General features: G+C 70.9%; 55 protein-coding genes and 1 pseudogene (1 of these 56 only partly in view). 40 read left to right on the forward strand and 16 right to left on the reverse strand.

The window, feature by feature from the left end; all coding sequences use genetic code 11:
• Positions 1-952, reverse strand: a 952-nt coding sequence (locus ABZT49_RS23015) for an IS4 family transposase (RefSeq protein ID WP_355289304.1), incomplete at its 3' end; no start/stop codon positions are given.
• A 446-nt stretch (positions 953-1,398) separates the two neighbouring features.
• On the opposite strand from ABZT49_RS23015, the gene ABZT49_RS23020 reads away from it, so the two are divergent.
• The 12 genes from ABZT49_RS23020 (at position 1,399) to xylB (ending at position 14,430) form a co-directional block, all read left to right on the forward strand.
• A complete protein-coding gene (locus ABZT49_RS23020) occupies positions 1,399-2,364 on the forward strand; it encodes a hypothetical protein (protein WP_355289306.1) in 966 nt (321 codons plus the stop codon).
• 487 nt (positions 2,365-2,851) lie between these two features.
• Entirely contained in the window at positions 2,852-2,986 is a 135-nt protein-coding gene (locus ABZT49_RS23025) for a hypothetical protein (RefSeq protein WP_355289308.1), read from the forward strand.
• Positions 2,987-3,161: 175 nt separating this feature from the next.
• On the forward strand, positions 3,162-4,199 hold the full coding sequence (locus ABZT49_RS23030) for an alcohol dehydrogenase catalytic domain-containing protein (RefSeq protein WP_355289310.1): 1,038 nt from the start codon (positions 3,162-3,164) through the stop codon (positions 4,197-4,199).
• Between the two features lie 44 nt (positions 4,200-4,243).
• Entirely contained in the window at positions 4,244-5,599 is a 1,356-nt protein-coding gene (locus ABZT49_RS23035; protein ID WP_355289312.1) for a sugar ABC transporter substrate-binding protein, read from the forward strand.
• A gap of 303 nt (positions 5,600-5,902) precedes the next feature.
• Entirely contained in the window at positions 5,903-6,463 is a 561-nt protein-coding gene (locus ABZT49_RS23040; RefSeq protein ID WP_355289314.1) for an SIS domain-containing protein, read from the forward strand.
• Between the two features lie 10 nt (positions 6,464-6,473).
• Complete coding sequence (locus tag ABZT49_RS23045) at positions 6,474-7,436, forward strand: sugar ABC transporter permease (RefSeq protein ID WP_355289316.1); 963 nt, start codon at positions 6,474-6,476, stop codon at positions 7,434-7,436.
• Positions 7,433-8,251, forward strand: a complete 819-nt coding sequence (locus ABZT49_RS23050; RefSeq protein WP_355289318.1) for a carbohydrate ABC transporter permease — start codon at positions 7,433-7,435, stop codon at positions 8,249-8,251. Before ABZT49_RS23045 ends, ABZT49_RS23050 begins: the two co-directional genes overlap by 4 nt.
• Before the next feature lie 32 nt (positions 8,252-8,283).
• A complete protein-coding gene (locus tag ABZT49_RS23055) occupies positions 8,284-9,186 on the forward strand; it encodes a TIM barrel protein (protein ID WP_355289319.1) in 903 nt (300 codons plus the stop codon).
• A complete protein-coding gene (locus ABZT49_RS23060; protein ID WP_355289321.1) occupies positions 9,183-10,154 on the forward strand; it encodes a sugar-binding transcriptional regulator in 972 nt (323 codons plus the stop codon). The genes ABZT49_RS23055 and ABZT49_RS23060 overlap by 4 nt, the downstream gene beginning before the upstream one ends.
• Positions 10,155-10,201: 47 nt before the next feature.
• Positions 10,202-11,803 (forward strand): FGGY-family carbohydrate kinase, encoded by a 1,602-nt coding sequence (locus ABZT49_RS23065; protein ID WP_355289322.1) that lies wholly within the window; start codon positions 10,202-10,204, stop codon positions 11,801-11,803.
• A gap of 7 nt (positions 11,804-11,810) precedes the next feature.
• A complete protein-coding gene (locus tag ABZT49_RS23070; protein WP_355289323.1) occupies positions 11,811-12,902 on the forward strand; it encodes a sn-glycerol-3-phosphate ABC transporter ATP-binding protein UgpC in 1,092 nt (363 codons plus the stop codon).
• Positions 12,903-12,954: 52 nt separating this feature from the next.
• Positions 12,955-14,430 carry a xylulokinase gene (xylB, locus tag ABZT49_RS23075; RefSeq protein WP_355289325.1) on the forward strand — a complete coding sequence of 492 codons (1,476 nt, stop codon included), beginning with the start codon at positions 12,955-12,957 and terminating at the stop codon, positions 14,428-14,430.
• 18 nt (positions 14,431-14,448) lie between these two features.
• On the opposite strand, the pseudogene ABZT49_RS34315 reads toward xylB, so the two are convergent.
• The 6 genes and pseudogenes from ABZT49_RS34315 to ABZT49_RS23105 all read right to left on the reverse strand — a co-directional run bounded on the left by ABZT49_RS34315 (position 14,449) and on the right by ABZT49_RS23105 (position 20,548).
• Positions 14,449-15,174: pseudogene (locus ABZT49_RS34315) on the reverse strand (IS5 family transposase).
• A 346-nt stretch (positions 15,175-15,520) separates the two neighbouring features.
• Entirely contained in the window at positions 15,521-16,306 is a 786-nt protein-coding gene (locus ABZT49_RS23085; protein ID WP_355289328.1) for a glucose 1-dehydrogenase, read from the reverse strand.
• The gene (locus tag ABZT49_RS23090) at positions 16,303-17,148 is read right to left on the reverse strand and encodes an SDR family oxidoreductase (RefSeq protein ID WP_355289330.1); all 846 of its coding nucleotides are present in this window, start codon (positions 17,146-17,148) and stop codon (positions 16,303-16,305) included. The genes ABZT49_RS23085 and ABZT49_RS23090 overlap by 4 nt, the downstream gene beginning before the upstream one ends.
• A 37-nt stretch (positions 17,149-17,185) precedes the next feature.
• On the reverse strand, positions 17,186-17,521 hold the full coding sequence (locus ABZT49_RS23095; RefSeq protein ID WP_355289332.1) for an NIPSNAP family protein: 336 nt from the start codon (positions 17,519-17,521) through the stop codon (positions 17,186-17,188).
• A 30-nt stretch (positions 17,522-17,551) separates the two neighbouring features.
• Entirely contained in the window at positions 17,552-18,790 is a 1,239-nt protein-coding gene (locus ABZT49_RS23100; RefSeq protein WP_355289334.1) for an ABC transporter substrate-binding protein, read from the reverse strand.
• A 48-nt stretch (positions 18,791-18,838) separates the two neighbouring features.
• Entirely contained in the window at positions 18,839-20,548 is a 1,710-nt protein-coding gene (locus ABZT49_RS23105) for an FAD-dependent oxidoreductase (protein WP_355289336.1), read from the reverse strand.
• A gap of 249 nt (positions 20,549-20,797) precedes the next feature.
• Between ABZT49_RS23105 and ABZT49_RS23110 the strand changes: the two genes are divergently transcribed.
• On the forward strand, positions 20,798-21,709 hold the full coding sequence (locus ABZT49_RS23110; RefSeq protein WP_355289338.1) for a helix-turn-helix domain-containing protein: 912 nt from the start codon (positions 20,798-20,800) through the stop codon (positions 21,707-21,709).
• 226 nt (positions 21,710-21,935) lie between these two features.
• Here the strand turns inward: ABZT49_RS23110 and ABZT49_RS23115 are convergent, their stop codons facing one another.
• The 6 genes from ABZT49_RS23115 to ABZT49_RS23140 all read right to left on the reverse strand — a co-directional run bounded on the left by ABZT49_RS23115 (position 21,936) and on the right by ABZT49_RS23140 (position 26,983).
• Entirely contained in the window at positions 21,936-22,580 is a 645-nt protein-coding gene (locus ABZT49_RS23115) for a polysaccharide deacetylase family protein (RefSeq protein ID WP_355289340.1), read from the reverse strand.
• A 176-nt stretch (positions 22,581-22,756) separates the two neighbouring features.
• Positions 22,757-23,557: an ABC transporter permease gene (locus ABZT49_RS23120; protein WP_355289341.1), complete on the reverse strand. Its 801-nt coding sequence runs from the start codon at positions 23,555-23,557 to the stop codon at positions 22,757-22,759.
• 1 nt (position 23,558) lies between these two features.
• The gene (locus tag ABZT49_RS23125; protein ID WP_355289342.1) at positions 23,559-24,413 is read right to left on the reverse strand and encodes an ABC transporter ATP-binding protein; all 855 of its coding nucleotides are present in this window, start codon (positions 24,411-24,413) and stop codon (positions 23,559-23,561) included.
• Entirely contained in the window at positions 24,413-25,198 is a 786-nt protein-coding gene (locus tag ABZT49_RS23130) for an ABC transporter permease subunit (protein WP_355289344.1), read from the reverse strand. The genes ABZT49_RS23125 and ABZT49_RS23130 overlap by 1 nt, the downstream gene beginning before the upstream one ends.
• Complete coding sequence (locus tag ABZT49_RS23135; protein WP_355289345.1) at positions 25,198-26,190, reverse strand: ABC transporter substrate-binding protein; 993 nt, start codon at positions 26,188-26,190, stop codon at positions 25,198-25,200. Before ABZT49_RS23135 ends, ABZT49_RS23130 begins: the two co-directional genes overlap by 1 nt.
• 133 nt (positions 26,191-26,323) lie before the next feature.
• Entirely contained in the window at positions 26,324-26,983 is a 660-nt protein-coding gene (locus tag ABZT49_RS23140) for an isochorismatase family protein (protein WP_355289347.1), read from the reverse strand.
• A 133-nt stretch (positions 26,984-27,116) separates the two neighbouring features.
• Here ABZT49_RS23140 and ABZT49_RS23145 point away from each other — a divergent pair, with 133 nt between their 5' ends.
• On the forward strand, positions 27,117-28,079 hold the full coding sequence (locus tag ABZT49_RS23145) for a LysR family transcriptional regulator (protein ID WP_355289349.1): 963 nt from the start codon (positions 27,117-27,119) through the stop codon (positions 28,077-28,079).
• Positions 28,080-28,092: 13 nt separating this feature from the next.
• On the opposite strand, the gene ABZT49_RS23150 is transcribed toward ABZT49_RS23145, so the two are convergent.
• Entirely contained in the window at positions 28,093-28,728 is a 636-nt protein-coding gene (locus ABZT49_RS23150; RefSeq protein ID WP_355289351.1) for an alpha/beta hydrolase, read from the reverse strand.
• Positions 28,715-29,269: a carboxymuconolactone decarboxylase family protein gene (locus ABZT49_RS23155; RefSeq protein ID WP_355289352.1), complete on the reverse strand. Its 555-nt coding sequence runs from the start codon at positions 29,267-29,269 to the stop codon at positions 28,715-28,717. Before ABZT49_RS23155 ends, ABZT49_RS23150 begins: the two co-directional genes overlap by 14 nt.
• A 110-nt stretch (positions 29,270-29,379) precedes the next feature.
• Between ABZT49_RS23155 and ABZT49_RS23160 the strand changes: the two genes are divergently transcribed.
• The 19 genes from ABZT49_RS23160 (at position 29,380) to ABZT49_RS23250 (ending at position 48,441) form a co-directional block, all read left to right on the forward strand.
• Entirely contained in the window at positions 29,380-30,288 is a 909-nt protein-coding gene (locus tag ABZT49_RS23160; RefSeq protein WP_355289354.1) for a LysR substrate-binding domain-containing protein, read from the forward strand.
• Between the two features lie 184 nt (positions 30,289-30,472).
• On the forward strand, positions 30,473-31,663 hold the full coding sequence (locus ABZT49_RS23165; protein ID WP_355289356.1) for an acyl-CoA dehydrogenase family protein: 1,191 nt from the start codon (positions 30,473-30,475) through the stop codon (positions 31,661-31,663).
• Complete coding sequence (locus ABZT49_RS23170) at positions 31,660-32,787, forward strand: acyl-CoA dehydrogenase family protein (RefSeq protein ID WP_355289358.1); 1,128 nt, start codon at positions 31,660-31,662, stop codon at positions 32,785-32,787. The genes ABZT49_RS23165 and ABZT49_RS23170 overlap by 4 nt, the downstream gene beginning before the upstream one ends.
• A gap of 42 nt (positions 32,788-32,829) precedes the next feature.
• A complete protein-coding gene (locus ABZT49_RS23175) occupies positions 32,830-33,627 on the forward strand; it encodes an enoyl-CoA hydratase-related protein (protein ID WP_355289360.1) in 798 nt (265 codons plus the stop codon).
• Between the two features lie 68 nt (positions 33,628-33,695).
• Positions 33,696-34,946, forward strand: a complete 1,251-nt coding sequence (locus tag ABZT49_RS23180; protein ID WP_355289362.1) for an ABC transporter substrate-binding protein — start codon at positions 33,696-33,698, stop codon at positions 34,944-34,946.
• A gap of 62 nt (positions 34,947-35,008) precedes the next feature.
• On the forward strand, positions 35,009-35,893 hold the full coding sequence (locus ABZT49_RS23185) for a branched-chain amino acid ABC transporter permease (protein ID WP_355289364.1): 885 nt from the start codon (positions 35,009-35,011) through the stop codon (positions 35,891-35,893).
• Positions 35,890-36,915 (forward strand): branched-chain amino acid ABC transporter permease, encoded by a 1,026-nt coding sequence (locus tag ABZT49_RS23190; RefSeq protein ID WP_355289366.1) that lies wholly within the window; start codon positions 35,890-35,892, stop codon positions 36,913-36,915. The genes ABZT49_RS23185 and ABZT49_RS23190 overlap by 4 nt, the downstream gene beginning before the upstream one ends.
• A complete protein-coding gene (locus ABZT49_RS23195; protein WP_355289368.1) occupies positions 36,912-37,673 on the forward strand; it encodes an ATP-binding cassette domain-containing protein in 762 nt (253 codons plus the stop codon). The genes ABZT49_RS23190 and ABZT49_RS23195 overlap by 4 nt, the downstream gene beginning before the upstream one ends.
• Before the next feature lie 13 nt (positions 37,674-37,686).
• Positions 37,687-38,391, forward strand: a complete 705-nt coding sequence (locus ABZT49_RS23200; protein ID WP_355289370.1) for an ABC transporter ATP-binding protein — start codon at positions 37,687-37,689, stop codon at positions 38,389-38,391.
• A gap of 10 nt (positions 38,392-38,401) precedes the next feature.
• Positions 38,402-40,045, forward strand: coding sequence for an AMP-binding protein (locus ABZT49_RS23205; RefSeq protein ID WP_355289372.1), 1,644 nt, complete (start codon positions 38,402-38,404; stop codon positions 40,043-40,045).
• Positions 40,042-40,770, forward strand: coding sequence for a TetR/AcrR family transcriptional regulator (locus ABZT49_RS23210; protein WP_355289374.1), 729 nt, complete (start codon positions 40,042-40,044; stop codon positions 40,768-40,770). Before ABZT49_RS23205 ends, ABZT49_RS23210 begins: the two co-directional genes overlap by 4 nt.
• 24 nt (positions 40,771-40,794) lie before the next feature.
• Entirely contained in the window at positions 40,795-41,304 is a 510-nt protein-coding gene (locus ABZT49_RS23215; RefSeq protein ID WP_355289376.1) for a lipocalin-like domain-containing protein, read from the forward strand.
• Positions 41,305-41,455: 151 nt separating this feature from the next.
• Positions 41,456-42,430 carry a LysR substrate-binding domain-containing protein gene (locus ABZT49_RS23220; protein ID WP_355289378.1) on the forward strand — a complete coding sequence of 325 codons (975 nt, stop codon included), beginning with the start codon at positions 41,456-41,458 and terminating at the stop codon, positions 42,428-42,430.
• 52 nt (positions 42,431-42,482) lie between these two features.
• A complete protein-coding gene (leuC, locus tag ABZT49_RS23225; RefSeq protein WP_355289380.1) occupies positions 42,483-43,883 on the forward strand; it encodes a 3-isopropylmalate dehydratase large subunit in 1,401 nt (466 codons plus the stop codon).
• Positions 43,880-44,524, forward strand: coding sequence for a 3-isopropylmalate dehydratase small subunit (leuD, locus tag ABZT49_RS23230; protein WP_355289382.1), 645 nt, complete (start codon positions 43,880-43,882; stop codon positions 44,522-44,524). The genes leuC and leuD overlap by 4 nt, the downstream gene beginning before the upstream one ends.
• Positions 44,521-45,639: a 3-isopropylmalate dehydrogenase gene (gene leuB, locus ABZT49_RS23235; RefSeq protein WP_355289384.1), complete on the forward strand. Its 1,119-nt coding sequence runs from the start codon at positions 44,521-44,523 to the stop codon at positions 45,637-45,639. The genes leuD and leuB overlap by 4 nt, the downstream gene beginning before the upstream one ends.
• 44 nt (positions 45,640-45,683) lie before the next feature.
• Positions 45,684-46,745: an ABC transporter substrate-binding protein gene (locus ABZT49_RS23240; RefSeq protein ID WP_355289386.1), complete on the forward strand. Its 1,062-nt coding sequence runs from the start codon at positions 45,684-45,686 to the stop codon at positions 46,743-46,745.
• Positions 46,742-47,578 (forward strand): ABC transporter ATP-binding protein, encoded by an 837-nt coding sequence (locus tag ABZT49_RS23245; protein WP_355289388.1) that lies wholly within the window; start codon positions 46,742-46,744, stop codon positions 47,576-47,578. The genes ABZT49_RS23240 and ABZT49_RS23245 overlap by 4 nt, the downstream gene beginning before the upstream one ends.
• On the forward strand, positions 47,575-48,441 hold the full coding sequence (locus ABZT49_RS23250) for an ABC transporter permease (RefSeq protein WP_355289390.1): 867 nt from the start codon (positions 47,575-47,577) through the stop codon (positions 48,439-48,441). The genes ABZT49_RS23245 and ABZT49_RS23250 overlap by 4 nt, the downstream gene beginning before the upstream one ends.
• 161 nt (positions 48,442-48,602) lie before the next feature.
• Here the strand turns inward: ABZT49_RS23250 and ABZT49_RS23255 are convergent, their stop codons facing one another.
• Positions 48,603-49,436: an IclR family transcriptional regulator C-terminal domain-containing protein gene (locus ABZT49_RS23255; RefSeq protein WP_355289392.1), complete on the reverse strand. Its 834-nt coding sequence runs from the start codon at positions 49,434-49,436 to the stop codon at positions 48,603-48,605.
• 152 nt (positions 49,437-49,588) lie between these two features.
• Here ABZT49_RS23255 and ABZT49_RS23260 point away from each other — a divergent pair, with 152 nt between their 5' ends.
• From ABZT49_RS23260 to ABZT49_RS23290, 7 genes are all read left to right on the forward strand, one after another.
• Complete coding sequence (locus tag ABZT49_RS23260) at positions 49,589-50,731, forward strand: ABC transporter substrate-binding protein (protein ID WP_355289394.1); 1,143 nt, start codon at positions 49,589-49,591, stop codon at positions 50,729-50,731.
• 35 nt (positions 50,732-50,766) lie between these two features.
• Positions 50,767-51,642, forward strand: coding sequence for a branched-chain amino acid ABC transporter permease (locus ABZT49_RS23265; protein WP_355289396.1), 876 nt, complete (start codon positions 50,767-50,769; stop codon positions 51,640-51,642).
• 5 nt (positions 51,643-51,647) lie between these two features.
• Positions 51,648-52,634, forward strand: a complete 987-nt coding sequence (locus ABZT49_RS23270; protein ID WP_355289398.1) for a branched-chain amino acid ABC transporter permease — start codon at positions 51,648-51,650, stop codon at positions 52,632-52,634.
• Entirely contained in the window at positions 52,631-53,386 is a 756-nt protein-coding gene (locus ABZT49_RS23275) for an ABC transporter ATP-binding protein (protein ID WP_355289400.1), read from the forward strand. Before ABZT49_RS23270 ends, ABZT49_RS23275 begins: the two co-directional genes overlap by 4 nt.
• Complete coding sequence (locus ABZT49_RS23280) at positions 53,373-54,080, forward strand: ABC transporter ATP-binding protein (RefSeq protein WP_355289402.1); 708 nt, start codon at positions 53,373-53,375, stop codon at positions 54,078-54,080. The genes ABZT49_RS23275 and ABZT49_RS23280 overlap by 14 nt, the downstream gene beginning before the upstream one ends.
• A gap of 87 nt (positions 54,081-54,167) precedes the next feature.
• Complete coding sequence (locus ABZT49_RS23285) at positions 54,168-55,484, forward strand: aspartate aminotransferase family protein (protein WP_355289404.1); 1,317 nt, start codon at positions 54,168-54,170, stop codon at positions 55,482-55,484.
• Between the two features lie 123 nt (positions 55,485-55,607).
• A protein-coding gene (locus ABZT49_RS23290) for a hydantoinase B/oxoprolinase family protein (RefSeq protein WP_355289406.1) crosses the window boundary here: on the forward strand, positions 55,608-55,797 show its 5' end (the start). It continues 1,472 nt past the right edge of the window; only the first 190 of its 1,662 coding nucleotides appear in the window; its start codon is at positions 55,608-55,610; the stop codon falls past the right edge of the window.

Consider the following 55,797-nt stretch of genomic DNA (forward strand, 5'->3'; position numbering starts at 1 on the left):
CGAGGCCGAGGTCGAGATCCGCTACGTGGTTCCCGTCGGCCCGGATGGCGAGCGCGGACGCTTTTGTCAGTTGCGGAAGGACTATTTCGACCCGCCAACGCCGCCGGTACACCTGCGCGATCTGCGCCGCGCCGACGCTCGCAGGCAGGTTGCTCCACAGCCAGAGCGTCCGGTCGCCCTCCGTCGTCAGGGTCGTCAAGCTGAGCGCGATGCGCCGCCAGGAGACCTCGCTCCCCTCCAGGGTGATGCTCTGCTCGCGCAGCGTGCCGGTCTCGCAGGCCCCGCACTCCTGCCACTCCCCCTGCGCGCCCAGGCGGGGATGGTTGCCGTGCTGGCGCACCACGAAGTGGCTGCCCGCCGCGACCAGCCCCTCCAGCCAGGGCCGGACGCAGAAGTGCCGATCGGCGACCCAGACCTGACCGGGCGCAGCGCCATCCAAGAGGGCCCGGGCCAGCGTCCGCTCGTCGGCATAGGCATCTTCGGCCGCCACCAGGTCGACGGCCAGGCCGGTGTCGGGATCGTAGACCACCAGGGTTAGCCCCGGCAGGGCGGCGCCGCGAAGCGCACGCAGGGGCTTCAGACGCTTGTCGCTGCCGGGCAGATGGTTGCCGTCCAGCGCGCGCAGCGCGTAGCCCGGCAGGCTCGGATGACCGGTGCCCGCGGCCGTCATCACCGGGGCCAGCCGGGCCGCGCTGCCGCGCACGAGGGCGCGCAGCAGCGCGGGTTCGGTGCGGTTGACCTTGTCGTAGAGGGCGGGAAGCGAGACGGTTAGGTCTTCGGCTTCACGGGCGGCCGCGTGCAGGGAGGAGCGCAGGCCGAGCGCCACGAGCATCATCAGCCGGACGACGGTGGAGAACAGCAACTCGCGCGTGTACTGCCACTGTCGATGCTGGTCGAACACCTCGTCGACCCAGCCGGCCGGCAGTGCGTGTTCCAGGGCCGTGCGCGCCATCAGGCTCGTCGGTGCATACTTCTCGAACCGCTCGATGACCGCAGACCAGAGCGGATCGGATCCTTGCGATGCTTCACACATTGCAAGGATATAGTTACGGTAATCGTACCTTAAAAGGCATGGCTCTCAGATGCCGACGCGGCAATGGCGATCCATCTTGAATTCTTCATGCTGAGCGCAGTCGTCCCGGACCTCGGGCATGGCGGAAATTCAAGAACGAAACCAAGGGTTGGAGGACGCGCAGGCGGGCTCTCCCGCTTTCGCTCAGCGACACCACGCGAAGGGACACGACCGGCCGAGCCGAGTGCAATCAATCCGAGCGAGGTGGTCAATGGGAGGTAAGGCATGGCGGCCGAAGTGCCGCTGCAACAGCCCGATCGGTAAGAGTCCGTTCACCCCGACCCTCTCGCATAGGCGACATGACCTAGCTCCAGGCATCCGCCCTCATGCGCCTCCTTCTCGCAACGGCCCTCCTCGCTGCCGCGTGCTGCTCCTCCCTTGCCGCCGCACCCTCGCCGTTCCGCGCGGCCCTGGCGGCAGCCGGCGGCTGCGGCGCGCACCGCACCCTCGTGGAGCAGAGGCTCGGCCGGCTCAGCGCCGCCACGGCGGATGCCGTGCCGCAGGGCGAGGCCGACTTGTTCGGCAAGCCGGCCGGGCAGTGGACCGAGGATGAGATCCGCGACGCCCTGTCCGCTTTCGCAGCCTGCGAGACCCGCTCCGGGCCGGCCGGCACCGGATGGAGCGGACGCCTCGACCGCGACCTGCGCGGCCTCGACACGGCCCTGCGCCGGGCCATCGTGGTCGGGCATGCCCGCCCCGCCATCGAGGCGGGTGAGGAGCGGGCGCCGCACGGATCCAACCGCGGTGGCGCGCCGACCGGCCCCACCCGGCTGCGGCAAGGCCCGGCCTTCACCCCAGCCCTGCGGAGCGGCGGCAGCGCACCGCAGGGCCCGCGACCCGGCGCGACACCCGGCGACACCCCGCCCACGGAAGAGCCACACACCGTCGCCGTGCCGGCCGCCTCCCCCGACGCGTCGGATGATACGCCGCCCGTCCGGACATGGCGCACGCAGCCGCCGACTGCCGACGCCGCGCTAGATGCGCCGTCCCGCTCCAGGCCGGTGCCGGTCGCCGCGCACCGGCCACCGACTGAGCGGACGCAGTGCCCGCTCAGTTCCCTCGCCTTCGAGCTGCTCCAGGCCGAGATGCGTCTCTCCGAGGTCGAGGGCCTGCTCGGCTGCCGCGGCACCATCGATGCCACCGCGACAATCCCCGGGCTCGGCACCTTCGAGACGTATCTCTGGTCGGACCGCGGCAACGGTAGCGCCACCATCACGCTGGTCTTCCAGAACAAGCGCCTGCGCTCGAAGGCGCAGCGCGGCCTCGGCCTCGAAGCCGGACGGGGCGGCTGAGCGATAAGTCGGGAGGCCGCGGCCCTGCGCCTGTGGCGCCACGAGCTCGCGGTCTTCGCCAGCAACACCGCATGCGCCCGTCCCTCGCCCAGATCCTGAGCTTCGTCGGCGGCGACGTCGACACGCTCGGCTTTCTCGCCCTGCAGGACCTGTTCACCGCTCATGTCATAAGACTTCCGATTGATCGCTCGGCGATTGCTGCGCAATCGCTTTCGCGACGCGGAAGTCGGCTTCGCTCAGGTGTGTGGGGCCGTAGGCTGCACCGCGCAGGCTGATGATACGATGTCCGGAAGGAATCTTCCGGACATCGTATCACCCGCAACTTCGTGACCTTCGGCGCCACAATGGTGCAGGGCGCCACCGGTGCCTGGGCAAAGCTCCTGGTGCTCCCGATCTTCTGCATCGCGGTTCCTCTGACCCGCCTGGCGAGCCGCCGGCTGGACGAGGCGGGCCGGCCGAGCAGGCAGGCCGACGCAGGATCGTCCGCATGAGCGCCGCCGTCGCGGCCTTTGCGCTCGGCTGCGGGCTCGCGGCTCTGCTCTACTCCCTCGTGGCGCTCGCCCTCGCCCCGGCACCGATCCTCATCACCGACACGGATCCCGCCTCGGCGAAGGCCGCGTGACCAGGTTCTGCAGACGTCGCGCGCCGAGTTTCAGGGCCCCGGGAGGCGGTGAGCGCCTCCTCTCCCACGATGCGCACCGCCGCGCGCAAACCTGAGCCGAACCCGAGCTTCATACACTTGCATTTCGGAAATTACATCTGTTAGAACGGCTGTGGAAACGCATGCCGGAGTGCCGATGAACGGCCCCACCCATCACGCCCTCTTCCTCCACGGTCCCTACGACGCGCGCCTCGCGCCCTATGCGCTGCGCGACGGCCGGCCCGGCGAGACCCTGCTCAACGTCGCGGCGGTCGGGCTCTGCGGCTCCGACCTGCACTACTTCAAGGATGGCGGCATCGGCGCGGCGACCATCGCGCAGCCCTTCGTGCCCGGGCACGAATTCTGCGGCCGGTTGACCTGCGACGATCCGGAGCTCGGCCTAGCCCGCGGCACCCTGGTGGCGGTCGATCCCAACAAGGCCTGCGGCCATTGCGAGTTCTGCGAGCGCGGCCACCCGAATCTCTGCCCGAACGTCGAGTTCATCGGCGCACCGCCCTTCGACGGCGCCATGACCGAGCAAATCTGGGTGCCGAAGAGCCAGGTCGTGCCGCTGCCGCCGCATTTCACGCCCCTCGACGGGGTGATGCTCGAGCCCCTCGGGGTCGCGATCCACGCGGTCGACCTCGCCAAGCCGCGCCTGCTCGAGCGGGTCGCGCTGATCGGGCTCGGGCCGATCGGCCTTCTGATCCTGCAGGTTCTCAAGGTGGCCGGGGCCGGCGAGATCCTGGCGGTCGACCCCCAGGAGCACCGGCGCGACCTGGCCCTCCGCCTCGGCGCGACCTCCGTCGGCGCCTCGGTCGAGGAGATCCGCGGCTGGACGCGGCACGAGGGCTGCCCGCTGGTGGTCGAGGCGACCAACGCCCCCGAGGGGTTTCGCGACGCGGTGCGGGCAGCCAAGATCGGCGGCCGGGCCGTGCTCGTCGGCATCCCGGACGGCGACGTCTACACGATGCCCGCCGCCGAGGCCCGGCGCCGCGGCCTCAAGATCAAGTTCGCCCGCCGGATGGGCGAGGTCTATCCTCGCGCGATCGCCCTCGTCGAGAACCGGCAGGTCGACGTCGCCAGCCTGGTCAGCCACCAGGTCGGCCTCGACGGGGCGGCCGCCGCCTTTGGACGCCACGCCCAGAACACCCCCGGCGTGGTCAAGACCCTGATCTACCCCAACGGACAATGACGCCATAACAACAACGCCATAACGAGGGATCGATGAGGAAGCGCATGAGAGGCACCGCCGCGGCCCTGGCCGTCCTGGCGGGCGGGACCGTCGCGGGAGCGACCCTGTGGCAGGTCCCGGCCCGGGCCGCCGACTGGCTGGAGAGCGCCGCCGCCCCCCTCAAGGGCACCGCCGTCACCACCACCTTCCTCGACCGGCCGGGCTACCGCGCCATCATCAAGCTCTTGCCGGAATTCGAGAAGAAGACCGGCATCAAGGTCAACTACGAGATCGTCCCCTACGAGAACGCCCGCGAAAAGCAGGTCCTGAACTACACCTCGCGCGGCGACCTCACGGTGGCGCTGGTCGACCTCGTCTGGATCGGCGAGTTCGCCGAGAACGGCTGGATCGAGCCGATCGACGGCCTCAAGGGCGACGCCAAAATCACCGACCCGAACCTGAACTTGCAGGGCTTCTTCCCGCTCCTGCTCGACGCCTTCGGGTCCTGGGGCGGCAAGGTCTACGGCCTGCCCTTCGACAATTACTCGGGCCTCCTGTTCTACAATGCCTGCATGCTGAAGGAGGCCGGCTTCGACAAGCCGCCGGCCACTTGGCAGGCACTGCTCAAGGACTACGCGCCGAAGCTGACCAAGGCCGACAAAAACCAGTACGCCTTCGCGCTGCAATCGCGCCGCGGCGAGACCCAGTCGGCCGACAGCTTCATGCGGGTGCTGTGGCCGTTCGGCGGCTCGCTGCTCGACAAGAATTTCAAGTCCAACCTCAACAGCCCCGAGAGCCAGGCCGGCCTGCAGTTCCGCCAGGACCTGATGAAGTTCATGCCGCCGGGCGTCGTCAGCTTCGACCACAACGAGGCGGTGAATGCGCTGGCGCAGGGCCAGGTCGCGATGATCACCGAATGGTCGGCCTTCTACGGCACGCTCGCCGATCCGAAGACCTCGAAGCTCGGCGACTGCCTGGCGGTGGCGCCGGAGCCGGAAGGCCCGGCCGGGCGCCTGCCGGCGCTCGGCGGCTTCTCCCTCGCGGTCGCCTCGCAGGCCTCCGACGCGGAGAAGAAAGCGGCCTGGCTGTTCATCCAGTGGGCCACCTCGGAGGCGATCGCCCGCCCCTATGTCGAGGCCGGCGGCATCTCGGGCCGCTCGGCGATCTACCAGCAGCCCGACATCAAGGCCTCCTACAAGTTCGTCGAGCCGATGGTCGCCTCCTGGCAGAAGGGCGTGCCGCAATACCGGCCGCGCTTCCCGGCCTGGCCGGCGATCTCCGAGGTCGTGGCCGAATGGGGCTCAAAGATGATGCTGGGCGAGACCACCCCGGCGGCGGGCGCCAAGGAGATCGGCACCCGCATGGAGGGGATCCTGGCCAAGGAAGGCTATTACTCGGGCAAGAAGGCGCTGCTGCAGTAGGGCGGCGGACGCGGCGGGGGCCCCGCGCCTTCATTCTGCGCCTTCACATGAGGAGCGCGGGGTTCCCCTCTCCCCGCGGGCGGGGAGAGGGCCGCTGACCCCTTGGCGGGTCAGCGGCAAGCCCGAAGGGCGAGGGTGAGGGGGTGTCTCCGGAAGTGACTCCTCCGGCACCTCCCCCTGCACCTCCCCCTCACCCTCGCTCCGGCTTTCGCCTCCGCTTGCCGTGCCGCCTGAACGGCGACACGGCCCTCTCCCTGCCCGCGGGGAGAGGAGACATACCGGCCCGCTTCAGGAGAAACGCCCGTGTCCACCCCCTATCGCCAGGCCCTCGCTGAGCTGGAACACGTCTTCGACCGCCTCGACGACGCGGCCGTGGACGACGCCGTCGCGGCGATCACCGGGGCGGGGCGGATCGCGCTCCACGGCGTCGGGCGCGAGGGGCTGCAGGTGCGCGGCCTCGCCATGCGGCTGTTCCATCTCGGGCTGAAGGCGAGCGTCGTCGGCGACATGACGACCCCGCCGATCGGGGCCGGTGACCTTCTCGTGGTCTCGGCCGGGCCCGGCGGCTTCGCGACCATCCAGGCGCTGATCGGCATCGCCCACGCCGCCGGAGCAGCCGTACTGGTGGTGACGGCGCAAGCCGGCGGCGAGGCGGCGCGGCAGGCCGACCACGTTCTCGTCGTCCCGGCACAGACCATGGCGGATGACCGGGCGGACGATGGCGGCGGCGCCTCGATGCTGCCGATGGGATCGCTCTACGAGGGCGCCCTGTTCGTGCTGTTCGAGATCATGATCGTGAAGCTCCGCGCGCGGATCGGCGTCAGCTCCGAGGCGATGCGCGCCAACCACACCAATCTCGAATAACCCGCCTCGAATGACCGCACCTCTCGCAGAGACCCAGGCGACGCCCCCCGCCGACCCGGCCGCGCAGCGCCAAGCCGGCTCCGACCGGCTCAATCCCGGCTACGGCCGGCTGACGCCTGTGTGGTTCCTGCTGCCGGCGGTCGGGACGCTCCTGGTGATCGGGATCTACCCGACGCTGTTCGCGCTCGTGACCTCGTTCCGGCGCTACAACCTCGCCCGCCCGCGGGACGGCTTCCCGTTCGTCGGATTCGAGAACTACCTAGGCGTCCTCGGCGACCGGTCCTACTGGGACTCGCTCCTCCTCACCGCCAAGTTCTTCCTCACAGTGATGCCGGTCGAGCTCGTGCTGGGCATCGCCATCGCGTTGATGCTGCACCAGCCGGGCCTCCCCTTCCTGCGGGCGCTCGCCCGGGTCTCCCTGGTGGTGCCGCTTGCCACCACCTTCGCGGTGGTCGGGCTGATCGGGCGACTGATCTTCAACCGCGACTTCGGGGTCGCCAACCAGCTCCTCGGCCTCGTCGGGCTCGGCGGCGTCGACTGGCTCGGCTCCTCGGCCGGCGCCTTCGCGGCGATCGCCGTCATGGACATCTGGCAGTGGACGCCGTTCTGCGCCCTGATCTTTCTCGCCGGCCTGTCGATGGTGCCGGTGGAGATCGAGGAGGCAGCGCGCCTCGAGACGCCCTCGCGGCTCGCGCTCCTGCGCCACGTCCAGCTGCCCTACCTGCTGCCCGGGCTCACCTCGGTGCTGATCCTGCGCTCGGCCGACATCCTGAAGCTGTTCGACATGGTGTTCGTGATGACCCGGGGGGGGCCGGGCTCAGCCACCGACCTGATCTCGATCTACATCCAGCGGATCGGCTTCCGGGTCTTCGACATGGGCACCGCCTCGGCCCAGGCGATCCTGCTCCTCGTCGTCACGATCACCCTCAGCCGGCTCTACATCCGCCTCCTCTACAAGGAGATCGACCCGTGACCGGCCGCTCCGCCCGCCTGCTGCACGCCCTCGGGCTCCTCGTCACCCTGGGCTTCACCCTGTTCCCGTTCTACTGGATGGTGTCGTCGAGCCTGAAGGAACAGGCCGCACTGCTCGCCTCGCCGCCAGTCTGGCTGTTCCGCCCGACGCTCGCGAACTACGCCGAGATCTTCGCCGACCAGAAGGTCTCGGGCGCGATCCTCAACTCGCTGATCGTCGTCTGCACCACGACATTCCTGGCGGTCTGTCTCGGCACGCCGGCAGCGTACGCGCTCGCCCGGTTCGAGTTCCGCGGCAAGCGCGACCTGTGGTTCTGGTTCATCTCGAACCGGATGATCAGTCCGATCGTGCTAGCGCTGCCTGTCTACCTGCTGGCGCTCCAGGTCAACCTGCTCGACACCCACCTCGTCCTGATCCTGATCTATCTCACCTTCAACCTGCCGATCGTGATCTGGATCTGCACCGACCAGTTCCGGTCGATCCCGCGCGACCTCGAACAGGCGGCGCGCCTGGAGGGGGCCGACCAGCTCACGATCTTCCGCCGGATCTACCTGCCGCTCGGCGTGCCCGGTATCGCGGTCTCGGCGATCTTCAGCTTCATCTTCTCGTGGAACGAACTGCTCTACGCCCTGGTGCTCACCCGCCGCCAGGTCCAGACCGCGCCCGTCGTCGCGACGAGCTTCATGTCCGGCTACGAGCTGCCCTGGGGCAAGATCATGGCGACCGGCACCGTCATCGTGCTGCCGGTGACTTTGTTCGCGCTCGCGGTCTCGCGCCACATGGTCCGCGGCCTCACCATGGGGGCGACGAAGTGACGAATCCGGGCGAAGCGACGACCCCAGGCGAAGTGACGGGCCCTGCCGTCGGCATCAACCTGTCGTTCTGCGTCAAGCGCTGGGTCACGCCGGCGCTCTGGGCGCCGCTGGTGCGGGACGCACTCGGCCTCGACCTCGTCCAGCTCACCTTCGACCTCGTCGATCCGCTCTGGCCCGACGCGGTGCTCGACGCCGCGGCGGACGACATCCGCGACACGGCGGCCCGCCACGGGATCGCGGTCCACAGCGCCTTCGTGGGGCTCGCCCATTACAGCTTCAACCAGCTGCTCCACCCCGACCCGCGCCTGCGCGACGTCGCCGAACACTGGCTCACGCGCGCCTACCGCTTCGCCGCCCGGGCCAGCATCCCCCGCGTCGGCGGTCCCCTCGGGGCGGTGGCGGCGCGGCCCGACGGGCACGAGCCGGACGCGATTCCCGAGGCCGATTACCGCGACCTGATCGCCCGCATGCACCGCCTCGCCGAGGCCGCGGCGGGCGAAGGCCTCACCGAACTCCTGGTCGAGCCGACGCCGCTGCGCCGGGAATGGCCCTGGACCGTCGACCAGGCCGTCCGGATGGCCGACGACCTCGCCGGCACCGCCCTGCCCTGGCGCTACTGCGTCGACTGGGGCCACGGCACCTACGAGCCGCTCTACGGGCGGGACCGGGCCGCGATGGAGCCGTGGTTCGAGGGGCTGGGGCCGCGGATCGGCGCGGTCCACCTGCAGCAGACGGACTACCAGCTCGACCGCCACTGGGACCTGACCCGGCCAGGCCGGGTCGACCCGCGCGCGGCCCTCGCCCTCCAGCGCCGCGCGGGACTCGGCGACGCACCGGTCTTCCTCGAGGTGTTCTATCCCTTCGAGCAGGACGACGCCTTGGTGCTCGATGCGGTGCGCCGCTCGGCGCTTCTGCTGCGCCAGGCGGCCGCGTGAGGACGGCGCCCGAGGCCGAGGCCGACCACGAGGGCGAGCATGTCCGCGCCCGGGTGGCCTGGTACTACTTCATCGCCGGCCTCAAGCAGCAGGAGATCGCCGACCGGCTCGGCATCACGCGCCTGAAGGTGAACCGGATCGTCGGCCAGGCCCGGACCGACGGCTCGGTGCGGATCGAGCTGCGGATGCCGCTCGCCCATTGCGTCGCCCTCGAGGCGCGGCTGCGGGACCGCTTCGGCCTCGCCGAGGCCGTCGTGGTGCCGGCGGTCGACGACCCTGCCGCCCAGCAGCGCGTCATCGGCGAGGCGGCGGGCACCCTGCTCGACCCCCTGCTGACCGAGGGGCGCGGCCTCGGCGTCGGCTGGGGCAGCACGCTCTCGGCGGCGGCCCGGCGGATCAGCCCGCGTCGGCTCTCCGGCGCCTGGGTGGCGGCCCTGATGGGCGGCCTCACCCGCGGCTCGGGCACCAACACCTTCGAGGTCGCGACGGAATTCGCCCGGGCGCTCGGGGCCGAATGCTACTACCTGCCGGCCCCAATCTACTGCCCGTCGAGCGAGAACCGGCTCGCGCTGCTGACCCATTACGGCCTCGCCGAGGCGATGCGGCGGGCCCGGCAAGCCGACGTCGCCCTGGTGGCGGCCGGCGACCTGTCCGACCTGTCGCTGCTGGCCCGCACCCAGACCGTGTCGGAGAACCGCGCGGCGCTGGCGGCGGCCGGCGCGGTCGGCGACCTGCTCGGCGTCTATCTCGACCGCGACGGCCAGCCCGTCGACCATCCGCTCAACGCCCGAGCGGTGGCCCTGCCGCCCGACGACCTGCGCGAGGTGCCGTGCTCGATCCTCGCCGCCGGGGGCCTGCACAAGGCGGGAATCGTGGCGGCGGTGCTGCGGGCGGGCTACGTCAACCGTCTGGTCACCGACGAGGTGGTGGCGGAGGCGATCCTGGACGAGGGGGAAGCGCGCGCGTGAGTGGAATCCCGACGAGCCGAGACCCGGCCCCCCGCAGGGACGGCGCCATGAGCGGCCCGCTCGTCCTCGCCGTCGATGTCGGCACCCTGTCGGCCCGGGCCGGGCTGTTTGTCGCGGACGGGCGCTGCCTCGCCGCGCGCCAGGCGCCGTTCCGGCTCCTGCGCCCGGCCGAGCACCAGGCGGTCTACCGCATTGCGGAGATCTGGGCGGCGGTGGCCGCTAGCGTGCGGGACGCGCTGGCGGCGGAGCCCGGCGCGGCCGCGCGGGTCGCCGGCCTGGCCTTCGACGCCACCTCGTCCCTGGCGCTCACCGCCAAAGGCGCGCCGCCGCTCGACGGCGAGGCCGACGTCGTGTGCTGGATGGACCACCGGGGCGAGGCGGAGGCGCTGGAGATCGACCGCACCGGCCACCGCTTCCTCGACCATGTCGGCGGTGCCGTCTCGCCGGAGACGAACCTGCCGAAGCTGCTCTGGCTCAAGCGCCACCGCCCCGAGGCCTTCGCCCGGCTGACGGCCGCCCGCGACCTCTGCGACGAGCTCGCCTTCCGGGCGACGGGAATCGATCGCCACTCGGTCTGCGGGCTGGCCTGCAAGTGGCCCTACCTGCCGAACGAGGCCGAGCCCTGGTGCCGCGACCTCCTCGACGGGCTCGGCCTGTCCGACCTGACCCGCCTCGGGAGCCTCGACGCGGCTCCCGCCCATGTCGGCTCGGTGCACGGCCCGCTCGGCGCGGACGCGGCGCGGGACCTCGGCCTGCCGCTCGGCCTGCCGGTGGCGGTCGGGCTGATCGACGCCGAGGCGGGCGCCCTCGGGGTGCTCGGCCGCGACTGCCGCCAGCGCCTCAACCGGGTGCTGCCGATGATCGCCGGCACCTCGACCTCGTTCATGCCCTTCGCCCCCGACCCGCGCCACGTACCGGGCGTCTGGGGGCCGTTCAAGGACGCGGTCTTCCCCGGCCTGTGGATGCACGAGGCCGGGCAGAGCCTGTCGGGCGCCGCCCTCGACGCGGTGCTGGCCCATCACCCGGCGAGCCCCGGGCCGCCGACGCCGGAGCGCCACGCGGCGGCCGCGGCGGCGGTTTTGGCCCGCCTCGACGTCGAGGGACCGGCCTTCGCCGCCCGGCGCCACATCGTACCGGACTGGCTTGGCAACCGGGCGCCGCTCGGCGACGGGCGGGTGCGGGCGCTTCTCACCGGCATCGGCGAGGAGACGAGCGAGCGGTCGTTCCTGGAGGCCTATTACGCCACCGCCCGGGCGCTCGCGCTGCAGACCCGGCACATCCGCGAGCACCTGAACCGCCACGGCTACGCCATCGATACGGTGGCGCTCGCCGGCGGGCACCGGCACAACCCGCTCCTGATGCGCCTCTACCGCGATGCGCTGGGCTGCACGCTGGTGGTCGGCGCAGCGGCCGAGCCGGTGCTGCTCGGCACCGCCATGGTGGCGGCGACCGCCGCGGGGCTCGTCCCCGACCTGTTCGGCGCCCTCGACGCGATGGCGCCCGAGCAGGCCGCGCTCACCCCCGACCCGGCCTGGGCGCGGGCGCATGAGCGCGCCTACCGCACCTACCTGACCCTGTTCGAGGTCCGCAACGCGTTCGAGCGCGACGCGCTCTCCGCCGAAGCCCGCCTCGCCGCCGACCACGGATAGACACCAGATGGCCTTCCTGAGCCTCGACGGCATCGTCAAACGCTACGGCGACCACACAGTGGTCGAGGGCGTCGGCTTTCGCGCCGAGAAGGGCGAGTTCATCGTCTTCGTCGGCCCCTCCGGCTGCGGGAAGTCGACCCTTCTGCGGATGATCGCCGGCCTCGAGGAGATCACCGCCGGGACGCTGGCGATCGACGGGCGCGAGGTCACCCATGTCGAGCCCGCCGCCCGCCAGGTCGCGATGGTGTTCCAGTCCTACGCGCTCTATCCCCACATGAGCGTGTTCGAGAACATGGCCTTCGGCTTGCAGATGGCGAAGATGCCGGCCGACGAGATCCGCCGCCGGGTCGAGGAGGCGGCCGCCATCCTGCAGATCGGGCCGCTGCTCCAGCGCAAGCCGCGCCAGCTCTCCGGCGGCCAGCGCCAGCGGGTCGCGATCGGACGGGCGATCGTGCGCCACCCCAAGCTGTTCCTATTCGACGAGCCGCTGTCGAACCTCGACGCCGAGCTGCGCACGCAGATGCGCATCGAGATCGCCCGGCTGCATCAGAAGCTCGGCGTGACGATGGTCTACGTCACCCACGACCAGATCGAGGCGATGACGCTGGCCGACCGGATCGTGGTGCTGCGGGCCGGCCGCATCGAGCAGGTCGGCACGCCGTCCGAGCTCTACGATGCTCCGGTCAACACCTTCGTAGCCGGTTTCATCGGCTCGCCGCGGATGAACTTCCTGCCCGCCACCGTGACCGAGGCGGCGGGCGGGCGCCTGACCCTGGCGCATCCGAGCTTCGTCGGCGGCCATCTCACCGCCCCCCGCCGCGGCGGCACGGAAGCGGGGACGAAGGTCGGCGACCGCGTCACGGTCGGGCTGCGGCCCGAGCACCTCGCTCTCGACGCCGCCGCCCCCTCGCTGCGCGCGCGGGCGGAGCTAGCCGAGAATCTCGGCGGCTCGACCCAGATCTACGCCCGTCCGGCGGAGGGCGACGCCCTGTCGATCGTCGCGCCCGGCCGCCCCGCCGTCGCGGTCGGCGACGAGCTGCCGCTGCGGATCGCGCCTGAGCAGATCTACCTGTTCGACGAGGCCGGGCTCGCGCTCTGACAGCGAGGAAGAATCCCCCGGCCCCCTCCCCCGACGCCGTGACCTCGAGCCCATGACCCGACCCGCCCGCTTCCTCGGCATCGACATCGGCACTTCTTCGGTGAAGGCGGTGCTCCTCGACGAGAACCAGACCTGCCTCGCCGAGGGCGGTGCGCCAGTGGCGATCGCGCGGCCGCGCCCGCTCTGGTCGGAGCAGGACCCGGAGGCGTGGTGGCAGGCAACCCTCGCGGCGGTGGCCGAGGCACGCGCCCGGGCACCGGGGGGCGAGCTCGGCGCCGTTCGGGGCATCGGCCTGTCGGGCCAGCAGCACAGCGCCACCCTGCTCTCGGCCTCCGGGGCGGTGCTGCGCCCGGCGATCCTGTGGAACGACGGCCGCTGCGGGGCGGAATGCGCCGAGCTCCTCGCCCGGGTGCCGGACTTCACGGCGCGCTCGGCCAACGTGCCGATGCCGGGCTTCACGGCCCCGAAGCTGCTCTGGGTCGCCCGGCACGAGCCCGAGATCTTTGCCCAGGTCGCCAAGGTGCTGCTGCCGAAAGACTACGTCCGCTGGCGGCTCTCCGGGTCCTTCGTGTCGGAGATGTCGGATTCCGCCGGCACGCTCTGGCTCGACGTGGCGGCGCGGCGCTTCGACGACACGCTGCTTTCCGCCTGCGGCCTCACCCGGGCACAGATGCCCGACCTCGTCGAGGGCTCCGAGGTCTCGGCCCACCTCTCGGCCGACGTCGCGGCAGCCTGGGGCCTGGGCGCCGACCGGATCCCGATCGCCGGCGGGGGCGGCGACAATGCCTGCTCGGCGGTGGGGATCGGGGCGGTGCGGGCCAGCGACGGCTTCCTGTCGCTCGGCACCTCGGGGGTGCTGTTCGCGACCACCGACCGGATGGTCTCCCTGCCCGAGCGCACCCTGCACGCCTTCTGCCACGCCCTGCCGGGGCGCTGGCACGGCATGGCGGTGGCGCTCTCGGCCGCCGCCTCCCTGTCCTGGCTCGCCGGGATCGTCGGGGAGACCGGCCAAGTCGGCGCCCTGATCGCCCGGGCCGAGGCCTTCGCGGCCGATCCGGACCGGCGCGCCCACGCGCCGGTCTTCGTGCCCTACCTCACCGGCGAGCGCACGCCCCACAACGATCCCGGCCTCACCGCCTCGTTCACCGGCCTCAGGGCCGAGCACGGCCTCGACGCGATGGTCTACGCGGTGCTGGAGGGCGTCGCCTTCGCGATGGCGGATTGCCTCGATGTGCTGCGCGAGGCCGGGGCAGCGCCGCGCCACTGCGTCGTCGTCGGCGGCGGCTCGCGCACCCCGTTCTGGAACCAGCTCATCGCCGACACCCTCGAACTCGAGCTGGCCTGCCCGCGGGGCGGCGAGCTCGGCGCCGCCTTCGGGGCGGCCAGGCTCGGCATGCTGTGTGCCGGCGGCACCGAGGCGGAGGTCTGCACCCGCCCGCCGATCCGCGGGGTGATCGCACCGGACAGGATCTTTGCCGGGGAGAGCGCGATACGGCGGCAGCGCTACCTGGCGGCGGGGCGGCTCTAGGCCGCAGTAATGAATGAACTATCGGAGCCAGATGACGATGGCTGCGAGCTTGACGAAGCCCATGCAGTTAATAAGTAATTTGTCATAGCGCGTAGCAACCGCCGAAACTGCTTCAGCTTGTTGAAGAAGAGCTTAATTTGGTTGCGCTCCTCGTCCATATCGCGATCAATGTCGCGTGCGATTTTGCGGTTGCGACGCGCTGGGATCACCGCCGTCGCGCCGCGCGAACTCACCATCTCGACCAGGCGGTCCGCAGCAGAACCTTTGTCTGCAATCACAGATCCAGGCTCGAAGCCATCGATCAACGCACCGCCGCGTGTCACGTCGTGCTCCGGACTAGGGCCCCCGATAGCCGTATCGGCAAGCCAAAACCATCAATGGCCGCGTGGATCTTCGTCGTCAGGCCGCCGCCTGACCGGCCCAGGCCCTCGGCATTCGCCCCCCTTCGACCGTACGCGCTCCCGCAGCCTGACTGCGCGCGCGCACAATCGTCGCATCCAGCATCAGCGAGTCCAGATCGGCCTCATGGGCCAGAGCATCCAGCATCTCGTCCAGAACATTTTAAGCAATACAGTCGTAGTAGCGCCGCTTGAATGCGTCAATTTTGCTAAAGAGATCCGCAATATCATTCCAGTGGCCACCCGATCGAGCCATCAAAAGCGGCACATCAAGAAAACACCGATTGTGGAATCGGGACCAACGCGTCCCTATCAGGTTATCCGGCACTAAAGCCTCAATACTCACTCAATAATCATTCGTCACAGCGCCATGATTTTGTAGCTTGAACGACACTCAACCGACCACAATCAGCAGCAATAATCTTGTGAAAGGCTGCCAAATCATTAATTTCTCTACGGTATCGCATTACAGGTGCATGTGCCCTCGGGAATGAGTTTGGTGAGCAGCGGTTCGATGAGCGCGCCACCAGGCTGACCAAGCGATGACGAGAGCCGGTTCGACACGCCGGGCGCACCAGCCGACCACGAATGTCGGAACATCCGGGAACGCCGTGTCTGCACGGGTGTCGCCGCGGCGGCGGTCGCATGTCCGTCGCGACGTGCCTTGGGAACCTTCTCGGGTCGGGACCTCGTTAGACTTCCAGGACCGGTGAAGCATCGCCAGCATCACCGTAGGCGCTCCAGCCGCCATCGACACTCAGGACTGCGCCCGTCACGTACGACGCCGATGGAGAGCACAGGAACCATGCCGTCTCGGCGATCTCGCCCGGGTCGGCGAGGCGGCCGAGGGGGATCCGCCGTTCCAACCGCCCGCGGTCGATGCGGCCCGCCTCGACCAACTTGGCGACCAGCGCGGTGCCGACATAGCCCGGCGCGATGGCGTTGACGCGGATGCCCGCCCCAGCCCATTCGCAGGCCATGCTCTTCGTCATCGCCACGATGCCGGCCTTGGCCGCCCCGTAGGCGTTGCGCCGGGGCAGGCCGGTCAGCCCGGCGATCGAGCTCACGTTCAGGATGGCGCCGCCCTGCCCCGCCATCGCACGGGCGGCCTCCCGCGACGCCACGAACGTGCCGTCGAGATGGACGCGCAGGATCCTGTCGAAGGTCGCGAGATCCTGCTCCAGGGTCGGCTTGTGGCTATCGCCGATCCCTGCATTGTTGACCAGGATGTCGAGCCGGCCAAGCCGCGCGACGGTCTCCTCGACCATCGCGACCGCCGAGGCCTCGTCGGCGACGTCGGCCCGTACCGCCAGATGGCCGGCTCCGAGTTCCGCTGCCCGCGCGGCGGCGCGGTCGCCGTCGAGATCGGCCAGGGCGACGCGGCAGCCGGCCGCGGCGAAGCGCCGGGCCATCGCCCAGCCGATGCCGTCCGCGGCTCCCGTGATCAAGGCGATGGGTGTGCGGATGGCCTGTGTCACGGTGCGCTCCCTTGCAGGACACCGCTGGACGACGCGCCGGCCTCGAAGCCCGGGCGCGGGATCAGGTTCATCAGCACGCGGGTGAAGCCGCCATCGACCGTGATCTCGTCCCCGGTGACGTAGGCGGCCCGGTCGCTGGCGAGGAAGAGGACCGCGTCGCGGATGTCGTCCGGCGTGCCGATGCGGCCGAGGGGCACGACGGCGCTGCGGCGCTCGCGCACGCCGGGAGCGTCGTAGAAGGACCGGCTCAGCGGCGTCACCACGAGGCCGGGGCTGACCACGTTGCTGCGGATGCCGGCCGGTCCCCACTCGGTGGCGAGCTGGCGCGACAGCATCACGATGCCGGCCTTGCTGACGCTGTAGGCGCCGCTGAAGCCCTGGGGGTGACGCCCGGAGATCGATGCGACGTGGACGATCGCGCCGCCGCCCCGCTCCCGCATCTGCCGCCCGAAGACCTGCGCACACAGGAAGTAGCCGGTGAGGTTGACCGCGAGGAGCGCGTTCCACTCCGTGAGCGGCAGGGTCTCGAGGGGGCCCGGCCGCATGAGCGCGGCGTTGTTGACCAGCACCGCGCAGGGACCGAGCGCCCGCGCCTGCGCGGCGGCGGCCTCGAGGCTGCCCGGGTCGGTCACGTCGCAGGCCAGCGCCCGCACCTCGGCGCCGCATCCCTCGGCCTCGGCGGCGATCCCCGCCATCGCCTCCGCCTCGCGGTCGAGGAGGACGAGGCGGGCGCCGGCCCGGGCGAAGCCGAGCGCGACCGCCTGCCCGAGCCCGCCGCCGGCGCCGGTGACCACGCAGACCCGGCCGCGCAGGTCCAGCCAGTCGAAATCCCTATCGCTCATGGTGACAATGCTCCGCGGGAGGATGCGTGCAGGGCGATCAGCGCCCGGCGAGGGACGGCAGGACCGCCCGCCGGATCAGCCGGTTCTCCTGGGCGGTGATCAGGTGGGCGGAGGCCTGGAGATAGGCCGGCCAGTCCGGATCCCGGTCCCGGGCGGCGTGGCGCGCCTCGAACTGGCCCATGTCGTCGAACCCCCAGAGGTGGACGACCTGGTTGAGGGGGCCGACCGCGCTCGTGAACATCCCGAGCGGGGCGCCGAGATACTTCAGCTGTACCGGCATCGCGAGCCGGTCGAAGACGTCGAGGAACTCCGCCATGCCGCGCAGGCGGATGGTATAGGTGCGCAGGTCGACGATCGCCGCATCGAGAGTCATGAGGGTGTCCTCGCGGGTCTTGAGCTGAGATCAGGAGCGCACGAGCGGGCAGCCGCCATCCGCTTCGGGTCGGAAGGCGTCCTCGGCCGGCATGGTCGAGACGAGCTTGTAGACGTCGCCTGCGCCCCGGCTCTCCTCCGGCTTCTTCACCTCGAACAGGTAGGCCGGATGGATCTTGCGCCCGTCCGCCCGGATGCGGCCCGCCCCGAAGGCGTCGTCGTCGGTCGGCATCCGCTTCATCAGCTCGATCACCGCCCGCCCGTCGGCCTTGGCCTGCGCGACGCCGAGTTCCTTGACCGCCTTGAGGTAGTGGAGCACTCCCGCATAATCGCCGGCCTGGCTCATGTTGGGCAGGACGTTGGCGGCAAGCCGCGGCTTGACGCGCTTCGTGAAGCTCCGGGTGCGCTCGTTGAGGTCCCAGTAGAAGGTCTCGGTGAGCGACAGGCCCTTGGCCACCGGCAGCCCCATGCCGAGCACGTCGGTGACGTAGCCGACCATCGCGGCGAGCCGTACCCCGCTGCCCTCGATGCCGAATTCCTGCGCCTGCTTGAGGCAGGCGATCAGCTCGCTGCCGGAATTGGCGAAGGCGATGACGTTGGCGCCGCTGCTCTGGGCCTGGAGCAGGTAGGAGGAGAAGTCCGCGGTGCTGCCGAGGGGATAGCGCACCGCGCCGAGCACCGTGCCGCCGGCCGCCTTGACGAAGCGGGACGCGTCGGCCTCGGCCGCGTGGCCGAAGGCGTAATCGGCGGTGATGAAGAACCACTTGTTGCCGCCGACCCGCACCAGGGAGGTGGCGGTCGAGTGGGCGAGGCACCAGGAATCCCACGACCAGTGTACCCAGTTCGGGCTGCAGCTCTTGCCGGTGAGATCAGAGCTGCCGGCGGTGGTGATCAGCGCCGCCTTCTTCTTCTCCTCGATGATGCCGCGCGAGCCGAGCGCGATCGAGCTGTTGCCGACATTCTCGATCAGGTCGACGCCGCCGCGATCGAACCATTGCCGGATGATGGTCAGCCCGACATCCGGCTTGTTCTGGTGGTCGGCCGTCAGGATCTCGACCTTGATGTCGGGGTTCTGCGTCATGAACTCGTCGGCGGCCTGCTGGACGCAGGCAACGGTGGTCGGCCCCGAGACGTCGCGGTAGACCCCCGACATGTCGGTGATGACGCCGATGCGGATGGTGCTGGCGCTTTGCGCTCGGCTCTGGGACGCGGGCATCATGGCGAGCCCGGCGAGGCCGGTGCGCAGGAATGTGCGGCGGTCGAGGGTCATGGCGTCTCCTCCATTCTTCGTCGTCTGGTCTTGCGCGGGCGGCTTCTGTCAGGCCGCTTCGTCCGCGAGGTGCCGTCCGGTGATGAAGCCGAAGGTCATGATCGGCCCGAGGGTGATGCCCGCCCCCGGATAGGCGCCGCCCATGATGCTGGCCCGGTCGTTGCCGACCGCGTACAGGCCGGGGACCGGTCGGGCATCGGTGCGCAGCACGCGTCCGACCGTGTCGGTGCGCAGGCCGTCGAAGGTGCCGAGATCGCCCATGACCAGCTTGAGGGCGTAGAACGGCCCCTTCGCGACCGGGGCGACGTTGGGGTTGGGCCGGTGCTCGGCATCGCCGAGGAAGCGGTTGAAGGCGGTCGAGCCGCGCCCGAAGGCGGGATCCTCGCCGCGCGCGGCATCGCGGTTGTAGGCCTCCACCGTCGCGACCAGCCCGTCCGGATCGATGCCGGCCGCCCGGGCGAGGTCGGGCAGCGTCCGGCCGGTGACGAGGTAGCCGTTGCGGACGTAACGACCGATCGGGACCGGGGCCGGCTTGGCGTAGCCGAGGCCGTACTTGCGGATCGTCGGATGGTCGCAGATCAGCCAGGCGGCGGTCTCCGCCTCCCCCTCGCCGTCGCGGATCATCGCAGCGCCGGTGTCGTGGTAGGAATTCGCCTCGTTGGTGAAGCGCCGTCCATGTCGGTTCACCGCGACGATACCGGGCTTGTATCGGTCGACGAGATGGGGGAAGGCGCCCGTGCGCCCCCCGCCGAGGGGCACGCGCGATACCGGCATCCAGGCCGCCGCGTTGGCCATCCGGATCTCGAACGCGCCGCCGGCCGCTTCCCCGAGGCGGATGCCGTCGCCGGTATTGCCTTGCGGGGTCGGCGACAGGTGCTCGGCGCCGCGCTTGACGTGGGGGTAGGCCTTCGCGATCCGCTCCCGGTCGTGCGGGAAGCCGCCGCAGGCCAGCACCACCGCGCGCCGGGCGGAAATGCGGCGCACGCCCTCCGCATCGCGCACGACCGCCCCGGTGATCCGCCCATCGGTGACGCTCAGGCTCTCGGCCGCGGTGCCGGTGCGGATCGGGATGCCGAGGTCGAAGGCGGTCTTGGCGAGCCGTGCCGCCAGCGCGTTGCCGCTGGTGATCTGGACGCCGCGGCGGTGGATCGCCAGGTCCTTGAGGTGACGGGCGAGGCGGCGCGCCACGTAGGCCGCCGAGGTCAGCGAGCGGGTCGCCCGGAAGAAATGCTTCAGGTCCTCGTTCGAGGAGTTGAACATCATCCCGATGAAGGTGATCGTCTCGAGCGGCGGGCGCAGCCGGGCGATCTCGCGCCCGAGCTGGCGCGCATCGAAGGCCGCCGCCGTGACCGAGCGTCCGGCCTTCGCGCCGCCCGGCGCGTCCGGGTGGTAATCGGGATAGCCCGAGAGCACGAACTTGACCTCGGTCTCCCGCTCGAAGAACTCGATCATGCGCGGCCCCTCGTCGAGGAACGCCTCGACCGCCGCCTCGTCGTAGGCGTTGCCGGCCTCGTGGCGCAGGTAGGTCCGGGCGGCTTCGCGCGTGTCGGTGAGCCCGGCGCGCACCGCGTGGGGGTTGCCGGGCACCCACAGCACGCCGCCCGAGAAGGCAGTGGTGCCGCCGAAGAACGGCTCCTTCTCGATCACCAGCACGTCGAGACCGCGCTTCCTCGCCGTGATCGCGGTCGCGAGACCGCCGGCACCGGAACCGACGACGAGCACGTCGCAGGCGAGATCGCTGGCTGCCTGGGGCGCCATGGCTTCTCCTCTCTCGGGTAAGGCGGTGCCGGGATGCGCGGGACCGGCGGCTCGGCCGCCCGGACCCGTCGGCATCGGGCGCTGCGCGCCCTTGCCTCTCCGCCTCTTGCCTCCCGTCTCCCGCGAGCTCTGTCGGCTCGCGAGGACCATGCGCAGAGGCTACCGGAAGGCCTGCCCGGCACAATGGACAGAAGCCGCGTTCGATTGCACTTTTCCCGCGCGGGCCGCGGCGTGTCCGGGAGGGGGCGGATGGCACAGACGAGACGGGAATCCGGACCGGCCGCGCCGGTCGAGCGCTATCTCCTCTACGGGGAGCCGGTCCAGAGCGTCGAGGCGCGCTTCCTGCACGTCGAGCCGATCCGCTTGCGCAGCGGCCGGCACCATTGGACCATCGCGCCCCACGCCCATGCGGACTTGCACCAAATCCTGCTGGTCACGCAGGGCGGCGGCGTGATGCGCGCCGAGGCCGAGCACTTCCCGATCACTCCGCCAGCCCTGCTGGTCGTTCCCTCGGGTGCGATCCACGCCTTCGACTTCGTGGCCGGGACCGACGGATGGGTCATCACCGTGGCTGACTCGATGGCGGCAGACGTTGCCCGGGGCGAGGCGGCCATCGACCGCCTCCTGCGCCGGGCAGCCTGCATCGGCGGCCTGGACGACGAGGCGGTGGCCGGGCTCTCGGGCGCCTTCACCGAGCTGTCGCGGGAATTCCTGTGGTCGGCCCCGGCCCGGAGGCTCGCCATCGAGGCCGGGCTGATCCGGATCCTCGTGGCGGCGGCCCGCATGGTGGATGCGCAGGGCCAGGAGGACGCACCGAGATCGGCGGAGGCCGCGCTGATCGCCCGCTTCCAGCAGCTCGTCGAGCAGGAGTTTCGCACGGTCCAGACCGTGTCCGAATACACCCAGCGACTCGCCGTGACCGAGGACCGGCTGCTCGCGGCCTGCCAGCGCCGGTTCGGCCAGCCGCCCAAGGCGCTGATCCAGCGCCGTGTCCTGGTCGAGGCACAGCGCTGGCTGATCTACACCACGCTGCCGCTCGCCGAGATCAGCCACGCGCTCGGTTTCCGGGATCCGGCTTACTTCTCGCGGGTGTTCAAGAAGAAGACCGGCGAGACGCCGCAGGCGTTCCGCGCCGCGCGGGCGACCGCTCACGCGTCTTAGAGCCCTCCACGATTGCGCTGCAATCGCGAAGCTCTCCAGGTTTTTGATTGTGCCGCATACCTTCGACGAACCGGTATCCACTTCGTCGGAAAATGCTCTAGAAGTCTGGTCCCGGAGTTTGCCGGTGCGGATCGAGAGTGAACTTGTCCTATGGTGCATCCGTCGACTCGCCGGTGAAGGATGCGCCCTCAAGCCCTGGGATCAACCATCTCTCGCGCAAGTCTGCTCAGGCCGCACCGGTCAGGTAGGCGTCGATCGGACGGAGGATCCGGCCGCTCTCGATTGGGACGCAGGAAGCGGGAAAGTCCTGAGTGAAGCGTGCGCCGCGGTCGCGGGCGAGGTTGAGGAAGCGGTCGAGCTGGTTCATCGCTCCCGTCGCGATGTCGTGCAGCACGATCAGCGCCTCGGGCTGCGAGAAGCATTGCTCGAGCGCGCGCTCGACCCAGCCGTCCGGCTGCGCCCAGTCCTCCGGAATCGCATTCCACAGGACGCAGGTGAAGCCGCCGCGGACCAGGACGTCGACGGCCTCTGGGTTCAACAACCGCTTGTCGAGGAGGCCGCCGCCGCCGAAGGGCCGGAAGAACCTGCGCTCGTGCGAGAGGTCCCCGATCAACTCTTGCGTGCGGTCGATCTCGAACGTGGCGGTGCCGGCGGCGCGGCTCATCCCGAGCGGCACGAGGTGATTGTAGGTGTGGTTGCCGATCGCATGACCCTCGTCATGCGCCCGCTCGCACAGGTAGCGGCGCTCGCGCAGCTTGTCGCCCAGGACGAAGAAGGTCGTCCGGATGCCGTGGCGCCGCAGGATCTCCAGCACCTGCGGCGTCACGTCGGGATCGGGGCCGTTGTCGAACGAGAGCGTGATCTGAGTCATCGACCGATGTTCCTGAATGTCGTCCCCCTCGTGGGGCGGTGTCATGCGGGTCCCCAGCGGTGGCTGCGGGCGGTCCTGCCGGATCGCCGTCGCCGTGCGGAGATCGGCTTCGCTCGGGCGCGCGGAGCCTCCGGCTTGCGCCGCGCGGGGCGGTGGCGGGACGTCCGGACGCTGCGTCAGCCCGGCTCGCCGGAGCGCGTCGCGAAGCGCCAATGCGCGGTGCGGTGCTCGATTTGGCCGACGAGCGCGCCGAACAGGAACACCAGCAGGACGACCAGCAGGATCCCGGCGAACACGTGCGGGCTGTCGAGCAGCGTGCGGTACCGCGAGATGAGGTAGCCGATGCCTTCCGAGGAGGTCAGCATCTCGGCGACGACGACCCCGACAATGACCAGCGCGCCGCCGACGCGGAACGACGACAGCACGGTCGGCAGGGCCGCGGGCAGCAGCACCCGGGTGATCGTCTGCAGCCGCGAAGCCCGCATGCTGCGGGCGATGGTGAGGTATTGCCGGTCGATGGTCTGGATGCCGGCCATCGTGCCGAGCAGGCAGGGAAGCAGGCCGTAGAGGCTCGCGAAGACGATCTTCGATTGCGGCCCGATCCCGAACCAGGCGGTGAAGAGCGGGTAGAGGATCACGAGCGGCACGGCGTAGAGCCCGGAGGCCAGGGGCTGGACGGTCCGCCGCAGCGGCGCGATGGAGCCGACCAGCAATCCCAGCCCGATCCCCAGGCCGCAGGCGGCCAGCATGGCGATGCCGATCGCCCGCAGCGAGAGCAGCAGGTGCGCGGCGTAGTCCCCTGCCGATCCGGCCATGGCCGCGAGCGTTTGCGACAGCGGCGGAAGGAAGAGCTCCGGGACGAGCCCGAGGCGCGGCAGGGCTTCCCACAGGACCAGGATTCCGGCGCCGAGCAGGAGCCGCACGGCCGAGGGTGGGAGGGCCGGCCCGGGCGGGGCCGGGGAGGTCGCGCGGCTCATCTCACGCGCTCGCCTGGTGGCGGATCTGCTTCCAGATGCGCTCGCGCAGCTCCGCGAATTGCGGCGTCGCCATCATCTCGTAGGTCCGCGGACGCGGCAGCGCCACCTCGATCCGGTCGATGATCCGGCCGGGCCGCGCCGACATCACCACGATCTCGTCGGCGAGGTAGGCCGCCTCGGTGAGCGAGTGGGTCACGAAGACCACCGTCTTGCCCGTCTCCGCCCAGATGCGGAGAAGCTCGTCGCCCATGGTGATCCGGGTCTGCTCGTCGAGCGCGGCGAAGGGCTCGTCCAGCATCAGGATCGAGGGATTCTGCACCAGTCCGCGGGCGATCGAGACGCGCTGCTTCATGCCGCCCGACAGTTCGTGCGGGTAGCGGTCCTCGAAGCCGCTCAGCCCGACGAGCGCGAGCTTCTCGCGCGCCCGGGCTGCGCGCTCCGCCTTCGGTACCCGCCGCAAGGAGAGCGGGAACTCCACGTTGTCCTGCGCAGTGAGCCAGGGAAAGAGGCTCGCCTCCTGGAAGACGACGCCGACCCTGTCCGGATCGGGCTCGGTCATCGGCCGCCCGCCGCACAGGATCGTCCCCGTCGTCGGCCGGGTCAGGCCCGTCATCATCATCAGGAGCGACGACTTCCCACAACCGCTCGGCCCGACGATGACCACGAACCGCCCGGGCTTGATCGCGAGGTCGATGCCCGCGAGGGCCTGCGTGACGCGCCCCGCCGCTGTATAGGTGTGGTCGAGGCCCGCGACGCCGACCGCGCCCGCCGCGGAGGCGACGACGCGCAGCGGCGCCTTCCCGGCGGGGCCCGGGGCGGAAGCCGGCGGAGCGGGGCTCCTGGCCGTGGTCGTCATCAGCTCCTCCAGTGCTCGCAGCGGGCCTCGAACCAGCGCACGGCCTCGTTAAAGAGGATGGCCGCCGCCGCGACGATCAGGATGCCGGCCAGCAGCTCCTTCAGCATGTAGTTCTCGCCCCAGCTGGCGATCAGCTGCCCGAGGCCGGCGCGCGAGGCGTACATCTCCGCCAGCAGGATGCCGGTGAGGTTGAAGATCATCGCGATGCGCACCGCCTCCAGCAGGATCGGCATCATCGCCGGCATGTAGACCCGCCGGACGATCTGCCACCTCGTCGCCGCATAGGCGCGCGCCACGCGGACGTGCTCGCTCTTCACCGATTCGAGGGCGGTGAAGCTGCTGATCAGCACGATGAAGATGGTCGAGAAGACGCCGAAGCCGACCTTCTGCCCGAAGTTGATCCCGAAGGCGAGGATGAACATGGGCAGGAAGATGGTCTTCGGGATCGAGAAGACCAGGAAGATGACCGGCTTCAGGACCGCGCTCCAGTAGCGGCTCTCCGCGATCGCGAAACCGAGCCCGATGCCGAGCGGCACCGCGATGACGAAGGCCACCAGCACCTCGGCCACGGTGACGCCGACGCTCGCCAGGAAGGCGGGGCGCCCCATGAGGGCGAAAGCGGTCGCCAGCACCTCGCCGATCGGCGGCAGCAGGTCCGGCGTCATCACGCCGAGGGACAGGCTCGCCTGCCAGGCCGCCGCGACGAGGCCGACGAGTCCGATCCAAGGCAGCAGGCCCCCGATCCGGCGCAGCGCGCCGGGCGGGCGGGCTCGCGTCAAAGCCATCACGCGGCGACGACGGGCGTGAAGGCGGTGGTGTAGATCTGGTCCGGCGGCGCGAGGTTCTTGAAGCCGCCGAGGCGCGCGAGGTCGGACGCCGCCTCGACCTGGGCGACGGTGAACCGGCCGTCGGTAGAGAGCTTCATGAACGTCTCCTCGAATTCCTGCGCGGCGACTGCCTCGGAGACGCTGTTGGCCTCGGCGATAATCCTGACCGCCTCGTCGCGGTTCTTCTGCAGGTGGACGACCGCGCCGTAGAGCGCCGCCAGCGCGGCGCGCAGCATCTCGGGCTGCTTGCCGATCAGCGTGTCCGGGGCCGACCAGCTGACCGCGAGGTGGGAGGGCATCGCCGCCGCGTAGTCGAGCAGCGACACGGTCTGCCTGGCCTGCAGCGTCTGGAAGCTCAGCGGCGAGTAGACGACCGCGGCATCGACGTTGCCCGAGAGCAGGTTGGGCACCAGGCCGCCGCCGCCGAGCGGCACGCTCGTGAAATCGATTCCGTGCTGGGCCCGCGTCCACAGCGCCATGACGTCGGACAGCGATCCGGCGGTGGTGATGCCGACCTTGCGGCCCGCGATGTCCTTGACGTCCTTGATCGGCGAGCCCGTCTTGACCAGCAGGCGCCACCCCGTGTTGGCGCTGGCGGAGAGGGCGAGGATCTTCGTGTTGACGCCGCGGGTGCGGCCGGTCGCGATCTGGGAGACGAGGCCGGTGATGAGGTCGGCCGCGCCCGCCGCCTGCGCCTCGAAGGATTCGCCGCCGCTGCGATAGACGGTCAGCTCGGGGTCGAGGCCGGCCTTGGCGAACAGACCCTGCTTCACCGCGACGTCCGCCACCACGGAGGGCCACCACGTCTTGGTCGCGAGCCCGATGCGGATCCGCTGACTGGCCGCGCGCAGGGAGGGCGCGCCGAGCGCGAGCGACGCGGCGCCGGCCGCGAGGCCGAACGCCGCCCGGCGCGTCATCCCGCCCGGCTTCGTCGACAAGGGGCTCTTCATGCTCTCCTCCTGGTGATCCTGGTCCTCGGGCGATTCTGGCCCTCTGGCGCGCCCGATCGCTGTCCGACGACGGGGATGCCGGTCCGTTGGCGACGGGCGGGCACCATCCGGGCGCGACCCGATCGTGCTGCGGTCAGGGCGCGCCTGGGTTGAGCGCGCCGCTCCCGGCACCGACCGTGCGCAGGTATGCGACGATCGCGTCGACCGGCATCACGTCGCCGTACTTGAGGTCGATGTCGACGAGGCTCTGGGCATGGGCGTCTTGCAGCCGGTCGGCGGTCGCCTCGCGCGCCACGATCGTCCGGAAACCGTGCGAGCAGGCATCGACGGCGCTCGCCCGGACGCAGCCACTGGTCGTGCAACCGGCGATGACCAGGGTGTCGACGCCGCCCGCCCGGAGGTCGTCGGCGAGCCCCGTCCCGAAGAAGCAGCTCGCGAAGCGCTTGACGAGGATACGGTCGCCGGGGACGCGCAGCAGCCGCGGATCCTGGTCCACGCCCTCGCTGCCGGTCACGAGGGCGTCCAGCCCGGCGATCTTGCTGCGCCAGACGCCGGAATCCCGGCCCGGGTCGTCGTAGGCGATCGTCGACAGGATAACTGGAATGCCGGCCCGCTCCGCCGCGGCGAGCAGGCGATTGGCCTCGGTGATCGCCGGGGTCATGTCCATGCCGAGTCTCGCATCCGGGGCCGTGAAGGCCCTGGTGAAATCCACGACGAGAAGCGCCGGGCTGCGCCCGAGGCCGACGCGGGTCCCGAACCCGCGATCCCTTGCGCGCGCGATGTCGTTCGCCATCCCGTTCCCCACCCGCGGCAGCGGTTCTTGGATGCCGGCTGCCTTGCGGCCAGCATTGCGCACTTTCGGTCCCCTGTTTACGGGCAATGATCAGAAAATAATTTTTCCAGATCGTCGAGAATGCGAGGCCGCGATGGCGTCCGGGGCGGGGAGCATCAACGACGCCAGCATCATGTCGCTGCGCTGCTTCGTGGCCGTGGTCGAGACGCAGAACTTCTCGGCCGCGGCGCGCCAGCTGCGCGTCGCGCCGTCCTCCGTGACGAAGGGAATCCAGCTTCTGGAGAGTGCGGTCGGCGTCGCACTGTTCCATCGGACCACGCGGCGCATGACCGTGACGGAGGCCGGCGCGCGCTTCTACGAGCAATGCGTCGGCATCCTCACGCAGCTCGACCGCGCCACCGCGGCGATGGCGGCGGAGAAGGCGCTGGGCGGCAACCTGCGGATCACGGTGCCGCCCTCCTTCGCCGCCTCGATCCTCGGGCCGAACCTGCCCGGGTTCCTGCGGCAGCATCCGGCGATGTCGATCGACGTGATCGTGACGAGCGACACCCCCGACCTCATCGGCGGGCGCATCGACGCGGCGATCGTCGTGCAGGACGAGCCCTCGACGAAGCTGAGGCACCTTCTGCTGGCCGCCTGCCCGCGCGTGCTCTGCGCCGCGCCGGGCTACATCGATCGCCACGGCGCGCCGCGCCGGCCGGCCGATCTCGGCCGGCACCACTGCATGTCGAGCCGCTTCTCGGACCTCGCCGAGACCTGGCATTTCCGCTGCGGCGAGCGCCAGGAGAGCGTGCGGGTCTCAAGCACGCTCCTGTCGAGCAGCGGCGAGCTTCTGCGCCAGGCCTGCATCAACGGCGGCGGGATCGCGAACCTCTACTCGTTCCACGTTCGCGACGACCTGGAGAGCGGCCGGCTCGTCCGCGTGCTGCCGGACTACGTGCCGCGCGCCCGAAACGTCTACGCGATCATCCCGCACCACCAGATCGTGCGGCCGCAGACGAAGGCGTTCCTGAGCTTCGTGAGCAGGCTGGTCCGGGACGCCCTCGGGGCGGATGCCGCGGACATCGCGCTGGATCTGGAGCAGCTGACCGCCTGACCCGCGGGATCGGTCAGCCGGGTCCCGGATGTCCGGCGCCGAGCCAGCGTCGGGCGACCGCGAGGTCGTCGGCGATCAGCCCGTGGCCGCCGACGACACGATGGAACTCGACCTCGCCACCCTGGCTCCGCAGCGTCGCCGCCAGCCCCTCGCCCAGGGCCGGGGGTGCGATCTCGTCGGCCTCGCCGGCGAGGACCAGGATCCGGGTCCGGCTGAGGTGCGCGCGCGGGGCCGTCCGGAGCGGATTGACCGCGCGCAGCAGCACCGCACCCGCGAGCACGCCGGCATGGTGCTGCAGGATAGCGGCGGCGACGTTGGCGCCGTTGGAATAGCCGACGGCGACCGGCGGCGCGAGACCGTGGCGGGTGCAGGCCGCCAGGACGAACCGCGCCAGCGCCCCGGCGTGCCGCCGGACCGCGTCCTCGTCGAAGACGCCCTCGGAGAGCCGCGGGAAGAAGCGGAGCTTGCCGTTCTCGCTCACGCTTCCACGGACGGCCAGGACGGCGCTGCCGGGCGACAGGCTCCGGGCGAAGGGAAGCAGCTCCGTCTCGTCCCCGCCGGTGCCGTGCAAGAGCAGCAGCGGCGGGGCGCCGGGCGCCGAGGCCGGCAGGACGATGTGGTGGAACCCGTCGGGCTCAGAGCCGCTCATGCCAGTCCTCGATGCCGATCTGCAGCGGCAGCAGGATCCGCACCACGCAATTGTACCACGCGACCGTGAGGACGAGTTCCAGCCGCTGCGGCTCGTCCAGCACCAGGCACAGGCCGTCCCAGAGGGCGTCGTCGACGCGTCCGGAGCGCGTCACGGCCCGGGCGAACCGCATCACCAGGCGCTCGGTGTCGGAGAAGATCGCGGCCGTCTCAAAGTCGGCGAGCGCATCGAGCTTCGCGTGGCTCACCCCGGCCTTGACGGCGGAGTTCCAGTGATGGGCCACCTCGTAGTCGGACCGGGTTTCCAGCCCGACGGTGAGGACCGCGAGCTCCCGCAACTGGCGGTCGAGCAGCCGGCTCTGGCGCAGGGACATCGCCATGGCAAGGACCCCGTCGCAGAGGTTCGGCGCGTTGGCGATCGCCAGGAAGACGTTCTCGACGGGGTTGCCCCGCAGGGCTTCCAGCCGGTCGAACAGGTCCTGGTGGTCGGGTCCGACGCTCTGCCGGCTGGCATAGGCGATACGGCTGATATCGGGCGGCATGTCGCGTCCCTCCGGTGCGTCGGGCTCCCAGGCTAGCCAAGCTCTGACGAGTGACATAGTGATTTATCCGCATCCGATGCATCGACGGCATCACTCGATGGAGACGCGCGATGGAGCTGCGCCATCTCCGCTATTTCGTCGCCCTGGCCCAGGAGCTCAGCTTCACCCGGGCGGCCCGCCGGACGCACGTCACGCAATCGACGCTCTCGCATCAGATCCGACAGCTCGAGGACGAGGTGCAGCAGCGGCTGTTCGAGCGCGCGGGCCGCCGGGTCCGCCTGACGCAGGCGGGCCAGAGCCTCCTTCCCGGCGTCCTGCGCGCCCTCGCCGAGCTGGATGGCGGGCTGCGGGCGATCAGCCCGCCGGCGACGGTCCTCCGGGGGCACCTGCGGATCGGCGCCAGCCAGACCTTCGCCCTCGACCTGCTCCCCGCCTGCCTGGCGCGCTACCTGGACGACCATCCCGGGGTGAGGGTGACGGTCGAGGAGCTGCCGGCCGACGCGATCGAGGCGCGGCTCATCGCCGGCGCGCTCGACCTCGGGATCGCCTACCGGCCGAGGGACCCGGCGCGCGTCTCGTTCGAGCCGGTGTTCCAAGAAGCCCTGATGCTCGTCGTGGGCTCCGAGCATCGATTCGCCAGGCGCAAGCTCGTCCACATGGCGGAGCTGCACAACCAGGCCCTGGCCCTGTTCACGAGGGACTTCTCGACCCGCCGGCTGATCGACGATTGCTTCCGTCACAGCAACGCGGCGCCCGACATCCGGGCCGAGATGACGACGATCGGGCCGATCCTCGGCCTCGTCGGCCGTCACCGGATCGGGGCGATCCTGTCCGCACAGGCCCTGCCGACGGGGGCGAACCTGCGGGCGATCCCGCTCGACAATCCCGGCCTGATACGGACATGGGGCGTCATGCTCCGCCGCGACTGTCCGCCGTCGCCCGAGACATACGCCCTGCTCGCGCTGATCCGCGCCGAATGCCGGACCCTAACCGCCCACTGCACGGCGCTCGCCGACTGAGCCGGGCCGGTGCGGATTTCGCGCGTCCGCCCAGGACTTTGGCCTGGTGTCTCCAGCGGCGCCGACGGGGCGGCCGCGCCGCGGCTGAGGTGGCGGATCGTCGGTCCGCCCGCCCGTGAAAGATCTTGACATGGCGCAGCTCCCGGCATTTTCTGACTGACAAGTCAAAAATTATGGGATGGAAATGCTGCTGCCCCCGGAATTGCGGGCGTTTCGCGCGGAGGTGCGGGCGTTCTGCCGCGGCGCCCTGCCGTCCGACATCCGTCGCAAGGTCGAGCGCAACCTGTCGCTGACGCGGGAGGACCACGCGCGCTGGCAGAAGATCCTACACGGCCGGGGCTGGATGGGCGGGCACTGGCCCGCCGAATTGGGCGGCCAGGGCTGGGGCCCGGCGCAGCGCTGGCTGTTCGAGCAGACGCTGGCCGAGGAGGGCGCGCCGTGGCTCATCCCGCTCGGCGTCGCCTATGTCGGGCCGGTCCTCTACACCTTCGGCAACGAGGCCCAGAAGCGGCGCTTCCTGCCCCCGATCCTGTCCGCCGACGAGTTCTGGGCGCAAGGCTACTCGGAGCCGAATGCGGGATCGGACCTGGCGGGTCTCAGGACGCGCGCCGTGCGCGAGGGCGACGCCTACATCCTCAACGGCCAGAAGACCTGGACGACCTACGCCCACTGGGCGGACTGGATGTTCTGCCTGGCGCGCACGCAAGCCGGGGACCGGCCCCAGGACGGGGTGTCCTTCCTCCTCGTCGACATGACGGCGCCGGGCGTGACGGTCCGGGCGATCCCGACGATGGACGGCAAGCACCACGTCAACGAGGTGTTCTTCGACGACGTCAGGGTCCCGGCGGAGAACCTCGTCGGCGAGGAGGGCAAGGCCTGGACCTACGCCAAGTTCCTGCTCGTCCAGGAGCGGCTGATCTCGGCCGAGACCGGAAAGGCCCGTCATCTCCTCGGCCGCCTGCGAAGGGCCGCCGGGGAGACCCTGGAGGGAGGGCGCTCCCTCGCCGAGGACGCCTCCCTGCAGAGGCGGATCGCCGAGGCCGAGATCGACATCCGGGCGCTGGAGGCGGTGTGCCTGCGCCTGCTCGGCCGGGCGGAGGGCAGCGTCCCGACCGGCGTGGAGGCGAACCTCCTGAAGATCCGCGGGACCGAGATCGAGCAGGACGTGACCGAGCTGATGATCCGGGTGACATCCCGCCGGGGCCTGCCGTTCGATCCGGCGGCGTTCCGCCCGGACTGGAACGGGGCCGAGATCGGCCCGGACGGCGCGATTGGGCTTGCCGGCGAGTTCCTGCATCTGCGCGCGGCCACGATCTACGGCGGCTCGAACGAGATCCAGCGCGGCATCATCGCCAAGCAGGGGCTCGGCCTATGAGCGCGGCGGCCGACGACGACCTGCGGGCGGCCCTCGTCGAGGGCGCGACGGGCTGGCTGGCCGGGGCCTACGGGTGTGAGCGCCGCCGCAGGACCCTCGCGGAATCCGGCTTCGACCGCGACGCCTGGCGGGAGATGGCGTCCTTCGGCTGGTTCGGCATCGCCGTGCCGGAGGAGCGGGGGGGCCTGGGGCTCGGGCTCGGCGACCTGGCGGCGCTGATGCGTACGGTCGGGGCCGCGAACCTGCCGGAGCCCGTCACCGCGGTGGCGGGGGTCGCGGCCCCGCTCCTCGCGCGGGCGGCGGAGCGCGGATCCGGCGGGTCCGCCGCGACCGGCGATCTGAATGGACTTCTCGCCGGCGAGCGGATCGTCGTCCTGGCCCACGCCGAACCCGCGAGCGGCTTCGACCGCGGCGTCGTGACGACCCGCACGGTGCGGGACGGCGCGTCCTGGCGGCTCGACGGGGAGAAGAGCGCCGTCGAGGGCGGGGCGCAGGCGGACGTGCTGCTGGTGAGCGCCCGGACCGAAACCGGCCTCGCGCTCTTCCGCGTCGAGCCGGAGGCCCCGGGCGTGACGATCACGCCGTTCCGCTCCCTCGACGGGCGCGCCCTGGCCGACCTGCGCTTCGAGGGCGCGCGGCTTCCCGCCGACGCGCTCCTGCCGGTCGCCGACCCTGAGGCCGCGATCGACGCGGCGTTGGAGCGCGGCGCGCTGCTGACGATGGCGGAAGCGGTCGGCGCGATGGAGGTCCTGGTTGCCGACACCGTCGCCTACCTCAAGACGCGCCGGCAATTCGGCCAGCCGATCAGCAAGTTCCAGGTGTTGCAGCACCGCGCCGTCGACATGCAGATCGCCCTCGAGGAAGCGCGCGCGGTCGTGGACCTCGCAGCCGAGACCGATCCGGGCGATCCCGCCGAGCATCGCCGGGGCGTCGCGACCGCCAAGGTCGTGGGTGCGCGTGCGGCCCGCCGGATCAGCCGGGAGGCGGTGCAGATGCATGGCGGCATCGGCATCACCGAGGAACTGCGCGTCAGCCACCTGTTCCGGCGGCTCGTCGTGGCGGAGAGCCTCTACGGCGATGACGACTACTACCTGCGCCGGTTCCAGAACGCCGCAGCGCCCTGACAACGAGAACAAAGCGGCAAGAAAAGAACGGGAGGAACGATCGTGGGACTCTACGACGGCTACGAGACCATCACGGCGGAGCGGCGCGGCCGCATCCTCACGCTGACGCTGAACCGCCCCGAGCAGCTGAACGCCGTCAATGCCAGGCTCCACACCGAGCTGTCGCGCATCTTCGTCGATGCGCGCCGCGATCCCGAGGCCGACGTGATCGTGCTGACCGGGGCGGGCCGGGCGTTCTGCGCCGGCGGCGACATCGACTGGATGCAGAGCTCGATCGACCGTCCCGCCGATTTCGAGGAGACGGCGCGCGAGGCCAAGGAGATCGTGTTCGGCCAGCTCGACCTCGACAAGCCGGTCATCGCCCGCGTCAACGGCCACGCCACGGGCCTGGGCGCCTCCCTCGCCCTCCTGTGCGACGTCGTCATCATGGCGGAGACGGCGAAGATCGGCGATCCGCACGTCTCGGTCGGGCTCGTCGCCGGCGACGGCGGCGCGCTGATCTGGCCCCAGCTCGTCGGCTACGCAAAGGCCAAGCACTACCTGTTCACCGGCGACCTGATGACCGCCCGGGAGGCCGAGCGGATCGGCCTCGTGACCGACGTCGCGGCCGAGGGCGAGCTCGACGCCAAGGTCTACGGCCTCGCCGAGCGGCTCGCCTCGGGCCCGCTCAAGGCGATCAAGTGGACGAAGGTGACGGCGAACCTGCCCCTCAAGGCCCTCTTCCACTCGCATTTCGACGCCGGCGTCGCCTGGGAATGCGCCACGAACCTGACCGCCGACCACCAGGAGGCGGTGAACGCCTTCCGGGAGAAGCGCAAGCCCGTCTTCACCGGGCGCTGACGCCGACCGATACCCCGGGCGGCCGGCCCGGGATCTCAAGACGAACGAAGATGATCCGGGGGGAAACCATGATCTCACGTCGCGCCTTGCTCGCCGGCGGCGCCGGTTCCGCGCTCGCGCTCTCGGCCAACCCGCGCATCGCGGTCGGGCAGACCAACGAGCCGATCAGGATCGGCGTCGTCACGCCGCTCTCCGGGCCGCAAGAATTCATCGGCTCCTTCGTCAAGTCCGGGGCCGAGGTCGCGGCGGAGATGATCAACAAGGCCGGCGGCGTGAAGGGCCGGCCGCTCCAGCTCGAGTTCCGCGACGAGAAGGCGAACCCGGCGGCCGCCACCACGGTCGCCCGCGAGCTGCTCGGCCTCGGCTACAACCTCCAGCTCGGAACGATCTCCTCGACGGTGGCGCTCGCCTACGGCCCGCTGATGCAGCAGGAGAACGGCATCAACCTGACCTGCGGCGCGGGCACCGAGAAGCTCAACCACGAGAACTACACCCCGAACGTCTTCCGCGTCGGGGACGGCACCTACCGCATGCGGGCGCAGGCCCGCTTCATGGCCGAGAAGCATCCCGAGGTCACGAGCTGGACCGGCATCATCCCGGACCACGAATACGGCCGGACCGTCTGGGCCGTGTTCGTCGACGGCCTGCTGGAATTCTACCCGGCCCTCACCGGCAAGACGCCGACGATCGTCCCGCCCGTCCTCGTGCCCTACGGCAGCGGCGACTACCGCAACTTCATCACCCAGATGATGAAGTCGCCGGCAAAGGGCGTCGTGAACGCCACCTATGGCGGCGACGCCGCGACGTTCTTCCAGCAGGCGCGCCCCTACGGCCTGTTCCGCGACCGCATCCTCATGGATGCCGCCAACGAGTTCATCGTCGCGAATGCCCTGAAGGATCAGGTGCCCAAGCACTGGACCGGCAGCCACTGGTACTACGCCAACAACAAGTCGCAGCTCTCGCAGGACTTCTACCAGGCCTACGTCGCGAAGACCGGCAACAGGATGCCGATGGGCTGGGCCGGCGAGGCCCAGGCCGCCGTCTCGGCCTACGCGGCCGCGATCGCCAAGGCCGGCTCCACCGACACGAAGGCGGTGATCGCGGCGCTCAAGGGCCTGACCTGGGACACGGTGACCGGGCCGCGCACGATCCGGGCCGAGGACAACCAGGCGATCAAGAACCTCGAAGTCATCCAGATCGAGCCCGCCCCGGGCACCGATATCGGTTTCAAGGTCTCGGACTATGTCCAGATCCCGGGCGCCCCCGTGATCGAGCCCGCCACGCCCGGGCAGAAGATGACGCTCCGCACGGCCTCCTGACCCGCCGAACCACGCCGCGAATCGGGCCGCGTGCGGCCCCTCCCCTCTCCGACGAGGCGCGCATGCTCGCCGACTGGCCCTCTCTCCTCTTCAACGCCCTCGGCTGGGGGATGGCGACGTTCCTGGTCGCGGCCGGGCTGACGCTCGTCTTCGGGATCCTGCACGTCCTGAACTTCTCCCATGGCGGCTTCTTCATGATCGGCGCCTACCTGGCGTTCACGATCAGCGCGGCGATCGGATCGACGAGCCTCGTCGCGTTCCTGGGAGCGAGCCTCGCCGCCGCCCTGGTGGTCGGAATCCTGGGGCTCGTGGTCGACCGCGCCGTGTTCCGGCGCCTCGCAGAGGTCGACGGGGCCTACGTGCTCGTCGCGACCTACGCGCTGCTCCTCGTCTGCAACGGCGCGGTGAAGCTGATCTGGGGGCTCAACGTGCAGAGCGCCCAGCCGCCAGCGGCCCTGTTCGAGGTCACGATCCTCGGCGACCTCGTGATGCCGCACTACGCGATGTTCGTGATCGCCGCCGGGATCGTGGTCTATCTGGCGCTCGAATGGCTGCTCAACCTGACGGCGGCCGGCAAGCTGATCCGCGCCATCGCGGCGGATCCCTGGATGGCGCAGCTGCTCGGCGTCAATGTCGGGCTCGTCTATTCCGCCACCGTCGCGCTCGGCTTCGCCCTCGCGGGGCTCGCGGGCGGGTTCCTGGTCGCCAACCAGAGCCTGTCGCCGGACCTCGCGGGCATCTTCATCATCCAGGCCTTCGGCGTCGTCATCATCGGCGGGATGGGCTCGATCCGCGGCGCCTTCCTGGCCTCGCTGCTGCTCGGCCTCGTCGACAGCTTCGGGACCGCCCTCCTGCCCGACATGCCGGGCATCCTGTTCTTCGTCGCCCTCGCGGTCCTCCTCCTTGTCAGGCCGCAGGGCCTCCTCGGCTCCGGGCGGCTGGCATGACGCGCACCCGTTCCCCCGCCCCGGCCTTCCTGCTGACGCTCGCCCTCGTGGTCGGCTGCGCGCTGGCGCTCCCGGCCTTCGTGAACCGCGGCGTCGTCTTCATGGCGGGCATCGTGGCGATCAACGTCGTCCTCGGGCTCTCCTACAACTTCCTGTTCTCGACCGCGGGTCTCCTGTCCTTCGGCCAGGCCGCCTTCTCGGCGGCGGGCGCCTACGCGACGGCGCTCCTGCTCCTCAACGCGCCGGGCATCCCCTTCCTGCTCGTGCTCCTGGCTTCCGCCCTCGTCGGGGCGGTCCTGGCCGTGCTGATCGGCCTCATCGCCCTGCGCCGCACCGAGGGCGTCTATTTCGCGATCCTGACGCTCGCCTTCAGCGAACTCGTCCACGCCGTCATCGCCAAGACGCGGTTCTTCGGCCGCAACGACGGGCTGACCGGGATCCCGCGCCCGACGCTCTCCTTCGGCGTCGGCGCGATCGACCTCGGCCCGGGCGACCGCTACTACGCCTTCGTAGTCCTGGCGGCGGCGCTCGTGACGGCGATCCTGTGGTGGATCACCCAGTCGCGCCTCGGACGCTCGCTCCGGGCGGTGCGGCTCGACCCGATGCGCGCGGCCTTCCTCGGCATCGACGTCCAGCGGCGCCGCCTGCAGGCCTTCGCGATCGCCGGCGCCGCGACGGGCCTCGCCGGGGGCCTCGGCGCGCCGCTCACCTCGCTCGTCAGCCCCGACCTCGCCCATTGGGCGGAATCGACGAAGCCGATCCTGTTCACGCTGCTCGGCGGGGCCGGGACGTTCTGGGGGCCGGCCGTCGGGGCGCTCGTCTACGCCGCCGTCGAGTACGGCACGCGCAGCCTCGCCGGCGCGTCCGACCTGATCACCGGGGGGCTGCTGCTGGCCGTCGTGCTGGCGGTGCCCGGCGGGATCCTCGGCCTCGCGGCGCGGCTGCTGCGCCGCCGGGATCCGGCGCGCCCGCGGACGGCCGCCGTCGCCCCGCGCGCCGCACCCGCCGGAGGTGCGCCATGACGAAGAGCCTGTCGGTCCAGGGGCTGTTTGCCGGATACGGCCGGACCACGATCCTCAAGGACGTGTCGATCGAGGTCGCGACCGGCGAGCGCCACGTGGTGATCGGGCCGAACGGTGCCGGCAAGACCACGTTCTTCCGCTCGCTCTGCGGCGAGGTCCCGGCCATGGCGGGCCGCATCCTGTTCGAGGGGCGGGACGTCACGGCGCTGGCAGGATTCCGGCGCGTGCGGGCCGGGATCGGGCGCTCGTTCCAGGTGGCGCGGATCTTCGGCGAGATGAATCCGGTCGAGAACGTCGTCGTGGCGATCGAGGCGCGCGGGGCGAAGACCTCCCGCCCGAGCCTGCGGGTCCGCCCGCGGCCGGACATCCGCGACGAGGCCGAAGCCATACTGGCCGATCTCGGCCTCGACCCGCGCGAGGATTCCCCGGCCCGCATCCTCAGCCACGGCGACAAGAAGCGCCTGGAGCTCGCGATGATGCTGGCCTTGCGCCCGCGCTTGCTCCTTCTCGACGAGCCGACGGCCGGGATGGCGTCGGGCGACCGCAGGGCCTCGGTCCGCCTCGTCGAGCGGATCGTCCGCGAGACCGGCGCCACCCTGGTCCTGACCGAGCACGACATGGACGTCGTCTTCCAGATCGGCACGCGGATCAGCGTGCTGCATTACGGCGAGATCGTCGCGTCGGGCACGCCCGACGAGGTGCGGGCGAATGCCTTCGTGCGCGACATCTATCTCGGGCGGGGCGGACGTCATGGGTGAAGGCAGGGAGCCCATGCTGGAGGTCGGCCCGCTCGACGCCTTCTACGGCGACAGCCACGTCCTGCACGGGGTCGCCCTCGCGGTCGGGGCCGGCGAGGGCGTGGCCCTGCTCGGGCGCAACGGGGCCGGCAAGTCGACGCTCCTCAAGGCGCTGCTCGATGCCGGACCGCGCAGCGCCGGCCCGGTCCGGTTCGAGGGTCGGCCCCTCGACGGCCTGCCGACGCACCGGCGCGCCCGTCTCGGCCTGTCGCTGGTCCCGGAGGACCGGCGCATCTTCGGCCACATCTCGGTGGCCGAGAACCTCGAACTCGCCGCCCATGCCTGCGGGCCCGGCATCGTGCCGCGCAGCGTCGCCGAGGTCGCGGCGCTGTTCCCGCTGCTGCAGCCGATCCTGGACCGGGGCGGCGCGCGGCTCTCGGGCGGGCAGCAGCAGATGGTGGCGGTCGGGCGCGGCCTCGTGCCCCGGCCCAAGCTGCTCCTGCTCGACGAGCCGGCCGAGGGGCTGGCGCCGCTGATCGTCGAGGACCTGGCGCGGGAGATCGCCCGGGTGCGCCGGGCCGAGAACCTCGCCCTGCTCGTGACCGAGCAGAACGTCGACTTCGCCCGCGCCTGCACGGACCGGCTCTACCTGATCGATTCGGGCACCATCGTGTTCTCCGGGGACTGGGCCGCCTTCGACGCCCGGCCGGAGCTCGAGAGCGAGTATCTCGCGCTATGAGGTTGAAGCCATGAAGGATCTCGGCGGCTGGGACACGCGGATCGACGCGGGCGAGATCGCGCGCTGGCGCGCGAGCGGCGCGTGGCGCGCCCGCACCATCGCCGAGGACGCCCGCGACTGGGCCCTGCGCGAGCCGGACCGGATCTGCGCCCGGTCCGCCGACGACGCCCTCACCTACGGCGAGGCCCTGGTGCGGGCCGAGCGGCTGGCGGCCGGCCTGTGGGGCCTCGGTCTGCGCCCCGGCGACGTACTCGCCTTCCAGCTGCCGAACTGGCTCGAGGCCGTCGCGGTCGACCTCGCCTGTGCGCTGATCGGGGTGGTGGTGGTCCCGATCGTGCCGATTTACCGCGGCGCCGAGGTCGCGCAGGCGCTCGCCGATTGCCAGGCCAAGGCGATGATCGTTCCCGAGCGTTATCGCAATTTCGACTACGCGGCGATGCTGCGCGACCTCGCCCCGGCTTTGCCCGACCTGACGCACCGGATCGTCGCCCGCGGCGAGGCTCTGGCCGGCGAGATCGCCCTCGACGACCTGATGCAGGGCAGCGCCGCCGTGCCGTGGCCCGCGCAGCGGGCCGAGGCCGTGAAGATGATCCTCTACACATCGGGCACGACCGGCCGGGCGAAGGGCGTGCTCCACACCCACGAGACGATGCCGCGCTCCCTCGAGCGCTGCCTCGTCCATTGGGGCCTTCGGCCCGGCGACACGTCGCTGATGCCCTCGCCGGTGACCCACATCACCGGGTTCAGCTGGGGATTGGAGATGCCGTTCTACCACGGCGTCGGCACGGTCCTGATGGAGCGCTGGCAGGCGGACGAGGCCGTCGCCCTCATCGATCGCCACGGCGCGGCGGTCACGGTCGGCGCGACGCCGTTCCTCGCCGAACTGGTGGAGGCGGCGGAGCGCGCCGGCTCCCGTCTGCCCTCGCTCAAGGTCTTCGCCTGCGGCGGCGCAGCGGTCCCGCCGGGCCTCGTGCGGCGCGCCAATGCGTGCTTCGCGAACGGGCGCGCCTGCCGCGTCTACGGCTCGACCGAAGCCCCGATGGTGACGCTCGGCTGGGTCGGGGACGGCACGGCGGATCTCGCGGCCGAGTCCGACGGCGAGATCGTCGATTACGACACGCGGGTCGTCGACGAGGCGGGCGCCGCCGTCGCGCCCGGGCGGGAGGGCGAGTTCCAGGTCCGCGGCCCGGCCCTGTTCGCCGGCTACGCCGACGCGCGGGAGACGGAGGCCGCCTTCACGCCCGACGGCTGGTTCCGCATGGGCGATATCGGCTACGTCTCGCCGGAGGGGGCCGTCGTCGTCACCGGGCGCAAGAAGGACCTGATCATCCGCGGCGGCGAGAACATCTCGGCCAAGGAGATCGAGGACGCCCTGCACCGGCACCCTCTCGTGCGGGAGGTCGCCGTCGTGGCGATGCCGCATCCGCGCCTCGTCGAGACGGTCTGCGCCTACGTCGTGCCGGCGGAATCCGGCGCACCGGACCTCGCCGAGCTCGGGCGGCATCTGGAAAAGGCCGGCCTCGCCCGGCAGAAGATCCCCGAATACCTCGAGATCGTCGAGGAACTGCCGCGGACGGCCTCGGGCAAGATCAAGAAGGACACCCTGCGCGCCATGATCGCCGACATCGTCGCCAAGCGGGCCATGTCCGCGTGAACGAGGACCACCTTGCCCGGGAGGATCGCGCCGGGGACGAGCCGGCGGAGGCTCCGGACGACAAGACCCCGGACAGCAGGGCGCCAGGGGCGCGCAAGCGGCCGAGCACCCGCCGCCAGCTCGCCAAGAACGAGGCGACGCGGGCGGCCCTCGTCGCGGCGGCTGGCCGGGTCGTCGGCCGGCACGGCTATGCGGGGGCCTCCATCGCCCGGATCACCGCCGAGGCGGGGATCGCGCACGGCGCCTTCTACCTCCACTTCGCGAGCCGGCAGGCCCTGTTCGACGTCCTGCTGCTCGAGATCGGCAACGACATGCTCGACGCGATCAGCGCCGCCATCCGCGACAGCCGCTCGCTGGAAGAGATCGAGCGCCGGGGCATCACCGCCAACTTCGCCTACCTGGCGCAGCGCCCCGAGATCGACCGGGTGATGAACGAGGCGGAGGTGGTCGCGCCGGACGCGTTCAACCGCTTCATGCGGCAGATGCAGGAGCGCTACCGGCGCTCGCTGATCCGGAGCCGCGAGGCGGGCGAGCTGCGCGGCTTCTCGGACGACGAGATCGAGGTCGTCGCCGCGCTCCTCACTGGCGCGCGCTCCTACCTGCTCAGGCTCTTCGCCCGCAGCGGCGGCAGCGACATCCACCCGCTCGCGCAGACGCATATCGACGTCTACCTCGACGTTTTCCTCAACGGGATCCGCGCGCGATCCCCGAGAAGCAAGAAGTAACCCTGAAGAACGGGAGGATGGACGATGACCGGTTTTCGGAAAGGACCGACCGTGATCGCGGCAGCGATGGGCCTGGTCTCTGCGGCCGACGCGCAGGCGGCGGAGCCGGCCGACTTCTACGGGACCTGGAAGCTCCGCTCGGTCTCCGCCTGGATCGACGGCCGTGAGGTCAACCCGGCCGCCTACGGTCCGCACCCGACGGGCTTAATCCACTACCTCTCGGGCGGCCGCATGGCGGCGGTGATCGCCTATGACGGCCGCAAGCCGATGAAGGGCGACCGGCTCAAGGCGGCGGAATCCGAGAAGGCGGAGGCCTATGCGAGCTTCCTGGCCTATGCCGGGACGTTCCGCGTCGAGGGCGACAAGGTCGTCCACCACGTCGAGGCCTCGGCCTACCAGAACGACGTCGGGTCGGAGCAGGTCCGCTTCTTCCGGCGCGACGGAAACACGCTCCACCTCGAGAGCGTCCCGCTGATGCGGGACGGCAAGCCGCAGGTCTACAAGCTGGTCTGGGACCGCCTACCCGACCGCTGAGCCGCCGCGCGCCGGGCGATCCTTCCTCCGACGAGGCCGGCAGGCCGCGAAAGCTCTCCGCAGGCCGGAGAACGCGGATGATGTCGGGAAGATCGTGCCCGAGACCCGAGATACCGCTATGGTGACGGGCGGGATCGCCAGCAGACGGCCCATGCACCGCTACGACCTCGTCACCCTCGAACTCTTCATCGCCGTCGTCGAGGAGCAGAGCATCGCGGCGGCGGCCGAGCGCGCGCATATCGCGGCCTCGGCCATCAGCCGGCGCATCTCGGAGCTCGAGGCGATGCTCGGCACCGAGCTCCTCGTGCGCCACTCCAAGGGCATCGACCTGACCGAGGCCGGCACCGCCCTCCTCCACCACGCCCGCACCATCCAGGGCAGCGTCGCGGTGATGGATGCCGAGCTGCGCGACTTCGCCAGCGGCCTGCGCGGCCTGATCCGGGTCTCGGCGAACAAGTCGGCGATCATGGAATCGCTGCCGATGGAGCTCGCCGGCTTCCTCGCCCTGCACCCGCTGATCCGCATCGACCTCGAGGAAGGCATCAGCCCCGACATCGTGCAGCGGGTCGCCAGCAACCAGGCCGATCTCGGGATCTTCGGGGGCAACATCCCGGCGCCGGGATTGCAGATCGTGCCCTACCGGCACGACGAGCTCGTCGTCGTGCTGCCACGCGGCCACGTCCTGTCAGGGCGGGCCTCGGTCGCCTTCGCGGATCTCCTCGACCACGACTTCGTCTGCCTGGAGCGCGGCTCCTCGATCGAGACCCTGTGCCGGCGCGCCGCCGAAGATCTCGGTAGCGAGGTTCGGGTGCGGGTCCGGGTCGGCAGCTTCGAGGGCCAGTTGCGCATTATCGAGAACGGTCTCGGGATCGGCATCGTCCCGCGCCAGGTCCTCGAGGGGCAGATGCGCGAGACCGGGCTGACCGCGCTCGCGCTCAAGGATCCCTGGCGCCTGCGCCCGCTCCATATCGGCCTGCGCGACCACGCCAGCCTGTCGCGCCCGGCGCGCCGGCTGATCGCCTACCTGACCCAGCCATCTCCAAACGCGACGGCGGCATGCCGAACCGGCGCTTCGTGCGAGGGGGCACCGTCCCTACCCTCCGTCCCGCAGCTTCCCTCCGACTGAGAGGGCGCGCATCCGATGCGGCGAGAACGGCCGCGCGGGGGGAGGATACGTCATGACGGCGAAAACGCTGTTCGCGAAGATCTGGGACGAGCACGTCGTCAGCGACCTCGGTGACGGCGCCGTGCTCCTGCACGTCGACCGGCACCTGCTGCACGATCTCGGCGGCTCGCGCGGCCTGCTCGACCTGAAGCAGCGCGGCCTCTCCGTGCACAGCCCCGGCCTCACCTTCGCGACGCCCGACCACGCGATCTCGAGCGCGGCGGGCCGCGCCGGCACCACCGAGACCGGCTTGAGCCTGCTCCACGCCCTGCGGGCCGAGACGCGGGAGGCCGGCATCCGCCTGTTCGACGTCGGCGAGCGCGGCCAGGGCATCGTCCACGTCATCGGGCCGGAGCTGGCCTTAAGCCTGCCGGGCACGCTGATCGTCTGCGGCGACAGCCACACCTGCACCCATGGCGGGCTCGGCGCGCTCGCCTTCGGGATCGGCTCGTCGGAGCTGTCGCACGTGCTGGCGACGCAGACCCTGGTCCAGCGCCGGCCGAGGACCATGCGGGTGCGCTTCGAGGGCGCGATGGCGCAAGGCGTGCTGCCGAAGGACCTGATCCTGCACCTGATCGGGGTGATCGGAGCGGCGGGCGGCACCGGCTACGCGGTGGAATATGCCGGCTCGTCGATCCGGGCGATGCCGGTCGAGGGGCGGCTGACGATCTGCAATCTGTCGATCGAGCTCGGCGCCAAGATCGGCATGGTGGCGCCCGACGACGCCACCTTCGCCTACCTGAAGGACAAGCCCTACGCGCCGCGAGGCGAGGGCTGGGACCGGGCGGTCGCCGCCTGGCGGGATCTGCCGAGCGACCCCGACGCCACTTTCGACCGCGAGGTGGTGATCGACGTCGCCGAGGTCGCCCCGCAGGTCACCTGGGGCACCAGCCCCGAGCATGTCGTGCCGGTCGACGGCCTGATCCCCGATCCCGCCGCCGAGGCCGACCCGAGCCGGGCCCGCGCGATGGCGGCGGCGCTCGACTATATGGGCCTCTCCCCGGGCGGACCGATCGCCGGCACCCCCGTCGACTGGGTGTTCATCGGCTCCTGCACTAACGGCCGCCTGTCGGACCTGCGCGAGGCCGCCAGCGTCGCCCGCGGCCGGCACGTGGCCGACGGGGTGCGCGCCTGGGTCGTGCCGGGCTCCGAGATCGTCAAGCGCGAGGCCGAGGCCGAGGGGCTCGACCGGGTGTTCGTCGAGGCCGGGTTCGAGTGGCGCGAGCCGGGCTGCTCGATGTGTCTGGCCGCCAACGGCGAGGTCGTGCCGGCCGGGCAGCGCTCGGTCTCGACCAGCAACCGCAACTTCGTCGGCCGCCAGGGGCCCCGCGCCCGCACCCATCTGGCAAGCCCCGCGATGGCGGCCGCCGCCGCCCTCGCCGGCGCCATCGCCGACGTCAGGAGGGCCGGATGAACCGCTTCACCCGCCTCGAGGCCGTCGCCGCGCCGATCCTGATCGAGAACATCGATACCGACGTGATCATCCGCATCGAGCGGCTGGTCGGCAACGGCATCCGCGGCACGCTCGCGCCCTGGTGCTTCGGGGCGCTGCGCTACCGCGCCGACGGATCGGAGGATCCCGACTTCATCCTCAACCGGCCACCCTACCGCGAGGCGCAGATCATTCTGAGCGGGCGCAACTTCGGTTGCGGCTCGTCGCGCGAGGGCGCGGTGTGGTCGCTCCAGGAGCGCGGCGTCGCCTGCGTCATCGCCCCGAGCTTCGGCGACATCTTCTTCAACAACTGCTTCCAGAACGGCATCCTGCCGGTCGTCCTCGACGAGTCGATCGTGGCCGGCCTCGCCCGCGAGGTCGAGGAGAGCCAGGGCGCCGGCAAGGTCACGGTCGATCTCGAGGACTGCGTCGTCGTCTCGCCTTCCGGCAAGCGCGTCCCCTTCGCGGTCGAGGCGCGCCGGCGCGAGGCGCTGCTGCAGGGGCTCGACGAGATCGGCACGACGCTCCGGCAGGCCGACGCGATCGCGCGCTTCCAGGAGCGGGACCGGCAGGCCCGGCCCTGGGTATATGCGGCGAGAGATCTTGGGGGAGAGGCGGCATGAGCGGGACCAACATGATGCGCGTCGCGGTGATCGGCGGCGAGGGCATCGGGCCGGAGGTGACGGCCCAGGCGAGCCGCGTGCTCGCCTGGTTCTCCGAGCGCCGGCGGCTGCCGGTCGCGGTAACGGAGGCGGAGTTCGGGCTCGAGGCCTACCGCCGCACCGGCAAGGTGATCCCGCCGGAGACCCGCGCGGCGATCGAGGGCGCGGACGCGATCCTGTTCGGCGCCACCGGCGGCCCGGAGACTGCCGAGGTGCCGCCGGAGGCCCGCCGCGAGGGCAGCCTCCTGAAGCTGCGCCGCTCCCTCGACCTCTACGCCAACCTGCGCCCGATCGTGACCGATCCGGCCCTGTCCGAATCCGCCCCGCTGAAGGCGCGCGTCCTGGAGGGCGTCGACTTCGTCATCGTGCGCGAATTGTCGAGCGGCATCTATTTCGGCGAGCCGCGCGGGATCGAGACCCGGCCTGACGGCAGCCGGCGCGGCTTCAACACCAACAGCTACACCACCGGGGAAATCCGGCGGGTGGCCCGCTTCGCCTTCGAACTCGCCCGCAGCCGGCGCGGCAAGCTCTGCTCGGTCGACAAGGCCAACGTGATGGAGGCGAGCGTGCTGTGGCGCGAGGAGGTGATCGCGCTCCACGCCGAGGAATTCCCGGATGTCGAGTTGTCCCACATGTATGTCGACAATGCCGCGATGCAGATCGTGCGGGCGCCGAGCCAATTCGACGTCATGGTGACCGACAACATCTTCGGCGACATCCTGTCGGACTGCGCCGCGATGGCGGCGGGCTCGCTCGGCATGCTGCCTTCCGCCTCGCTCGGGCCGGCCGATGCGCGAGGACGGCGGACCGCCCTCTACGAACCGGTGCACGGCTCGGCCCCCGACATCGCCGGGCGGGGCATCGCCAACCCGCTCGGGTCGATCCTCAGCGTCGCGATGATGCTGCGCCTGACCCTAGGGCGGCCGGACGACGCGATCCTGCTGGAGCGGGCGGTCGGCGACGCCCTGGCGCACGGCGCCCGCACCGCCGACATCGCCGAGCCGGGGCGCGCACCCGTCTCCACCGCCGCCATGGGGGACTCCGTGCTGGCCTCGCTCGACCGCCTGGCGGGCTGACGGCCCGACGATCCCTCCACTCTCGATCCGGGAGACCGCGAGCCATGACGTCCCTGCCGAACGTGTCCATCCTGACCCGGCGCGCCGTGGTGACGGCGCTCGGCGCGAGCGCGGCGCTCGCCGGATCGCGCACGGCCCGCGCGGCGACCGCCGCCAAGGGCATCTATCCGGTCGCGACCTGCAGCTACATGGTGATGTTCGCCGCCCAAGGCCTCGGCTACTTCAAGGACGAGGGCCTCGACAGCCGCCTCGTCCAGGGCGGGTCGGGCGTGAAGACCCGGGAGATCATCGCCTCGGGCCAGGGCGATTTCGCGCTCGCCGACTTCGTCCATCCGATGCTGCTGACGAACAAAGGGCGCCCGTGCAAGGCGCTGACCGCGGTCGACCGCATCGCCGCCGGCCTGCAATTCATGATCCGGGCCGACCTCTACGCGCAGGGCATCACGGATCTCGCCAAGTTCGTCGCCTGGAAGCGCCCGGACGGGCGAAAGCCCCTCGTCGGCGTCTCCTCGATCGGCGGCACCACCCATGTCTGGTCGACCTACTTCCTGGAAAAGCTCGGCTATGACGGCATGGTCACCTGGCTCGGCGTCGGCAACGTCGACACGATGCTCGGCTCGCTGAAGACGAAGCAGGTCGACGTCCTCATCAACACCTACTCGCTCGTCGGCGAGGTCGAGCGCCAGGGCTACGGCAAGCTGCTCTACGACGGCTCCGATCCGCGCAACTGGGACTCGGTGATCGGCGGCACGGTGCCGGTGACGGTCAATTACTGCCTGCAGACGCGAATCGACCGCGATCCGGCCATGGTCCAGGCCTGGACCAACGCCGTGATGCGCGCCGGGCAGTGGGTCGACAAGCACGAGCCGGAGGAGATCTACGGCGCGATCGAGCCCTTCGTCGGCTCGACCTCGCGCGAGTCGAACCTGATCGAGATCAAGGCGACCAAGGCGGTCGGCAACCCGGCCGGATTGATCGACCAGGCGGCGTTCGACCGCGGCGCCAAGGTGTGGTTCCGCGAGATGACCGGCGTGCAGAAGCTGCCGCTCGACTCCGTCTACGCGGCGCGCTTCGCCGAGGCCGCCGCCGCGAAGTACCCGGCATGAAGCTGGCCCTCGCCGACCCCCCACCCCCGGCACACGTCGCACTCGCGCCCGTGCGCGTCGACGTGCGCGGCCTCTCGAAGTCCTTCGCCCTGCACGGCCGCCGGATCGACGCGGTCGAGGACGTCTCGTTCAGCGTGCGCCAGGGCGAGTTCGTGTCGCTGCTCGGCCCCTCGGGCTCCGGCAAGAGCACGGTGCTCAACATGATCGCGACTCTGCTCGCCCCGACATCAGGCACGATCCTGATCGACGGCAAGGCGGTGGTTCCGGGCCGCACCACGCCGCAGGTCGGCTACGTCTACCAGAAGGACACGCTGTTTCCCTGGCGGACCGTGGCCGACAACATCGGCTACGGCCTCGAACTCGCCGGCTTGGGCAAGGCCGAGCGGCGCGAGCGGGTCGCCCGGGCGGTGGCCCGGGTCGGGCTCACCGGCTTCGAGGGAGCCTATCCGGCCTCGCTCTCCGGCGGCATGCGCCAGCGCGCCTCGCTGATGCGCACGCTCGTGCGCGAGCCCGAGATCCTGCTGATGGACGAGCCGTTCGGTGCCCTCGACACCCACACCAAGCTCGACATGCACGACGTGCTGCTCAAGATCTGGGAGCGGGAGAAGCAGACGGTGCTGTTCGTCACCCACGATCTCGGTGAGGCGCTCACCCTGTCGGACCGGATCATCCTGTTCTCCGCCCGTCCGGGGCGGATCAAGGACAGTTTCGAGGTGCCGTTCCCCCGCCCGCGCGACGGCGTCGCGATGCGCGAGACGCCCGAATACGCCGCTCTGTTCTCGCGGATCTGGCACGCGCTCGGCGAGGAGTTCAAGAAGGCGCGCAAGTCATGAGCCGGCGGTTGTCGACCCTCGCCTGGCAGGTCGGAATCGTCGCCGTCCTGCTCGCCCTGTGGCAATGGGCCTGGAGCCTCAAGCCCTACGCGCCCTGGGCGGTGCCGGACCTGTTCGACCCCTACTTCGTGTCGCGCCCCTCCGAGATCTTCGCGCAGTTCCTGCGCCTGAGCTGCCTGCATCCGAAGCCCGGCGAGTGGGCGATGCCGGGCGGGACGGCCTTCTCGGCCTGCACGGCGCGCTACGAGAACAATTTGTGGTTCGCGACCTTCGTGACGTTGCGCAACACCTTCTTCGGCTTCCTCACCGGGGTGACGAGCGGGGTGGTGCTCGGCCTGCTGCTCGGCCGCTCGCCGCGGCTCGCCGAGATCGCCTCGCCCTTCGTCACCGCGGTGAACTCGATCCCCCGGATCGCGCTCGCCCCGATCATCATCCTGGCCTTCGGCATCGGTGACGCCTCGAAGATCGCGACCTCCTGGATCGTCGTGGTGTTCCTGGTGTTCTTCAACACCTTCGAGGGCGCGCGCTCGGTCGATCCCGACTACGTCAACGCCTCGCGGCTGCTCGGCGCCTCGGAGTGGCAGATCACCCGGACCGTCATCGTTCCCTCGACGATGGCCTGGGTCTTCGCTTCGCTGACGCCGGCGGTGTCGTTCGCGCTGATCGGCGTCATCGTCGGCGAGTTCATCGGGGCCGAGTTCGGGATCGGGCGCCTGATCATCGAATCGGAGGCGCGCGGCGAGGCCGCCGGGATGATGGTCGCGGTGTTCGTGCTGATGATCGTCGGCATCGTGCTGTCGGCCGGGATCCAGCGCATGCAGAGCTACCTGCTGCGCTGGCAGCCGCGCCACCAGGGCCGGTGAACCCGGAGCATCCCGCGACGAGGCGGGTGCCGGTTCGTCGCGGAAAACGCGGCACGATCAATGACCTGGAGCGCTGCCCGTTCTGGCGCGGCGACCGTCGCTCCCGGACCGCGCAAGCCTGCTGTGCCGTGCACCGTGTTGCCATGTGATCGGGCGGCGCTCTAGGTCCGGCTGGCGATCCGCGAGCCGTGCGACAGCACCCGGCTCAGGCTCGCGGCCGTCCTCTCCAGGCTGGCGATGCGGACGGGCAGAGCGTCGTTGAACACGCGCTGGACCGGTCCGGTCAGGCCGATGCTGTAGAGAACCGGTCCGTCCTCGAGCCTGACGGGAAAGCCGAGGGCGCCGAGGCCCTCGTCGATCTCCGAGATGCAGGTGGCGTAGCCCTTCAGGCGAACCTCGGCGTACTCGTCGAGGATCGTGTCCCGCGCCGTCCGGGTCTGGCTCGTCAGCGCAGGGAGATCCCGCTCCAAGGCTTTCCGGATCAAGGCCGTGTCCTGGAAGGCCAGGATGGCTTTCGCGGTGGCCGCGGCGTGCGGCGGCATCTCCAGGCCGGGCTGGACGTAGCTCCGCCACTGCACCTCCGGCGAGACGCTGAAGACGACCCGCACACTGTGCCCGACGAGGCGCGTCAGGTAGCAGGTCTCGCTACGCTCGGCCGTCAGCGCCTCGAGGGCCGGACGCGCCAGCGCGACGAGCCAGCCGTCCTCGGCCGACATGTGCAGGAGCCGGACGAGCCGGGTGCCGAGGCTGTAGGTGCGATGCCGGCCCCCGCCCTCGACGAGCCCGGCCCGGAGGAGGCCCGCCAGCAGCCGGTGGGCGCTGGTCTTCGGCATGTCGAGCAGCGTGCACACGTCGCTCATCGTGATCGCGCCGGGGAAGCTCGCGACCAGTTCGAGAACCGTCATGTAGCGGTCGAGCGGCCCGCTTCCGTGCACCTCCTCGCCGCCGGCCTCGACCGCGCGCCCGGCGCCGGGCGGTGAAGCGGAATCGGGCATGCCGCCCGGAGTTTCATCCGAACTGCCCGCCGAAGTGCGGTTGACAATCCCCCGTGCCATCGTACCCTCAAACCGAATTACGGAACTAATTCCCGTTAATCGGAACTTATAGGCCGAAACATCGGTCTTGTGAAGCGCCGGGAGGTCGAATCATGGCTCAGACACGCAGGACCACGCTCGCCCTCGCGGCTGCCGCGATGCTGGCGGCCGGGGCCTCCCGGGCGGCCGAGGAGCCGATCGCCGTCGGCGCGACCGTGCCGACCACCGGACCGCTCTCCCTCACCGGCAAGCTCTACTTCAACACGCTGACCCTGGCGGCCGAGGACATCAACAAGGCCGGCGGGATCAAGGGGCGGCCGATCCGGCTCGTGATCGAGGATGCGGGCGCGTCGAACAGCACCGCCGTCTCGGCCTTCGTGAAGCTCGCGCAGGAGACGAAGCCGCCATTCGCCTTCGTGACGAGCTACTCGACGCAGAACCTCGCCGTCGCCCCGGAGATCGCCAAGGCGGCGATCCCGGTGATGTATGCCGGCGGCGCCGACGCGGTCGCCGAGGGCGGCAATCCGTGGATGTTCCGGATCCGGCCGACCGACAGCCTGGCGGCGCGGGCGATGGTCCAGTTCATGGCCGCGCAGCTCAAGGCGACGAAGCCCGGCATCCTCGCCATCCAGAACGATTTCGGCCAGGGCGGCGCCGGGGTGGCGGCCAAGCGGCTGGAGGAGGCGGGCCTCAAGGTCGTGGCGAACGAGGCCTACGGCCAGAACGACAAGGACTTCTCCGCCCAGCTCCTGCGCCTGCGCGCGGCCGGCGCCGACGTGATCTTCGTGTTCTGCTACCCGGCGGACGGCGCGCTGCTGCTGCGCCAGGCCAAGGCGCTCGGCCTGAAAGTACCGATCGTCGCCTCCTCGGCGGCCTTCGTTCCGGCCGCCCTCCAGCTTCTCTCGCCGGCCGACCTCGACAACGTCTGGGGCGTCGTCGACGCCTTCGTCGATCCGGGCGCCGGCGGGCGGATGAAGGATTTCGCCGAGCGCTACAAGGCGAAGTTCGGCACGGACGCCGACGCCTACGGCCTCGCCTATTACGACGGCGCGATGCTGATGGCGGAGGGCATGCGCCAGGTCGGCACCGATCCGAAGGCCCTGCGCGACTGGCTCGCCGGCGTGAAGGGCTGGCCCGGCATCGGCCATGCCTTCACCTTCGACCCGAAGGGCAACGGCGTGCACGACGTCGCGGTGGTCAAGGCCAAGCCCGGCACCAAGGCGCTCGAGGCCATCACCACCGTCAAGCTCGACTGAGGCGACCGGGAGGCGACACGACGCGGCGACCGCACATGGCTGATCTTATCCAACTCCTGACGAACGGGCTCGCCCTCGGCAGCGTCTACGCGCTCGCCGCGATCGGCTTCGTGATCGTCTACTCCGCCACGGGCGTGGTGAACTTCGCCGCTGGCCAGTTCGTCATGCTGGGGACCTTCGCGGGCGTGGCGACGCTGGTGAATGCAGGCTGGCCGCTGCCGGTCGGCTATGCCGGCGCCCTCGCCCTGATGGCGCTGTTCGGCCTCCTGTTCTACGCCGTCGTCTACCTGCCGCTCGGCCGCTCCCCGGTCGTCACGATCATCATCGGGACAGTGGCGGTCGGCATCACGCTGCAGAACGCGGCCCTCCTCACCTTCGGCTCGTGGCCGTTCCGCCTCCCCTCCCCGGTCGAGGGGATGATGCTGGAGGTGGCCGGCGCGGTGATCCCGGTCCACGCGGTCGCGGTCGTGGTCGCCACGGCCGTCCTGATCGGGCTGCTCTGGCTCCTCCTCAACCGCACGGCGTTGGGCATCGCCATGCGGGCGGTCGCGCAGGACGCCCGGACGGCCCGTCTGATGGGCCTGCGGGTTAACGCGCTCCTCGCCTTCACCTGGATGCTGGCGGCCGTGCTCGCAGGGATCGCCGGCCTGATGCTCGGGCCGATGTGGTTCGCCGACGTCAACATGGGCGACCCGATCGCCCTGAAGGCCTTCGCGGCGACGATCATCGGCGGCTTCGGGAGCCTGCCGGGCGCGATCGCCGGCGGCCTGTTCGTCGGCCTCGCCGAGGTCCTGGGCGCCTCCTACGTCTCGTCGGCCTACAAGGACCTGATCGCCTTCGGGGCGATGATCCTGTTCCTGCTCCTGCGCCCGCAAGGGGTGTTCGGCGAGCGCATCCAGGACCGGGGCTGACGGCCATGCGCTCCACCCTCCTCCGTTCCGCGCTGGTGCTGGCCGCGCTGGTGCTGGCCGGCTTCGCCCTCTCGTTCGCCGTCTCGGAATATACCCTGCGGCTCCTCAACATGGCGGTCATCGCCGCGATCGCGGTGATCGGGCTGAACTTCGCCTTCGGCTATGCCGGCTTGATCTCGCTCGGCCATTCCGCCTTCGTCGGCCTCGGCGCCTACGGCCTGGCGATCCTGACGACGAAGGCCGGCTGGTCGCCCTGGCTCGCCGCGCTTCCCGCCATCGCCGGGACCGGCCTCGTGGCCGCGGCGCTCGGCTACCCGCTCCTGCGCCTCAAGGGCCATTACCTCGCCCTGGCGACGCTGGGGCTCAATGTCAGCTTCGGCATCGTCGCGGCGAACTGGATCGAGCTGACCGGCGGCACCAACGGCATCGCGCAGATCCCGGGCCTGACGCTGGCAGGCTACAAGCTCGAGGGCGAGCGGGCCTTCCTGTGGTTCGGGCTCGCGGTGCTGGCTGTGCTCGGCCTCGCTGCGCTCGCGATCCACGCCTCCCGCCTCGGCCGCGCGATGATGGCCGTGCGCGACGACGAGACCGCCGCCGCCATGACGGGGATCGACGTCACCGGCGTCGGCGTGACCGCCTTCGTGCTGTCGGCGGTCTACGCCGCGATCGCCGGATGCCTGTTCGCGGTCCACGTCCACTTCGTCTCGCCGGACGACTTCAACTACGCCCACTCGATCACCTTCCTGTCGATGCTGATCGTCGGCGGCGAGGGCTCGGTCGCGGGCGCGATCGTCGGGGCGGCGCTCCTCACCTTCCTGCCCGAATGGCTGCGCGTGCTCGGGGAAGGCTACCTCGCGTTCTTCGGCCTGATGATGCTGGCGATCCTGGTCTTCCTGCCGACCGGCATCGCCGGCCTCCTGCGGCGCTGGCGCCGCCCCGCTCTCCCGCCGCAGGACGCCGCCGCGGGTCTCGACGGAGCCGTCGGCCGATGATCGCCGCCACGCAGAACGCCGCTCTGGCGGCGACCGGCATCACCAAGCGGTTCGGCGGCCTCGTCGCCCTGGCCGATATCGACCTCACGGTCGGGAACGGCGAGTTCGTCGCGCTGATCGGCCCGAACGGCGCCGGCAAGTCGACGCTGCTCAACGTCCTCACCGGCCTCTCCGCCCCGACGGCCGGGCGCATCGCCCTCGACGGGCGGGACGTCACCCGCCTGCCGCCCCACCGCCGCATCCGCGCCGGCCTCGGGCGGACCTTCCAGCACGGGCGCCTGTTCCCGCGCCTCAGCGTGGTCGAGAACATCATGACCGGGGCGGCGAACCGGACGGGGCGCGGCGAGGCGGGCTTACGGACGCACGCCCTCGCCCAGCTCCGCCGCATGGGCCTCGAACGCTTGGCCGACCAGCCGGTCTCCGCCCTGACCTACGGCAACCGCCGGATGGTGGAGCTGACGCGGGTGCTCGCCTGCGAGCCGCGCGTGCTGCTCCTCGACGAACCGGCGGCGGGGCTCAATCTCGGCGAGGTCGAGGACCTGATGGTGCGCCTGCGGGCGATCCGCGCCGAGGACCGCATCGCCGTGGTCCTGATCGAGCACAACATGGGCATGGTGATGCGGCTGGCCGAGCGCGTCGTCGTGCTGAACTTCGGCCGCAAGATCGCCGAGGGCACCCCGGCGGAGGTGCAGGCCGACCCGGCGGTGCTCGCCGCCTATCTCGGCGAGGGGGCCGCCCATGCTGGCCGTTGAGGACCTCACGGTCGCCTACGGCGACATCACCGCGCTCCACGGCGTCAGCCTGGAGGTGGCGCAGGGCGAGACGGTGGCGCTGATCGGCGCCAACGGGGCCGGCAAGACGACGCTGCTCCAGACGATCTCGGGGCTCAACGCGATCCGCGGCGGCGACATCCGCTTCAAGGGCAGCTCGCTCAAGCGGGTCCCTTGCGAGCGGCGGGTGCGCCTCGGCATCGCCCAGGCACCCGAGGGCCGCCGCATCTTCCCGGGCCTGACCGTCGAGGAGAACCTCGTCGTCGCCACCGCCGCCTGGCGCCGCCCGGGCGGGTCCTTCGCCGACGAGCTCGCCTTCGCCTTCGACCTCTTCCCCCGCCTCAAGGAGCGGCGCCGGCAGCTCGGCTGGTCCCTGTCGGGCGGCGAGCAGCAGATGCTGGCCATCGGCCGCGCCCTGATGGCGCGCCCGACGCTGCTCCTCCTCGACGAGCCCTCGCTGGGCCTCGCTCCGCGGCTCGCCGAGGAGGTCTACGAGCGCGTCGGCCGCATCCGGGAGAGCGGCCTCACGATCCTCGTCGTGGAGCAGAACACCGTGCTGGCGCTGGCGGTCGCCGATCGCGGCTACGTGCTCGAGACCGGCCGCGTGGTCCTCGCCGGTCCGGCTGCCGCGCTCAAGGCCGATCCCCGGGTGCGCGAGGCCTATCTCGGCCGCTGACACGTCACGGCCCCCTGCGGGCAGAGTCATCCGTCGCACCCGGGGCCCGCTTGCGGGTCGTGGGGCGTCACGATCAGGAGCAAGTCCATGACCTATCCCGATGCGGCGTCGCGCTCGAAGGCGATGCACGACCGCGCCCGCGCGAGCCTGCCGGGCGGCAACACCCGCACCACCGTGTTCATGAAGCCCTATCAGCTCTATGCCGAAAGCGGCGAGGGCTGCCGCGTCGTCGACCTTGACGGCGTCGCCCGCATCGACTGCATCAACAACTTCACCTCGCTGATCCACGGCCATGCCCACCCGGCCATCGTCGAAGCGGCCTGCCGCCAGGTGCGCCTCGGCAGCGCCCCCGGCCTGCCGACCGTCTCCGAGGTCGAGCTCGCCGAACTGCTCTGCGGTCGCGTCGCCTCCGTCGACAGGGTCCGCTTCAGCAATTCCGGCACCGAGGCGGTGATGAACGCCCTGAAGGCGGCGCGCGCCTTCACCGGGCGGGCGAAGATCGCCAAGTGCGAGGGCGCCTATCACGGCTCCTACGACTACGCCGAGGTCAGCCTCGAGACGCCCGCCGCGAGCTGGACCCAGGCGCCGCCGGCCTCCGTCGCCTACGCCAAGGGCACGCCGCAAGGAGTCCTCGACGACGTCGTCACGATCCCGTTCAACGACATCGACGGGGCGGTCGGCCTCATCCGGGCCCACGGCCCCGACCTCGCCTGCGTGCTGGTCGATCCGATGCCGAACCGCGCCGGCCTCGTCCCGGCCGACCGCGCCTACATCCAGGCCCTGCGCGAGGTGACCCGCGAGGTCGGCGCCCTCCTGGTCTTCGACGAGGTGATCTCGTTCCGCCTCGGCCACGGCGGCGCCCAGCCGCTCTGGGGGGTGGATGCCGACCTGACCTGCTTCGGCAAGATCATGGGCGGCGGGTTCCCGGTCGGCGCCACCGGCGGCCGGGCCGACGTGATGGCGGTGTTCGACCCGAGCGAGGGCAAGCCCGCCCTGCCGGCGGGCGGCACCTTCTCGGCCAACCCGGTGACGATGCGGGCGGGCCTCACGGCGATGGAGCTTCTCGACGAACCCGCCTTCGCCCGCCTCGCCGCGATGGGCGAGCGGGTCCGGACCGGGATCGACGAGGCCTTCCGCCGCAGCGGCGTCCCGGGCGGCGCGACCGGCCTCGGCTCGCTGATGAAGATCCACTTCACCGACCGCCCGGTGCGCGACTACCGCTCCGCCCATGCGGGTCCGGCCGAGGCGGCGCGGCAGGCGGCGTTCTTCCGCGCCCTCCTCGACGAGGGCGTGCTGATGGCGAGCTACGGCCTGATGGCGCTCTCGACCCCGATGACCGAGGACGACCTCGCGGCGATCCTCGCCGCGATCTCCGCCGCCCTCGACCGCGCCGCCGCGGCCTGAATGTCCCTCGGAAAACTCCCGGTTACGGTCGTCGCTCGCTCCGGCAGCGTCGGCGCAGCGGGAGTTTTGTGAGGTGCACTGAACCGGCCCCGCCCCACCCGGAAGACCGCCAGCCCGGAACCCATGATGCCGCGCCCCGTCGATCCCATCACCCGCTCGGTCGTCGAGCACCGCCTGTCCTCCATCGTGATTGAGATGGGCGAGGCGATGCTGCGGACCTCGTACTCGCAGATCCTGAATTCCAGCCGCGACTTCTCGATCGGCATCACTGACACGCAGGGGCGGCTCGTCGCCCAGGCCGACCACATCCCGG

It is taken from the genome of Methylobacterium sp. EM32, from assembly GCF_040593685.1.
Lineage (GTDB): Bacteria > Pseudomonadota > Alphaproteobacteria > Rhizobiales > Beijerinckiaceae > Methylobacterium.

Excerpts from the sequence above, each read along its gene's own strand:
- ABZT49_RS23160 (WP_355289354.1), top strand. The coding sequence starts at position 29,380 with ATGGAGCTGCGCCATCTCCGCTATTTCGTCGCCCTGGCCCAGGAGCTC.
- leuD (WP_355289382.1), top strand. The coding sequence starts at position 43,880 with ATGAACCGCTTCACCCGCCTCGAGGCCGTCGCCGCGCCGATCCTGATC.
- ABZT49_RS23065 (WP_355289322.1), top strand. The coding sequence starts at position 10,202 with ATGAGCGGCCCGCTCGTCCTCGCCGTCGATGTCGGCACCCTGTCGGCC.
- ABZT49_RS23280 (WP_355289402.1), top strand. The coding sequence starts at position 53,373 with ATGCTGGCCGTTGAGGACCTCACGGTCGCCTACGGCGACATCACCGCG.
- ABZT49_RS23030 (WP_355289310.1), top strand. The coding sequence starts at position 3,162 with ATGAACGGCCCCACCCATCACGCCCTCTTCCTCCACGGTCCCTACGAC.
- ABZT49_RS23170 (WP_355289358.1), top strand. The coding sequence starts at position 31,660 with ATGAGCGCGGCGGCCGACGACGACCTGCGGGCGGCCCTCGTCGAGGGC.
- ABZT49_RS23215 (WP_355289376.1), top strand. The coding sequence starts at position 40,795 with ATGACCGGTTTTCGGAAAGGACCGACCGTGATCGCGGCAGCGATGGGC.
- ABZT49_RS23135 (WP_355289345.1), bottom strand. The coding sequence starts at position 26,190 with ATGAAGAGCCCCTTGTCGACGAAGCCGGGCGGGATGACGCGCCGGGCG.
- ABZT49_RS23165 (WP_355289356.1), top strand. The coding sequence starts at position 30,473 with ATGCTGCTGCCCCCGGAATTGCGGGCGTTTCGCGCGGAGGTGCGGGCG.
- ABZT49_RS23145 (WP_355289349.1), top strand. The coding sequence starts at position 27,117 with ATGGCGTCCGGGGCGGGGAGCATCAACGACGCCAGCATCATGTCGCTG.
- ABZT49_RS23285 (WP_355289404.1), top strand. The coding sequence starts at position 54,168 with ATGACCTATCCCGATGCGGCGTCGCGCTCGAAGGCGATGCACGACCGC.
- ABZT49_RS23270 (WP_355289398.1), top strand. The coding sequence starts at position 51,648 with ATGCGCTCCACCCTCCTCCGTTCCGCGCTGGTGCTGGCCGCGCTGGTG.
- ABZT49_RS23105 (WP_355289336.1), bottom strand. The coding sequence starts at position 20,548 with ATGGCGCCCCAGGCAGCCAGCGATCTCGCCTGCGACGTGCTCGTCGTC.
- leuC (WP_355289380.1), top strand. The coding sequence starts at position 42,483 with ATGACGGCGAAAACGCTGTTCGCGAAGATCTGGGACGAGCACGTCGTC.
- ABZT49_RS23035 (WP_355289312.1), top strand. The coding sequence starts at position 4,244 with ATGAGAGGCACCGCCGCGGCCCTGGCCGTCCTGGCGGGCGGGACCGTC.
- ABZT49_RS23120 (WP_355289341.1), bottom strand. The coding sequence starts at position 23,557 with ATGAGCCGCGCGACCTCCCCGGCCCCGCCCGGGCCGGCCCTCCCACCC.
- ABZT49_RS23205 (WP_355289372.1), top strand. The coding sequence starts at position 38,402 with ATGAAGGATCTCGGCGGCTGGGACACGCGGATCGACGCGGGCGAGATC.
- ABZT49_RS23090 (WP_355289330.1), bottom strand. The coding sequence starts at position 17,148 with ATGAGCGATAGGGATTTCGACTGGCTGGACCTGCGCGGCCGGGTCTGC.
- ABZT49_RS23025 (WP_355289308.1), top strand. The coding sequence starts at position 2,852 with ATGAGCGCCGCCGTCGCGGCCTTTGCGCTCGGCTGCGGGCTCGCGGCT.
- ABZT49_RS23125 (WP_355289342.1), bottom strand. The coding sequence starts at position 24,413 with ATGACGACCACGGCCAGGAGCCCCGCTCCGCCGGCTTCCGCCCCGGGC.
- ABZT49_RS23140 (WP_355289347.1), bottom strand. The coding sequence starts at position 26,983 with ATGGCGAACGACATCGCGCGCGCAAGGGATCGCGGGTTCGGGACCCGC.
- ABZT49_RS23240 (WP_355289386.1), top strand. The coding sequence starts at position 45,684 with ATGACGTCCCTGCCGAACGTGTCCATCCTGACCCGGCGCGCCGTGGTG.
- ABZT49_RS23200 (WP_355289370.1), top strand. The coding sequence starts at position 37,687 with ATGCTGGAGGTCGGCCCGCTCGACGCCTTCTACGGCGACAGCCACGTC.
- leuB (WP_355289384.1), top strand. The coding sequence starts at position 44,521 with ATGAGCGGGACCAACATGATGCGCGTCGCGGTGATCGGCGGCGAGGGC.
- ABZT49_RS23155 (WP_355289352.1), bottom strand. The coding sequence starts at position 29,269 with ATGCCGCCCGATATCAGCCGTATCGCCTATGCCAGCCGGCAGAGCGTC.
- ABZT49_RS23150 (WP_355289351.1), bottom strand. The coding sequence starts at position 28,728 with ATGAGCGGCTCTGAGCCCGACGGGTTCCACCACATCGTCCTGCCGGCC.
- ABZT49_RS23130 (WP_355289344.1), bottom strand. The coding sequence starts at position 25,198 with ATGGCTTTGACGCGAGCCCGCCCGCCCGGCGCGCTGCGCCGGATCGGG.
- ABZT49_RS23255 (WP_355289392.1), bottom strand. The coding sequence starts at position 49,436 with ATGCCCGATTCCGCTTCACCGCCCGGCGCCGGGCGCGCGGTCGAGGCC.
- ABZT49_RS23275 (WP_355289400.1), top strand. The coding sequence starts at position 52,631 with ATGATCGCCGCCACGCAGAACGCCGCTCTGGCGGCGACCGGCATCACC.
- ABZT49_RS23070 (WP_355289323.1), top strand. The coding sequence starts at position 11,811 with ATGGCCTTCCTGAGCCTCGACGGCATCGTCAAACGCTACGGCGACCAC.
- ABZT49_RS23265 (WP_355289396.1), top strand. The coding sequence starts at position 50,767 with ATGGCTGATCTTATCCAACTCCTGACGAACGGGCTCGCCCTCGGCAGC.
- xylB (WP_355289325.1), top strand. The coding sequence starts at position 12,955 with ATGACCCGACCCGCCCGCTTCCTCGGCATCGACATCGGCACTTCTTCG.
- ABZT49_RS23250 (WP_355289390.1), top strand. The coding sequence starts at position 47,575 with ATGAGCCGGCGGTTGTCGACCCTCGCCTGGCAGGTCGGAATCGTCGCC.
- ABZT49_RS23095 (WP_355289332.1), bottom strand. The coding sequence starts at position 17,521 with ATGACTCTCGATGCGGCGATCGTCGACCTGCGCACCTATACCATCCGC.
- ABZT49_RS23245 (WP_355289388.1), top strand. The coding sequence starts at position 46,742 with ATGAAGCTGGCCCTCGCCGACCCCCCACCCCCGGCACACGTCGCACTC.
- ABZT49_RS23115 (WP_355289340.1), bottom strand. The coding sequence starts at position 22,580 with ATGACTCAGATCACGCTCTCGTTCGACAACGGCCCCGATCCCGACGTG.
- ABZT49_RS23110 (WP_355289338.1), top strand. The coding sequence starts at position 20,798 with ATGGCACAGACGAGACGGGAATCCGGACCGGCCGCGCCGGTCGAGCGC.
- ABZT49_RS23100 (WP_355289334.1), bottom strand. The coding sequence starts at position 18,790 with ATGACCCTCGACCGCCGCACATTCCTGCGCACCGGCCTCGCCGGGCTC.
- ABZT49_RS23180 (WP_355289362.1), top strand. The coding sequence starts at position 33,696 with ATGATCTCACGTCGCGCCTTGCTCGCCGGCGGCGCCGGTTCCGCGCTC.
- ABZT49_RS23220 (WP_355289378.1), top strand. The coding sequence starts at position 41,456 with ATGCACCGCTACGACCTCGTCACCCTCGAACTCTTCATCGCCGTCGTC.
- ABZT49_RS23020 (WP_355289306.1), top strand. The coding sequence starts at position 1,399 with ATGCGCCTCCTTCTCGCAACGGCCCTCCTCGCTGCCGCGTGCTGCTCC.
- ABZT49_RS23195 (WP_355289368.1), top strand. The coding sequence starts at position 36,912 with ATGACGAAGAGCCTGTCGGTCCAGGGGCTGTTTGCCGGATACGGCCGG.
- ABZT49_RS23190 (WP_355289366.1), top strand. The coding sequence starts at position 35,890 with ATGACGCGCACCCGTTCCCCCGCCCCGGCCTTCCTGCTGACGCTCGCC.
- ABZT49_RS23045 (WP_355289316.1), top strand. The coding sequence starts at position 6,474 with ATGACCGCACCTCTCGCAGAGACCCAGGCGACGCCCCCCGCCGACCCG.
- ABZT49_RS23185 (WP_355289364.1), top strand. The coding sequence starts at position 35,009 with ATGCTCGCCGACTGGCCCTCTCTCCTCTTCAACGCCCTCGGCTGGGGG.
- ABZT49_RS23260 (WP_355289394.1), top strand. The coding sequence starts at position 49,589 with ATGGCTCAGACACGCAGGACCACGCTCGCCCTCGCGGCTGCCGCGATG.